Here is a 56,802-nt window from a genome sequence, read left to right as displayed (position 1 = left end):
TGCCCGAGGTCGGTGTCATCAGGCCGCTGGCCAGGTTCAGCAGCGTGGTCTTGCCCGCGCCGTTGGGGCCGACCAGCCCGACGACGTGCCCGGCCGGGATGTCCAGGGTGCAGTCCGCCAGCGCCCAGCGTTTGCCGTACCTCTTGCCCAGGCCCTGGGTTCGCAGGACGGCGGTCACGCTATGTCCTGCTGAGCGGCGGTCCGAAAGGTGGTCATGAACAGCGCCTCGATGCTCTCGTCGTCGAGCCCGGCCAGACGCGCCTTGGCCAGCCAGCGGCGCAGGTCCTGCCGCAGCGGGCCGTGCGCGGCCAGCGAGGCGTCGGTCAGCGTCGCCGTCACGAACGTCCCGACCCCCGGCCGGGCGGCCGCCAAGCCTTCGTGCTCGAGTTCCCGGTAGGCCTTGAGCACGGTGTTGGGGTTGATCGCCAGCCGCGCCACCACGTCCTTGACCGTCGGGAGCTGATCCCCCTCACGCAGCAGCCCCAGCCGCAGCGCATGCCGCACCTGCCGGACCAACTGCAGGTACGGCGAGACACCCGAACCGGCAACCAGATGGAATTCGATCACCATTCCTCCATATATCTAGTTCCCTAGCACAATATGCTACTAGCTCAATGAGATGTCAACGAAGACAGCGGCAGTTGCGCTTGCGTGGAGTAGACCTGATGATCGTTTGCGAACGACTCGGGCGGCCCAGAAAGCTCGACCTAGGTCACAACTTGATATAGGACAATTGACAACTTAAGGTTGTCTTATGGAGCCATCAGAGTTACTCGCGAAAGCACGGGCGCGAGCCGCGAATCCCTCTGATCCGTTGGAAACCCTTGCCGCTGCGAGCCTTCTGAGCCAGGAGCTGAGCCGGGACGCCGATGCTCTGCTCGACCTGGCCGTGCATGACGCGCGGGCGGCGGGGACGTCGTGGACGGCGATCGGGGATCGGCTCGGAGTTTCGAAACAGGCGGCGCGGAAGCGGTTCGCCAAGCCCTTCACGCATCCGTTCGCGGCACGGCGGACGCGGCGGGAGGCGGCGTGCTCGTTCTGCCGGAAACCGCCGGGGCCGCGCCTGCACATGGTGCACGGCGAGGCCGGGCGGATCTGCGCCGACTGTGTGGCGCTGGCCGGGGAGATCGTGGCGGACCTGAAGGCCAAGTCACGCAACGACCAGCGGCACTGATCAGGTGACGGTGAGGCGCCTCTGGTAGCGGGGTTCGCGCCAGAGCTCCTTGCTGAGGACCTCGGCCAGGGTGTTGGCGACGTCGTAGACGTCGACGTAGCGGAGGTAGAGCGGGGCGAAGCCGAAGCGGATCAGGTCGGGTGCGCGGAAGTCGCCGTGCACGCCCATGTCGATCAGGGCGCGCATGACCGGATAGCCGTCCGGGTGGCGGTAGCTCACCTGGCTGCCCCGTTCGACCGGGTCGCGTGGCGTGGCCAGCTCCAGGCCGAGGTGCTCGGTGAGCTCGATGAACAGTTCGGTGAGGGCCACGCTCTTGGCCCGGACAGAACGCATGTCCACCTTCTCCCAGATCTCCAGGGAGGCGTTCAGCGCCGCGTACGAGAGCACCGGCGGGCTGCCGACGGCGAAGCGGCGGACGCCGGGGGCGGGCTCGTAGGCGGGCTCGAAGTCGAACGGGGAGGCGTGGCCGTGCCAGCCGGAGATCACGTTGCGGGCCGCCTTCTGGTGGCGGGGCGCGACGTAGATGTAGGCGGGCGCGCCCGGGCCTCCGTTCAGATACTTGTACGTGCACCCGAGCGCGAAATCGACCCCGGTGATGTCCACGGGCAGCGCCCCGGTGCTGTGGCAGAGATCCCAGATCATGAGCGCCCCGGACGCCTGGACCAGCGCGGTCACCTCGGCCATGTTCCTGACCGCGCCCGTACGGTAGTTCACGTGGGACAACAACACGACGGCCACGTCGGGGCCGAGGGCGTTGGCCAGGTCGGCGTCCGGGCCGATCTCCCGGATCTCGCGGTCGAAGGCCTGGGCGGCGCCCTGCACGACGTACTGATCGGAGGGGAAGTTCTCCACGTCTGAGACGATCACCGGCCGGCCGGGGCGGAGGGCCAGGGCGGCCGCGAGCGCTTTGAAGATCGTCACCGAGGTGGAGTCCCCGGCCAGCACCTCGCCGGGGCCCGCGCCGATGAGCGGGGCGATCCGGTCGCCGGTCGTCTGCGGCAGGTCCCACCAGCCCGCGGTGTTCCAGCTGGCGCCCAGGTCCTGCCCCCATTCGGCGGTGACCGCGTGGGCGACCCGGGCGGCGGTCCGCCGGGGCAGCGCGCCCAGCGAGTTGCCGAGGAGATAGACGATCCCGTCGGGCAGGACGAACTCGTCGCGGAAGTCGCTTATTGGATCAGCGGCGTCGAGCGCGGCACAGCCGGCGCGGGTGATACTCATGTACCCCATCATCCCCGTAAGTTTCCTGACTCGACCAGTGCGACAGGGCAAGGCCATTATGAGAAAAACCTGGAGAGGCCGGATGATCATGCTCGACCGCCCGGCCAAAACGACCACAAAGCGTCACAGATCATGAAACGGTCGAGACCACGCAGAGTGACATCGACCGGAGATCACGCCAGCCGCGTCCGTCTTCTCCAGACTCGGTCGTTCCGACCGTCCCCGACCGTCCCAGCTCCGACCAGGCGAAGATCCGTACGGACACTTACCAGAAGGCCATCTTCCTATAACTTCGTCGCCCGAACAGGGGCGGGGTACGCGCGCGACGAGCGATCATCCAGCGAGCCAAAAGGACACAGTCATGTTGCTGGCATGGCGTATGTGGGGACATATCATTCTTTTCAGCCTTTTCGCGCTCCCCATCGCGCTTCTGACCGCTTATTTGATCGGGAGACAACGCGCTAGTTCGGGCATGGAACACCCCTTCCGGACACCCCTCTGTGATGCCCTTTCCGTTACCGGAACCCTCCCCTGGCTGTGGATGATCCTCACTCCGGGTAGCGCTCAGGAGCCCGCCAGAAGCCTCAGCCTGATCCCGCTGAAGGACCTGACAACCCTTGCCGGCGGCTTTACTGGCACTCTGATCGCCCAGGTAGGAGGCAACCTCCTGGTGTTCGCCGCGCTCGGCGCGCTGCTCCCGATCCGCTCCCCGGGACTGGCCCGGCTGCCCCGGGTGGCGGCCGTCGCGGCGGGGTCGTCTCTCATCGTGGAATCGCTTCAGTATGCTTTAGGCCTCCACCGTGTGTCGTCGATCGACGACGTTCTGCTGAACACCACGGGTGCCGTTCTGGCCGCAATCATGACTAAGCGTTGGTGGGCTCACCCAATACCGGAGGGGACCGTTCCACAATAACGGACTGCATAAATCCCGCAAGATCGTCACATGCGCCCGAACCGCTAAAAATAGGCACGGGACCTACCAACAACTCTGTGCGATCGTGGTCAAGACGGGGCAAGTTCTCTGGAGACGCTAACTCCCCGTTGGTGACAGAGGGTGATCACACGTGACGGAATCCCCGGCGCAGCACGAGCCCCCGATTTATCGGCGTATCGCCGACAGTCTGCGTAGCCAGATCCTGTCCGGCGAACTCCGAGACGGGGATCGGCTTCCGGGAGAGAACGCACTCATGTCGGAGTACGGCATCGCGCGCGCCACCGCACGGCAGGCGCTGGCCGTTTTGATCAATGAGGGCTTGGCAGTGCCGCGCCGAGGTTCGGGGGTCTACGTGAGGCTGTTTCGGCCAATCAGACGACATGGTTCACGACGGCTCTCCCGCGAACAGTGGGGACAGGGCCGGGCGATCTGGGATTCGGACACCCGAGGTCGCGCGTACACGGTGGACGAGGTCCACATCGAGCGGCTGGCCTCGACCGAGGACGTGGGCCGGGTGCTGGACTCCGACGAGGTCTGGGTCCGGCGGCGACGCTATTCGGTGGACGGCCGTCCCGTCCAGCTCGCCGCGTCCCACTTTCCAGCCGACCTCGTCGAGGGCACCGCGATCACTCTCCCGGACACCGGGCCCGGCGGTGTGTACGCCCGCTTAGGCGACCTCGGCTACTCCCCGGTCCACTTCACCGAGGAGGTGCGGGCCCGCATGCCCGCCCCGAACGAATCCGAACTTCTCCGCCTCCCGGCCGGCAACCCCATCCTCATCGTGGCGCGTACGGCATACACCTCCGGCGGCATCCCGGTCGAGCTCAACGAGATGACCATGGACGCCGCAGCGTATGTACTCCAGTACGACTTCGACGCCTAGGTCAAGGAGACAAGTCCGGCGATACGTTGACCTGTCCATCCCGATCATTGATTTCTCTAGAGAAGTCCCGCACCTTGAGGGTGAGACGTCAAGTTCTCGCAGGCCCAGATCGGCATGGGTCGCGGGAGAAACACCCCGGGGCGGCTCGGCGAGGGAAAGGTGGGCGGATGTCCTTTGACCGGCATCTTGCCGAGATTGCCCGCGAATATCCGGAATGGACAATCTGGCGGAGCGACGCGGGGCGGTGGTGGGCCACCCGGCACCACCCGCTCACCTCCGCTCAGCGGGAAGCCGGCTGCGCGATGACCATCGACGCGGACGAGCCGGAGGGGTTACGCGAGCAGCTGCACGAACAGGAGGAACGTGCCAAATCCGCGGACCCTTGACCCAACCCTTGAGCGCGGAAGCCCCCGACCCGATCGGGGGCGGGGGCTTCCGCTTTCAAGGGTTCCCGATACCGTTACCTGAAAAGTGATCAAAATGCGAGCACGGACAGGCAGCCGTAGCCTTACGGCCCGGCGTTCCCCGTTTCCGGGGTTCCCGCTTCAGCACCGACCGCCCACCTTGTGGGTCTTACACCGGCTCCACGGGCGTTTTGCGTCTCCCCGCAACTCTGGGCGACGTTGACCTCATTAAAACATGTGTTCGCCTACGCTCGCTCGCATTCCCTGAGCCCCCGTGGAGGCGCTACCGCTGGTGCCAACCAAAAGGCGCCTCCACGGGCACCAACCAGAACGTTGACGTGCGTCTCCCTCCCACCACGGGGCTAGGCGCGGAACGGCGGCGTCTCGTCGTGGCTCGCCGGGCGCACCCGGACCGGCTCCTGCGGCATGTCGTCGAGCACGCGGGCGGACTGGGCCGGCTCCGGGCGGACCGCCTCGGGGGCCTGCTCCGGCGCGGGTCCCACCGGCCGCACGGGGTTGGTCGAGACCGCGGCCTCCTCCTCCTGCTCGTTGAAGCCCTCGTCGTTGAAGCCCTCGCCCGAGAAGTCCTCCTCGAAGCCCTCCTCCACCGAAGGAGCGGGCGGCAGCACCGAGGCCTCGTCGATCAGCGGGCCCGCGCTGGACTCGCGCTGCAGCAGGTCGCCGAGGACCACGCCGATCTCGTTGAGGCGGCGCACCACCTCGGTGTGGGTGTCGGTGAGGTAGACCACCCGGCGGCCGGTGTGCTCGTCCAGCGTGGTGGCCCGGCGCTGCGCGGAGGTGAGCGTGGCGGTGGACACCGACTGTGCGTCCGACACCAGGCGCTCGGACTCCAGCTTGGCCGCGGTCACCCGGCGGTCGGCCTCGGCGCGGGCGTCCCGCAGGGTCTCCTCGGCCTCGGCGCTGGCGGTGGCCACCTTCTCCTCCGCCTCGGCCCCGGCCTGGGAGAGCAACCGCTCGGCTGAGGCGGTCGCGTCGTGGATGCGGCGCTCGGCCTCCTCCTGGGCGGCGGTCCTGATCGACTCCGCCTGCTCGCGCGCGGCGTTCACCAGCCGCTCGGCCTCGGCGGCGGCCTGGTCCCTGACCTTGGAGGCGTCGTTCTGGGAGGCCTCCTTGTTGGCGGCGGCCTCCTCGTGCGCCAGCTTGAGGATCTGGCTGAGCCGCTCGCCCAGCTCGTCCGGGTTCTGCGGGGACTCCGTCAGCTTGCGCCGCGCGTCGGCCAGCTCCAGCCGGCTCTGCTCGGCCTGGTCGATCGTCCGGGCCAGGCGTTCTTCGAGGTCGCGGATCTGGTTGCGGCTGCGGATCATGTAGTCGTGGACCTGGCGACGGCTGTAGCCACGCATGACGACTTCGAAGGAGTCGTCGCTCATGAGGTCGGGGAAATTATCGGTCTGGTTCGTCATGGAGGGCCCTGGGGAGTCGAAAGGCGGAACGACACGTCAGGACACGACTTTCCTGCTATCCGACCCGCATCGCAACCTGAACGCCCCAGCTGCTTGCGGAAATATCCGACACGGGCCGTGTCGGACGTGTAACGGCGCGTGGAATCATGGACGGCATGCCCTTTATCGCAGCTCTTGACCATGACGACACCCCTTCAATCGATCCAACGGCCTGGCTCGCCCCCGGCGTGGTGGTGGTCGGCCAGGTGCGGATCGGCAGGTCCGCGAATATCTGGTACGGCTCGGTGCTCCGCGGCGACGACGAGCGCATCGAGGTGGGCGCCGAGTGCAACATCCAGGACCTGTGCTGCCTGCACGCCGACCCGGGCGAACCGGCGATCCTGGAGGAGCGGGTGAGCGTGGGCCACAAGGCGACCGTGCACGGCGCGCACGTGGAGTCGGGCGCGCTGATCGGCATCGGCGCGATCGTGCTCGGCGGCGCGCGGGTCGGCGCGGGAACGCTGGTGGCCGCCGGAGCGCTGGTCCCGCCCGGCGCCAAGATCCCCGAGGGTGTGCTGGTGGCGGGCGTGCCCGGCCGGGTGATCCGCGAGCTCACCGAGGCCGACCGGGCGTCCTTCGCCGAAACCCCGTCACGCTACATGGCGAAGGCAGAAAGGCACCGCGCTAGCCGACCCATGCCCCGGTGGTGAAATTTCCGACATTGATGGCCATGACCGGTGCGGCTATGCCGACGTACAGCATGAAGACCCACGGTCGGCGCGCACCGGTCAGCCCGACGGCGATGTACAGCGGCCACCACAGCAGCGAAGCCCTGCCCACCGACATGTAGAACGAGGACATCGCCAGCAGCGCCACCGCCTGCGGGACGAGGTAGGCGGACTCCGCCCATCGCCGCCGCACCAGCTGCCAGACGATCAGCGCCACCAGGACGGCCGCGGCCAGGATCTCCTCCCGGTAGGAGGTCTGCAGCGCGCCCTCTTCCAGCGACCGGTTCCAGGTGTTGAGGAGCGTCTGCCACGGGTGCTCCGCATACCGCCCCCAGTACTCGGCCTCGACGTTCTTCCACTCCATCCAGTCGCCCGTACGCGTCCACTGGAACACCATGTACGCCACCACCGGCAGTCCCGGGACGACCAGCCACGGCAGCGTGCGCCAGCCGCGGGCCCGCAAGCCGTTCTCGGCGGTCAGGAACATCACGGCGAGGCCCAGGGCCAGGAAAAGCCCAGAAATCCGGATAGAGGAGGCCAGGGCCGCGACCACCATCGCCTGCTCCCACTTCCCGCGCCGCGCCAGCAGCCAGGCGGGAATGGCCAGCGCCAGGAAGGGCGCCTCGGAGTAGCCGGCGAGCAGGAACACCGCGAACGGGCTCAGGAAGAACGCGATGACCGTCCAGGTGCCGGTGCCCTCCCGGTAGCTGTCGCTGAGGCGCGACAGCGCCACGGCCACCACCGCGCTGGCCACCAGCGAGACCAGCACGATGGCCAGGCTCCAGTCCTCGATCACCCAGTGCAGGATCCGCAGCACGAAGGGCAGCCCCGGGAAGAACGCGGCCAGCTTGGGCGCGTCGGTCATCCCGGGCGAGCCGTCATAACCCCACTCGGCGATGATGATGAAGTTGTCGGCGTCCCAGGGCGTGAGGCGGTCCAGCATCGGCGCCTCGGTCCGCCCGGGCGCGGCCAGGACCATGTAGATGTACGTCCCGACGTGCCAGAAGAACCACACCAGCAGCGCGGCCCGATCGGAGGCCGAACCCAGCCACCTGGGCAGCGGGCGCGGCGGCGCCGTCTCAGATTCTGATACGGCCATGTCCTGCCGGGTCTCGGTCACGAAGGACATGGAAGTAGATGGCGGCGGACCATGCCAAGAGCGTAACGCCGACGAATCCCAGGTCCCCGGCGTTCCCGCAGGTCAGCGAGGTGAAAGATTCACGCCTTGGGCCAGGGTTCGTCCAGATATTGGAACAGGAAAAGCGGGGCGGAAGTTCTACCATGGCACCGTGGATTACGGGGTGCAGTGGGACGGCTTCGCCGCCATGGAGCGCGATGTGCGTGCCATGGTGGCCGACCCACGATGGCCGCTGACGCCCACCCGGACCCGGGCCGACGCCATCTCCCGCCGAGCCCTCGCGACCCAGGACGGCGTCTGCTGGCTGTTCGGCGCGTACGCCCGGTGGTATCGCCTGGATCCGGACGGCCAGTGGCACCTGTCGGCTCCCCCGGCCAGCCTGCCCGTGCGCGCGTCCACCCGGCCGGTCACCGTGCCCATCCCCTACTGGGTGGTCCCCACCGGTCCTGACTTCTCCGTCGATCGTGGCTCGACGCAGGCCTTCGTAGGGCCCGACGTGCCGAACGAGGTGACCGAGCGCGTCCGGGACCTGATCATTACCCATCGCGGTCTGCGCCGGGAGGAGTTCCCGCTCACCGGCGGCCCGTTCCGGCAGGTGTTCGCCGACGAGGTGGCCAGCACGGTGGCGGCGGTGTGGGGCACGGTCATGTGGTGCGCGTACGCCCCCGCGTTCGACGGCAACGAGGTCATGCTGTCGATGTTCGGGGAGTTCCTGGCGCGCCCGCTGCCCGGGGACGAGTTCGTGCGCTGGCTGCCCCCGGTCGGTCTGGCCGACCTGGTCGAGCTGTACGCCGAGCGCTGCCGGTCCGGGTTCCCCGACGCGGGGTTGCGCCTGGCCGCCCTGATGGCGCGGACGGCCAAGGTGCTGCGCGCCGACGCCCGGTTCCGGCCCCGGGCGAGCGCGCTGATCGCCATGATCGAGCAGGTGCTGAACCAGCCCTGGCTGGACCACACCGCGCTGCAGTCGGGGGCCGTGGCGCACAGCTGGCTGCTGCGCTGCCCGCCCAATCTGGCGCCGGCCGCGCTGTCGGAGGTGTCGCCGGGCGATCATTTCCGGCATGTCTTCTACGACCTGGTGGAGGCGCTGGCGTATACCGCGGATTCGGGGGCCGATCCCCGGGCGGTGGCGGCCAGTTTGCTGGCCGCGGATGTGGCGTCGGTGACTACCGATGCGGTGACATATTTGTATCCATGGATGGATGACGGGATCAGGCAGGCGATGTACGTCACGCTGGCCGAGCCCGGGCATCCGCTGCGGGGGTGCTGGCCGGTCGACGGCCGCCTCCCTGAGGGCCTGACGCCTCCGGACCGGTCCACCGCCGCGGCGTTCCTCGGCGCGGCCTACGCGACCGGTCTGGCCTGGTGTGAGCTGGCCGGAGCGACCCCGCCGCCGACCGGATTCCCGGTCTCCGCCGCGGTCGGCCAGTGCCTCGTCCACAACCGCGACGACTTGCCGCTGGAGCCCACCACCACGCCGCGCAAACGGGTCACTGAGACCACTTCCGACTGGCTCTACTCCACCTAACAGATAGGTCACTCTTACCCCACAAATAGGGATATTTCATCCTTTAGCAATACCATCCCCGTGACCTCGGAGAATTGACCGAATTGTGATCTCAGAATCCGGGAAATGGTCAGTGGAGGGACGCCCGGCGTCAGGAATGGTCCCGATGGGCCATGTCGCACCAAGACACACGGACGTAACCTCGAAGTGGGTGTGGGCTGCGGAAGGAAGGACAGCGCGGTGGGGCACGACGACCTGGACTCTCGGGTCCATGACCGTGTCGCGTTGGACGAGATCGCGCTCTACGCCGAGGTGCTGGCGGCCGTGAACTACACGGATGACCGACTGACCTTGGAGGAGCTCGACAACGCGCTCGGGTTGCGGACTTCAGCGAGCCGCTGAAGTCACTGACGGAACTGATCCCGGACTCCCTAAGGGGTCCGGGATAGTTTTTTGGGCTGTATTCATGGCCGCGCCTCCGGCACGGCGGGCTTGGCCGCCCTCAGCCTGCGTCTTCCCTCGTCACTCCGGCCGCTCCGCGACCTGCGTTCCTCAGTCCAGACACAGGCGCGGCCAAGCCAGGGAACTAGTCCGTGCTTGTATCACACCCGGGAACGTAGGCCGAACATCAGTTCTTGCCAGCGGGCCGCGACGGCGGGGGCGGCGTGTGCGGCGGCCGACTCCAGGGCACCGGCGGCGAGGGTCATTCGGCGCCGCTCATCGTCCACCAAGGACAGCAGGGCGGCCGCGTACGCCTCTGTCTCGCCGGCCCCCTGCTGGACCAGGACGCTGTCCCTGCCGGGGCGTACGAACTCGCTCAGGCCGCGCGGGCCGTCGAATCCGACGACGGGGACGCCGCAGCCGAGCGCCTCGACCACGGTCATGCCGAGCACCTCGTGCCGGGACGGCACCGCCACGATCGACGCCTTGGCGAACTCGCCGGGCAGATCGGGGGTGGTGCCCATGAAGTAGACGTGGTTGTGCAGGCTCAGCTCGGCGACCAGGGCGCGCAGGCGCTTCTCCTCCGAGCCGGCGCCGTAGAGGCGCAGCCGCCAGTCGGGGCGCTTGTCGGCGACCACGGCGAAGGCCCGTACCAGCCGGTCGAAGGCTTTGGGGGCGACCCAGCGCCCGCCCGCGCTGATGATGCGGTTGTCCATCCTGGAACGTGGCCAGGGGCCCGCCGGGAGGGCGTCGGGGATGGCGTGCACGGAGAGCTCGTCGTCGAGCAGGCGGGACCACTCGTCGCGCCCGGTCTCGGTGTTGGTGACCACGGCGTCCAGGCGGGGATAGAACCGGCGGACCGGTCCAGGGACGGCCGGTCTGGTCCATTCGCGGGCGATTCTGATGGTCTCGCGCGGGGCGTACCGGGCGGACTGCACGCTCAGGCCCGGGCGGGCGGTGATCAGGACGTCGGCGCGGACGGCGCGGATGGCCCGCCAGAGGGCCACCTCGGTACGGACCTGGCCGCGTGGCAGCAGGTGCGGGCCGGGGCGGGCGTCGACCAGCCAGCGCAGCCTGATCCGGCCGTCGATCGGGAAGAACGGCGCGTCCCTGGTGCGCTTGACGCTGATGATCTCGACGTCCTGGCGCTCCGCGAGGGCGGCGGCCAGGTTGAGCGTGGCCCGGACGTCACCGCGCATCCCGTAGGCGGAGGGCATCAGGAACGTGATCTTCACGCCGCGCTCATCCCCGGGCCGACTTCGAGGCGCAGCTGGTCGTCGGCGGTGAAACTGGGTTTAATCGGCACGCCGTCGATGCGGGTGGCCGGATAGTGCACCCTGCGGCGTTTGCCCTCCACGTCGTCCAGGCTCGCGCCGAGCGCCAGCGGCTCGTCCACCCCTTCGACCTCCAGCGAGGGCTCCCAGACGCCCTGCGAGTCGGGCGTGGCGGCCAGCACGTCGCACAGCGAGAGCGCGGCATGGAACCGCACGCCCTGAACGGTCGCGGTGGCGATCACCTGAGCGTCGCTGTGGCGCAGCGCCAGCCGGGCGGTGTGATGCTGGTCGTCGTCGATCAGGCCGGTGTACGCGAGCAGCCCGGTCACCTCGAAACGACCTTCCCGGAACCAGACCGCCCGCACATCCGCGACCGGCGCGGCTTCGGCGATCTTGATGGCCAGGAAGCCGTTGCGGGTCCGGTAGGCGCGGTAGGCCATCGTCCGGCGACCCAGCGCGTACGCGTCGAGGCGGTCCAGCGAGAAACCCGGATCCACGCTCTGCATCCGAGTGCGCGGGCCATCCTGCTGCAGGTACGCGTCCCAGCGGCCGGGCAATAACGCGAGCGGACCGAGCGAGACGGCCACACTGGCCTCCCGGGCACGCCGACCCGGCGTGCCGAGCATCACCCGCCGTTCCGCCCCGCTCCCCCGGTGCCGAAGCACGAGCTGGGTTCCCGCCGCCAAGGGTTCTTGGATGGCCATCTTCAGGGAGAGGACGTCCGCCAGGGTTACCTCAGCATCAGTGACGACCACACCCACTTTCAGCCCCCTCCCCGTTGATTGAGCCAACGTTGAGGTTACCGTGATTTTCCCGTTATGTGGAGAAAGCTTTTTGTGGTGCTGTGACATTGGCCGATCCTCCGGATCGGCGGGCTTGGCCGCGACATACGACTAACGATGCGGCGATTACCCTTCGGACTTTACCGACTTGATCAGGAGTTGGGCCACGTCCACGACTTCCAGGCTGCTCTTGGCGGCGCCGGTGTTCTTCTTCTCGTTGATGGCGTCGCCGAGCATGACCAGGCAGAACGGGCAGGCGGTGGAGACGGTGTCCGGGTCGGTGGTGAGGGCCTCGTCCACGCGTTCGGTGTTGATGCGCTTGCCGATGCGCTCTTCCATCCACATGCGGGCGCCGCCCGCGCCGCAGCAGAAGCCGCGGTCCTTGCAGCGGTGCATCTCCTGGGTCTGCACGCCCGGCACCTTGGCCATGATGTCGCGCGGCTGGGCGTAGACCTTGTTGTGGCGGCCCAGGAAGCACGGGTCGTGGTAGGTGATCTTCTCCTCGATCGGCGTGATCGGGGTGAGCCTGCCGGTGTCGACCAGGTGGGCCAGCAGCTGGGTGTGGTGCACGACCTCATAAGTCCCGCCGAGCTGCGGGTACTCGTTGGCCAGGGTGTTGAAGCAGTGCGGGCAGGTGGCCACGATCTTCTTGACCCCGGCCTCGTTCAGCGTCTCGATGTTCTGCTGGGCCAGCATGTTGAACAGGAACTCCATGCCCAGCCGCCGCGCCGGATCACCGGTGCAGGCCTCCATCGGGCCCAGCACCGCGAACTTCACCCCCGCGATGTGCAACAGCTCGGCCACCGCCTTGGTGGTCTTCTTCGCCCGGTCCTCCAGCGCGCCCGCGCAGCCGACCCAGAACAGGTACTCGGCGTCCGCCGGCATCTTCTCCTCGACGATCTCGACCTCGAAGTCGAGCTCGGCCACCCACTCGGCCCGCTTCATCTCCGGCATGCCCCACGGGTTGCCCTTGTTCTCCAGGTTCTTCAGCATCACCCCCGCCTCGGACGGGAACGAGGACTCGATCATGACCTGGTAGCGGCGCATGTCCAGGATGTGGTCGATGTGCTCGATGTCCACCGGGCACTGCTCCACACACGCGCCGCAGTTGGTGCACGACCACAGCACGTCCGGGTGGATCACCCCGTCCACCCCGACCAGCGGCTTGTCCAGCAGAGCCAGCACGTCCTCACCCTGGTGGGAACGCTGCTCCTCGCTCATCAGCAGGTACGGCGCGATCTTGAAGGCGTGATCCCGCTGGTCCAGGATGAGCATCTTCGGCGAGAGCGGCTTGTCGGTGATCCACGCCGGGCACTGAGACTGGCAACGCCCGCACTCGGTGCAGGTGTAGAAGTCCAGAAAGTCCTTCCAGGTGGCATCGGTCAGCGTGCCCCGGCCGAACACGTCGGTCTCCGGGTCGGCCTCCTCGAAGTCCAGCACCTTGCCGCCGCTGCGCATCTCCTGGGCCGGGCCCAGACCGTCGGGGCGACGCGAGAACAGCACGTTCAGCGGCGCGGTGAAGATGTGCAGGTGCTTGGAATGCACCACGATCAGCAGGAACACCAGCATGACGCCGATGTGCAGCAGCAGCGCGATCTCTTCCAGCAGCTGGCTGGACGGCAGGATCTTCGCCACGGCGTGGGTGAAGAAGGCGCCCGACTCGTACGGGAAGTTGCCGGTCTTGACAGCGGCGGCGCGGGCCAGGAACAGCGTCCAGATCACGTTGAAGATCATGAAAAGGATGAGCCAGGCGCCGCCCAGGTGGGAGCCGGAGAACCGGGACTCGCGGCCGAGCTTCGTCGGCGCGTTCCTGACCCGGATGGCCGCGAAGGCGATCAGGCCAACCACGCAGGCCAGCGCGATGAGATCCTGCAGGAAGCCCAGCACCGGCCAGGTCCCGATCAACGGGATGTGGAAGTTGGGGCGACCGGTGATGGCGCCCTGGATGATCGCGCCGTACGCCTCGATATAGACGGTCAGCAGGATGATGAACGCCCACATGACGAAAAAGTGCGCCACGCCCGAAGGCGTCCACTTGAGCAGTTTCTTCTGACCGAATACCTCGACCAGTTGGGCTTTCAGTTCGGCGCCCGCGTTCTTCCTCGCGTACTCGATCCGCTGGGGGGCGGGCTGGCCGACGGTGGCCAGCCGGTAGAGGAACAGCACCCGACGGGCCGCCAGGGCGACCACCGCCACCGTCATGACCAGCCCGATAATCGCTACCAGCAGCATGGCTCCTCCATCTCCGACACGTGACCACCATAGAACAATGCTCTGTAGCGATTGCTCAGGGGTCGACGTAACGCTGGATGATCGGCCCGACCAGGGCGATGAGCTCCTCCGGGTCGGCCGAGGCCATCGGTTCCATCCGGATAATATGGCGGGCCATAACCAGGCCGAACATCTGGGCGAACACGGCCTCCAGCCGCAGCAGGGGGACGCCGAGGGCGGCACCCACCCGGCCCAGCATGGCCTCCACCATGAACTCGCGGACCATCGCGACGGCCTGGTCGTTGGAGACGGCCGACCGGATCAGGGCGAGGACCGGCTCGCGGGCCTTCGGATCGGCGGTGAGGGTGAGGATGAAGCGCACCAGGCGCTCGCCCACCTGCTCGCGGGGTCCGGTGACCAGAACGGGGACGACCACGGCGGGATCGAAGGGGAGCCGCATGGCGGCGACGAAGACGCCCTCTTTGGTGTCGAAGTAGTGGTGCACGAGCGCGGGATCGACGCCGGCCGCGCGGGCGATGCCGCGGATGGTCGCCTTGTCGAAACCCTTCTCGGCGAAGATCGCACGGGCGGCGGTGAGGATCTGGCCGCGCGTGTCGGAAACACCGGGACGACGCCCGGGACGACGCCCGGGGCCGCGTGACTCGCTCATATGCTCTTCGCCTGCTTACGCTCCCGCGGATGTCTGGGCTTGGTGGGCTCGACCATATGCCTTCCGCCGGATCGTTCGCTCACGCGCCCTCCGACAGGCCCACGGCCAGTTGCTTGAGCTCCTGGAGGCCCGCGGGTTCGGTGAGCGCGGGGACTGCCCGGTGGGTGAGAGGTTTCACACCGACCGCCAGGTATACCCGCATTGGGATGATCATCTCGCCGTCCGGGAAGACGCGGAGGATCTCGCCGCGCTCCCGGTCCAGCAGTTCGTCGGCGGCGGCTTCCGGCATCGACGCCACGTACGAGTGCGAACGCAGATCGGTCAGGAAATCCTCCACCCGGATCCGGCGCGTCCAGTACACCCAGGTCTCGGAAACCTGGAGCCCCGCAGCGGCCATCGCGGCCCCGATCGGCGGCATGCTCCAGCCCGGCTGCGCGGGACCGGTATAGCCCGGCAGGTCCGCCAGTCTCACCTGGAAGGCGGCCAGCCAGTCGGCCTTGCGCGCGTCCACCGTGTTCCACCAGCCCGCCACCGCGCCGCCCGGGCGGACCACCCGGATCGCCTCGGCGATCGAGACCGTACGGTCCAGCCAGTGCCAGGACTGGGCGTACGTCACCAGGTCGGCCAGGCCGTCCCGGAGCGGGAGCGCGTTGCCGTCGGCGAGCAGGGCGGCGCCGGCCGTACGGGAGCGGAGGAAGGCGAGCATCCGGGCGGCGCGGTCCACCGCGACGACCCGGACGCCGCGATCCAGCAGCCCACGCGTCGAGATCCCGGTGCCGGCGCCGACGTCGACGGCGAACGCGCCCTCGAACCGGATGCCGGACAGTTCGGTCAGCGCCGCGTAGAGGGCAGGCGGATATTCCGGGCGCGCGGCGTCATACGCCTCCGCCACCCGGTCGACGTCGAAGACCTGGTGGCTCATCTCTCGCCGTGGCTCATCTCTTCGCGGAGGAGGCGGCGAAGTGGAGCCGGGCGAAGGCCAGCGCCTCGGCCAGATCGTCGATCCGCTCGGTCCGGCCGACCGCCTTCCTCGTGTTGATCTCCAGCACGATCAGACCACCATAGCCCGCGTTCGCCAGCCGCTCCAGCATCTGCGCGCACGGCTGGTTCCCCCGGCCAGGCACCAGATGCTCGTCCTTGTTGGTGATCCCGGTCCCGTCGGCCAGGTGCAGGTGGGCGAGGCGATCCCCCAGCTTGGCCGCCATCTCCATGGCGTCGGACCCCGACACCGCCGTGTGCGACAGATCCAGGGTCACCTGCGGAAAGTCGTGATCGACCGGATTCCAGTCCGGCGCGTACGGCACGACCTCGTTGCCCCGGGCCCGAAGCGGGAACATGTTCTCCACCGCGAACACGATGTCGGTCTCCTCCCGCATCCTGGCCAGCCCGACCTCGAAGTCCCGGGCGTAGTCCCGCTGCCAGCGGAACGGCGGATGCACCACCACCGTCTGCGCCCCCAGCCGCTGCGCCGCGTCCCTGGCCCGCTCCAGCTTGGCCCACGGATCGCGCCCCCACACCCGCTGGGTGACCAGCAGGCAGGGCGCGTGCACGGCCAGAATGGGCAGCTCATAATGATCCCGCAGCCGCTCCAGGACTTCGACGTCCTGGCTGACCGGATCCTGCCCCACCATGATCTCAACACCGTCGTAGCCGAGCCGCGCCGCGAGCTCGAACGCGTCCGGCGTTCGTTCGGGGTAGACCGACGCGGTCGACAGCGCGATCTTGGCATTGGGGACGCGTACAACTTCCCGCCGGACACCGTCCGCCTGGGGGTTGGGGACCCGCGCGTCCCCCCGCTGGACACCGTCCGCGGGGTCGTCTCCACCGATGTAGGTCCGCTCGCCGGGGCTCATCCCCGGCTCCCCACCCGGACGCTCGCTCGCTCGCTCGCTCACCATTCCAGACTAAGCGAGCGAACCGCCGTGGCGGGCTAGCCGCCTATCGTGGTGCGATGCCGCGCATTCCGAAGGGCGCCGTACCGAGCCCGAACATCTGGCACAACCCCAAGATCTACGAGCTGGAGAACCGCGCGGTCGACCCCGACGGCGTGATCGACACGGCCATCCGCGCGGTACGCCCCTGGGAGTCTGCCACCGTCCTCGACATCGGCTGCGGCACGGGCTACCACCTGCCCGTGTACGCGTCGTCCGCTGCTCAGGTAATCGGCGTCGAGCCCCACCCCGACCTGGCCGCCCTAGCCTCCCGCCGATGCTCCCAGCTGCGAAACGTGGCCGTCCACGTGGCCACCGCGCAGGCGCTCCCCGTCCCTGACGCGTCCGTGGACGTGGCCGTGGCCCGCTGGGCGTACTTCTTCGGGCCCGGCTGCGAACCGGGTCTGAAAGAGCTTTCCAGGGCCGTACGGCGCGGCGGAGCCGCGTTCATGGTCGACCTGGACGGGTCCCGCGGATCCTTCGGGGCATGGTTTCGAGCGACGGTGCCGACATATTCGGCGCGAACGGTGGAAGATTTCTGGTCCCGGCAGGGCTGGCAACGAGCCGAACTCGACCCCCGCATGGTGTTCACCCGCCGCGCCGACCTCGAAGCGGTCCTCCGAATCGAGTTCACCCCGGGAGTGTCAGCACGCGCCATCAGAGAGATCCCGGGCCTGGAAGTCCCCTACCCAACCATCCTCCGCTGGCGCCTCTTCTGAGCGGGGGGTGGGAATGTCGGTCGCGGCCGGTAGCCTCCGGGCGTGAGTAAAGCTGGGAAGCCTTCGTATCGGTGTGGCGAGTGTGGCTGGGTGGCCGCCAAATGGGTGGGGCGCTGTGGGGAGTGTCAGGCCTGGGGGACGGTTGAGGAGGCGGGGGCCAGGCAGGGCGTCAATGTGGTCAGGGGTGGTGCGGTTTCGGCGCCGGCCGTGCCGATTGGGCAGGTGAAGGCTGAGGTCGCGCATGCGCGGCCGACCGGGGTGGGCGAGCTGGATCGGGTGCTTGGCGGTGGTCTGGTGCCGGGTGCGGTGGTGTTGCTGGCTGGGGAGCCTGGGATCGGCAAGTCAACTCTGCTGCTGGAAGCCGCTGCCAGGACCGCCCAGCACGACACGGTTCTGTATGTGACGGGCGAGGAGTCGGCGTCCCAGGTCCGGATGCGGGCTGACCGGATTGGTGCCGTGGAGGACCAGCTTTATCTGGCCGCCGAGACCGATTTGGGAGCCCTTGTCACTCATGTCGAGAAGGTTCAGCCTCGGTTGCTGATCGTCGACTCCGTGCAGACCATCGGATCCGCCGACGCCACCGGCGTGCCCGGCGGCGTGACGCAGGTCCGCGAAGTGGCCGCCAACCTGACCCGGTTGGCCAAGGAACGCGGCATGTCCACCGTCCTGGTCGGCCACGTGACCAAGGACGGCTCAATCGCCGGCCCCCGCGTCCTGGAGCACCTGGTCGACGTCGTGCTCCACTTCGAAGGCGACCGTAACTCACGCCTCAGAATGGTTCGCGCGATCAAGAACAGGTTCGGCCCGATCGAGGAAGTCGGCTGCTTCGACCTGCACGAACGCGGTATCACCGGTATCACCGACCCCAGCGGCCTGTTCATCTCCCGCCACCCGGAACCGGTCCCCGGCACCTGCGTCACCGTCACCATCGAAGGCACCCGCCCGATCCCCGCCGAACTCCAGGCCCTCGTCGGCCCGACCGAAGCCCCGCAACCCCGCCGGACGTCCTCCGGGCTCGACTCGTACCGAGTGGCCATGGTTTTAGCCGTCATGGAACGCCGCCTGAACGCCAAGATCGGCAAATGCGACGTGTTCACCGCGACCGTCGGCGGCATCAGACTCACCGACCCCGCCGTCGATCTCGCCCTGCTGCTCTCGGTGGTCAGCGCGGCCGGCGACGAACCGCTCCCGCACGGCCTGGTCGCCCTGGGCGAAGTCGGCCTGGCCGGTGAGCTCCGCCCAGTCCGAGACGTCCGCCGCCGCCTCGCCGAAGCCGCCCGCCTCGGCTTCACCCGAGCTCTGGTCCCCACCGGCTCACTCGTGGAAGACACCCTCAAACTCAACCCCGCCCCCAGCCGCGGCGATCTCGTGGCAGTCCGCCCCACCGGAATCCGCACCACGAATTTCTCACCCGGCTTCGACGTCACCGAAGCAGAGAACGTCTGGGACGCCCTGACACACGTCCGTTGACATCCCCTCGGCAACCTCGTCGCGGGTCCACCCGCCGAAATCCGTACCACGAACTTCTCGCCCGGCTTCGCCGTTATCGAAAAGCCGCAGAAGGCTCCGTCCTTCAGCTTGACACCGTTGGCGAAGTAGATCAAAAGCAGTGGCCTCATGTTCACGTCTGTGATCATGAGGCCGCTATTGTCGTTCCTGCTCGCGGATGGAGTCGTGGGTGTCGCTGCGTTCGATTGGTCCAGATCAGATCCCGGCGGGAACCCTGGCGGTAGCTCGGGCAGCTTTCCCGAAAGGCAGCCTGGCGATCCGTATCCGAGATGCGTTGGTGTCCTGTTCGAGGACGGGGACTTCGCTGCGGCGTTTCCGCCCGTGGCCGTCCGGCGCTGTCTCCAGCTCGGCTGGCGCTGGTGTCGATCCTGCAGTTCGGCGAGGGTCTGTTGGACCGGCAGGCGGCTGAGGCCGTGCGAGCGCGGATCGACTGGAAGTACGCGCTCGGGTTAGAGCTGACCGACGTCGGCTTTGACTACTCGGTGCTCAGTGAGTTCCGAGATCGCCTGATCGCGGGATCGCTTGAGCAAAGCCTGCTCGACACGATCCTGGAGCGTGCCGGAACCGCCGGGCTGCTTCGAGCTGGAGGTCGGCAGCGAACTGACTCCACCCATGTGCTCATGGCCATGCGCACGATGAATCGGCTGGAGCAGGTGCATGAAACGGTGCGCGCCGCGCTCAACGCGCTGGCCGCCGCAGCACCGGACTGGCTGCTGGCCCAGGCCGAATCCGGATGGTTCGAGCGGTATGAGGTCCGCGTCGAGGACTATCGACTGCCGAAGAACAAGGCTGAGCGCATCCAGCTCGGCCACGAGATCGGCGCCGATGGGAACGGCGTCCTGCGCGCGGTGTACTCGCCAGCCGCTCCTGGCTTGCTGCGCAACATCCCGGCGGTGCAGACGCTGCGCCATGTATGGATCCAGCAGTACGTCACCATCGACGATCAACTGCGCTGGCGAACGCCTGACGAGCAGCCGCCAGGCATGATCCGCCAGATCTCGCCGTACGACGGCGACGCCCGATCCGGAACCAAGCGCGACTCGCACTGGGACGGCTACAAGGTTCACCTCACCGAGGCTTGCGACACCGACGCCCCGCATTTGATCGCTGTTCCAGGGGGCACGTGGGGTCACCGCTTTGGGAGGCGGACGAACTTGCCCGCTGGGCGTTGAAACCTTTGGCCATCGCAGCCACGTATATCTGCTTGAAGAATCAACCGCATCCCCGTGGTGCCACTACGGGAGTAGGAAAAGGATGGGACTTGCGATGATTTCACGAGCAACGAGACGCAGAACTCGGGGCGCCTTAATCGCCACGGGCACGGCCGCGATACTTTTCGCGGCCGCCGCGCCGGCCATGGCCAGCGAGGGCATGATGTGGAACGGCTTCGGATGGAGCGCGGTGTCCGCCGAATACGCCGTCAGCCGAGCGATCGACGACGTCGAAACCATGGCCGCCGGGGAGCGTCAGTACAACTGTGAACTCATCGACGGGAGCACCATCATTTGGGAACGGTTCAACCAGCAGAACGGTAGCCACTGGTGGGAAGCCAGTGTGGACATGATCTGCCGGTGACTCATGGTGCGGACCCCAGCCTGGAAAGGGCCGGGGCCCGCGTCAACGGCGAGCGCCGCAGGCGGGATACCGTCGCGCGCGGCGCGCTCTTCCTGGCCCGGGGGTCACGGCCGGGTTCGGCATCGGCGTGGTCGCGGCCATCATGGGCGTTGCCGGCGGCGAACTCCTGATCCCCACGATCGTGCTGCTCTACTCCGTGGACATCAAGACCGCAGGCAGCCTGTCCTTGCTGGTCTCGCTGCCCACCATGCTCGTGGCCTTCGCCCGCTACAGCCGCGACGGCAGCTTCTCCGTCTGGGCGCTAACCTCCGCTTCGCCGGCGCCCTGCTGGGGCTACTGCTAGGTGTCATCCCGGTCCTGGTCCTCATCCCCATCCTCGCGGGCGTGTTGGTGGTCTCAGCGGTGAAGCTGGCCAGGCACACGGCCCCCAACACGTGAAAGGTCCCCTGATCACATTGGTGATCACGGGGCCGTTTCTTTCTGATCTACTTCGCCAACGGGGTATCTCAGCTTCAGGCGGGGATGAATGCGGTCCCCGTCAGGGGATGGCGATGGCCCGCTGTAGGTGGGGCATCCAGGAGCACGGAGCGTGACCCCGGGACCGTTCGGGTTGGGCGGCCCTGGTGTTGGATGTGTTGCCTGTTGATCGAGAGCGGGCGCCGCCGTTCCAGGACGTGGCTGGGGACAGCGCAATAGGACGGCGACCTGGCGATACCCATGCGTGCGGGTTCCTGCGGCCGCACAGGAGTTCACCGGCAGGGTCAGCCGTCGTCGTTGAGGTCGTTGACCGGTTCGGAGACGGCCCCTTGGGCGGGTGGGCCACGAGCGGTGGGTGGTCGCCTGTGGTCGTGGTCGGCGTTGAACTCGCGTGGCTCGGATCCGAGCCACGCCTGCCTCGCCCGCCGCATACTCGATCATGATGTCCTCTCGGCGGCGCAGCGGCGCCGTCGTCGTGGGAGACATTTCGCCGATATGCGGTCACGGGGACCGGATGGAGGTCAAGCGCGGTGGTTGTGTGCCTGCACGGTGCCTGTGGTGCCGGTGTTCGGCTCCCGCTGCCCCAAGTCATGCGCTAGTGTGTTCGAGTCGTGACCGTGTGTGTCCGGCGTAGTGGCGGGTTGGGTGTGACGGGGGGAGGCCCGGGGTGAGGCTGCGCTACAACTTCCGGATCTACCCCGACCCCTCCCAGCGTCAGGCGCTGGCACGGTTGTTCGGGTGTGTCCGGGTGGTGTGGAATGACGCGCTGGCGATGCGCAAGGCGGCGCGTAAGGCCGGGCTGCCGTGGATCGGTGGCGGGGACCTGCAGAAGATCTGTATCACCGCGGCGAAGCGGACGCCGGAGCGGGAGTGGCTGGGTGAGGTGTCCCCGGTCCCGCTCCAGCAGGTGCTGCGTGACCTGGATCAGGCGTACCAGAATTTCTTCGACTCGGTGAGCGGGAGGCGTAAGGGTCGGCGGATGGGGTTGCCGGTGTTCAAGTCGCGCCGGGATCGGCGTCAGGCGGCCCGGTTCACCCGTACCGCCTTCCGCCTGCCCGGCGACGGGACGCTGTACCTGGCCAAGATCGGGAAGATCGAGGTGCGCTGGTCGCGGGAGCTGCCGGCGGTCCCGTCGTCGGTCACGGTCGTCCAGGATGCGGCGGGCCGCTGTTTCGCCTCGTTCGTGATCGAGGTCGAGGATGCCGGGCAGGTGCTGCCCGAGGCGGAGGCCGAGATCGGGATCGATCTGGGTTTGACTCATTATGCGGTCTTGTCGGATGGCACGAAGATCGCCAATCCGCGGTGGCTGCGCCGCCGGGCCAAACGGCTGGCCCGGCTGCAGCGGGCGCTGTCGCGCAAGCGGAAGGGATCAAAGAACCGGGAGAAGGCGCGGATCGCGGTGGCCCGCCAGCACGCCAAGGTGAGCGACGCGCGCCGGGATTTCCTGCACCAGACCAGCACATCGATCATCCGTGAAAACCAAACGGTGGCGATCGAGGATCTGGCGGTGCGGGGTCTGGCCCGCGGTCGGCTGGCCAAATCGGTGAACGACGCGTCTTGGGGTGCGTTCCGTGCTCTGCTGGGTGGGAAGGCGGCCCGCTACGGGCGGACGGTCATCGCGGTGGGCCGCTGGTTTCCCTCCTCCCGGTTGTGCCCGTGTTGCGGGTGGCGGAACGGGACGGTGCCGCTGCGGGTGCGGGAGTGGGATTGCCCGTCTTGCGGGGAGCACCACGACCGCGACCTCGTGGCCGCGTTGAACATTCTGGCCGAGGGCATTCGCCTGCGCGCGCAGGCGGAGGCGGCCTCTGCCGGGGGAGGGCAGGATGAGGAAATGGTGGCCGCCGGGCTGGCGGACACTCGAAACGACTGTGGAGGGCGGGTAAGACCAGGCGAGGCAATTCCGACCCTGGCACCGCCCGCAACCTATGACGCTCACGCGGCGTAGCGGAAGCAGTAAGGACTCCACGGCGACGTGGGGAATCTCCGGCGTTCACGCCAGGGAGGAGGTCAAAGAGGCAGAGTACGTCTAGGGCGTCCGACGCACATCCGGTGAGCATGTCGTTACCCAGTTAAACTGGACGGTGCTATGGGTCTGCTGAGCCAAGCAGACTTGTCGCGAGGCGGATAGACCGTCTGGGCGCAGAGACACGACCAGCGGGGGTCACTGACGTGCACAACGACAAAGCCTGGGACGAGCGCCGACGAGCCACACTGGCCTCCCTCGCCCCTGGAACCGCGCTTCGCGACGGGCTCGAACGCATTCTGCGCGGCCACACCGGCGGCCTGATCGTCCTCGGATACGACGACACCGTGGAAGAACTCTGCACCGGCGGTTTCGAACTGGACGTCGAGTTCGCCGCCACCCGGCTCCGTGAACTCGCCAAAATGGACGGCGCGATCGTCCTCAACAGCGGCGACCTGCGCATCGTCCGCGCCGCCGTGCACCTGGTGCCCGACCCGGGCATCCCCACCGACGAATCCGGCACCCGCCACAGAACCGCCCAGCGGGTGGCCCGCCAGACCGAGTTCCCGGTCATCGCGATCAGCAAGTCGATGCGCATCATCGCGCTCTACCTCGACGGCGTCCGCTACGTCCTGGAGGAATCCGCCGCCATCCTGTCCAAGGCCAACCAGGCTCTCGCCACACTAGAACGCTACAAACTCCGCCTCGACGAGGTCTCCGGCACCCTCTCCGCCCTCGAAATCGAGGACCTGGTGACCGTTCGCGACGTCTCCGCCGTGGTGCAACGCCTGGAAATGGTCCGCCGGATCTCCGTCGAGATCGAAGGGTACGTCGTGGAGTTGGGCACCGACGGCCGCCTCATCTCCCTGCAGCTCGACGAGTTGGTCGGCGGCGTGGAAGAGGACCGCGCCCTGACCATCCGGGACTACCTCCCGGCCCCGAGCGCCCGCCGCCCGCGCCGCTTCACCGAGGCCATCCACGACCTCGACAATCTCTCCGCCCTGGACCTCCTCGACCTCACCCGCGTGGCCCAGATCCTCGGCCACACCGGCCCCGACCCCCTCGACACCCCGGTAAGCCCGCGCGGCTTCCGCCTCCTGGCCCGAGTCCCCCGCCTCCCCACCACGATCGTCGACCGCCTAGTCGACCACTTCGGCGGCCTGCAAAAACTCCTCGCCGCCAGCATCGACGACCTCCAGGTCGTCGGCGGCGTAGGCGAAACCCGCGCCAGAAACGTCCGCGAAGGCCTCTCCCGCCTCGCCGAATCCTCAATCCTCGAGCGGTACGTGTAAGCCAATCTCCACATCACTTGAGTTGGAAGACGTTTCTGGAGCTTTTCAGGGTGCCGAAGCGGGCCAAGGCCACGTACTTGCCTTTGCGGGCGGTGGGGGGGTCGGCGGCGCAGTCGTTGCCGGAGAGGTAGCGGGGCCATTGGATGGAGCGGACGAAGGGGACGCCTCGGTGCAGGAGTTGGCGATCGACGCCTTCGCCGGCCACGCAGTCGGCGGTGGACCAGATGCGCTGGCCGCCGGTGGAGATGCGCATTTCGAGGGCGCGGGGGCCCAGGTCGGCGGTGCAGGCGATCTGGCCGATGTTGACGACGGTGAGGAGGAATCCTGGGATCTGGTCGCCTTTGTAGATTTCCTGGCTGGCTCTCAGGCTCACGACCAGGTCGTTAGCGACGCAGGGTTCGCCGTTCTTGCGCGGCGGGGGCGACGGGGACGGCGATCCGTGCGATCCATGGGTGGGGCTGCCGGATGGCTGTGGCGACGCGGCCGGTGGGGAGACTTTGGGCGACGGGAGCGAGACGACCATCGCGTCGGTTCCGCCCGACCCCGCCTTCGGAGTGGTCGTCGGCTTGTCCGAGCCGCTGGCGCAGCCCCAGGCCACGACGGCCACCACCACGAGCATGCCGGTGAGCACCGACACCCGGCGGCGCCAGTAGACGTCACCGCCCTCGACTCCAACATCACCACGGAACGTGTCCGGATCCATACGGACAGTATGGAGAGTCGTGGTCCGCTCTCCGTCACGCCTCGCCGAGGGAGATCGAGATGCGGAGTATGTACGGTGTCACACACCGCTAGAGTCTGACCGTGACTCTTCATGCCCCGATCCTCGACTGGTACGCGGAGCACAACAGAGACCTCCCCTGGCGCCGCCCCGAGGCTACCCCGTGGGGCATCCTGGTCAGCGAAATCATGCTCCAGCAGACCCCGGTCATCCGGGTTCTCCCGATCTGGGAGGAATGGCTCACCCGCTGGCCCACCCCTGACACTCTCGCCAAGGAACCCCCAGGCGAAGCCGTACGCCACTGGGGACGCCTGGGTTACCCCCGCCGGGCCCTGAACCTGCACGCCTGCGCGAAAGCCATCACGGCCGATTTCGACGGCACCGTCCCGGCGACGTACGACGAGTTGCGCACGCTTCCCGGGATCGGGGACTACACGGCCGCTGCCGTGGCCAGTTTCGCGTACGGCGGGCGTCATGCCGTACTCGACACGAACGTGCGCCGAGTCCTGGCGCGGGCGATCCGCGGCGAGGAGTTCCCGCCGACGGCGACCACGGCGCCCGAGCGCAAACTCGCCGAATCCCTCATCCCGCCCGTGGACGCTCCTCGCTGGGCGGTCGCCGTTATGGAGCTCGGCGCCCTGATCTGTACGGCTCGCGCCCCTCGTTGCGCCGACTGCCCCGTTTCCGGCCGCTGCCAGTGGCTGCTCACCGGCAAACCCGCCCACGACGGCCCGCCCCGCCGCGGCCAGACCTACGCGGGAACCGACCGCCAGTGCCGCGGCGCCCTGCTCGCCGTCCTCCGCGACGCTCCCGGCCCGGTGCCCAAGGCCGCTCTCGACGCCGCCTGGTCCAACACCGCGCAACGCGAACGTGCCCTCGACGGCCTGCTGACGGACGGCCTCGCCGAACTTCTCGACAACGATTTCTACGCCTTGCCGACGTAAGGTGTTCGCGCGACGGGTTGTAGTACTACACTGTGTAGAGCGAATTCGGCCAAGTCTCGCCCAAGTGGATCACAAGTCGCCGTTCTTACGGTGAGACCGCTGCCGACGTCACCCTAGCGGCTTACTGGGAAATCAGCTGCGGGGCGGACGCGTAGACCGGTGCACGAGAGCAAGCTCGCCGTACCGGGCCGGATTCCCGGTACGGAGGGACTCGTGTCCCATGCGGTCAGGACAGGTCGTGTGGGCCAATGGGGTCGGAGCTTGGAGGCATCGATGCGGCTGCGCCACGACGACGGGACGCTCGTTCACCTGGCCTACAACGCGGGTGTGCATCCCGCGGAGGACCTGGAGAACTTGATCGCGCACTTGACCAGGTATGCGGTGCCTGTGCGCAAGCGGCTGGGTGTGGACCGGCTCGGCATCGGCCTGTGGCTGGCGCCGCCGGTGGCCGACCACCTGATCGCCGACCGTATCGAGCTGGTACGGCTCCGGCGCTCGCTTGAGGAGCGCGGCCTCGAGGTCGTGAGCCTCAACGGTACCGGTGGGCGTAACCAGGAGGCGCCCGGCCCGGACTGGGCCAAGCCCGAGCGGTACCGGTACACGATGTCGCTCGCGAAGATCCTGGCGTTCCTGCTGCCCGAGGATGTGCGGTTCGGCAGCATCTCCACGATTCCGATCGGGTGGCGCCGGGACTGGCCGGCCGACCTGCACTCGATCGCCTCGCGTCGCCTGGAGCGCCTCTCCCGCGAGCTGCGCGGTCTCTCCAGCGTGACCGGCAAGACCATCCGTGTCGGGTTCGAGCCCTGGCCCGGCTGCGTCCTGGAAACCACAGAGCAGGCCCTGCAGCGTGTCTGCGGCATCGACTCCGAACACCTCGGTGTCTGCCTGGACGCCTGCCACCTCTCCTGCGGCACCGAAGAGACCGCCTCGGCCCTCCGCGGCCTGGCCATGGCCGGCGCCCCCGTCGTCAAACTCGGCCACGTCCACGACCACAGCCAGGAAATCCCCAGCACCCAGCCGGTCCTCCAGGACACCCTCACCGCCCTCCTCTCCGGCGCCGTCAACGGCAGCGCCCACATCGAGGTCGAGGCCCACGACTGGACCACCCCCAAAACCAAGGGCCCCGCCGCCCTGGTAGCCCGCCTGGCCGACGACCTCGACTGGACCCGCCGCAACCTCACCGCCCTAGGCCTCAAACTCGCCGCTTAGCCCCCGCAGGTTGCCGTGGGTGTTTCCACCGTGCCCAGGTTGCGGTGGCTGTTCCCACCCGCCCACCCTTGATTGTTTCCGGGGCTGCCGCCCCGACCCCCGGGGATTACCCGCTCCGGGGGCTTCGCCCCGCCCTTCGGCCAGCACAAACGGTTCAATGCGGAATGGATCAGCATCTGGGGCTTCGCCCCGCCCTTCGGCCAGCGCAAACCCATCCGACACATTCGTGGACCAAGCAGCGTTTTATCTCCAACGTGCGTTGCGCTGGCCGTTGCCGTTCATGTCGTTGAGACACTCGGGTGCCATCGGCGGGAGCTTCCGCGGCAAACAATCGATGACCGTTAGTGCCCGTTGCGGGTAGGTGGCGAAGCCACGGCGCCCCCAGGGCCCGGGCGGAGCCCGGACAAACACAAAAGGGTGGGCGGGTAGGAGATCCACGGCAAACATTCGAGTGCCGTGTTGTCATGGTGGTTCACTGGCGGTAGACGATCTTTTTGGTGGAGTGGCCGGGGTAGATCACGATGAGGTGTTGCTCGGGGGCGAATTCCTCGCCGCGGGCGTAGACGCGGAGGCGGTAGCGGCCGGGGCCGTTTAGGGCGAGGTTGGGGAGGGAAATCCCGGCTCCCTCGTCCATGCCTTCCTCCATGACGGGGATGCCTAGGTGGCCGGTGCGGCTGAGGATGCTTAGTTCGGTTACCTCGTTCCAGCCTTTGAGGTGGAGTGGGGGCGCGGCGGGGAAGGCTTTGGCGGTTAGGCAGATTGGCTCGTTCTCGTTGTAGGTCATCACGGAGGCGGAGCTGCCGGTTACCGCGACGAAGCCGTCGTCGATCGCCGCGGAGAAGGAATCCTCCTCGGAGTCGTCATTGGCGTCGAAGACGGAGTAGCCGCCGCCCTCGAACAGGAAGTAGGCGGCCGTACCCTGGCGTTTGGCGCGGACTTTCGGCCAGGGGTCGGTGCATTTGGCGTTCTCCTCGGCTATCCAGGCGGCGGCCGAGGCTTTTTCCGCAGCCTCCGAATTGAGCAGGTGGGGCTGTTGCTCGCTGATTTTGCCGGGGCAGATGAAGACGAGGTCCGAGGGGTCGGCGCCCCAGGCCGGGCGCGGGCTGCCCGCCTGGGTCAGCAGCGCTTCCTGTTCCTCCCTGGTCGTGGCGTCGCACAGGCGTCTGCCGTACGCGAGGATGCGCTGGTCGGGGACGGTGTCGTCGAACATCGGCGGGACGCCGTCCATGGTGCTGCGGGCGAGGCAGAGGAAGGCTTTGTCCCGGTCCTGGGGGCGGGTGTCGCCGAACTTCTTGTGCAGGACGGTCCAGTCCATGCATTCGTCCTCCCAGCCGGTGTAGGTGAGGCGGGCGGTCTCCTCGGGGTGGACCAGCGTGAGGACCGGGATGAGGACGGCGACGGCGGGCAGGAGGCGCAGGCCGCCGGAACGTTGGCGGGGAGCGGTGGGCGTGGGGTCGGGGTTGTGGAGTTCGTGCGCGGAGCGGGCCATCCACGCCGCGTTCAGGATGGTGAACATCGCCAAGGCGGTGAAGATAGAGAAAGTGGGGATATCCCGGAAACGCTCAAGAGCTAAGGCGACGTATGGCAGGACCAGCGCTGTGATCAGAAAGGTCCAGCCGGTGATGGTGGTGGTCCGGTGCCAGCGGCCGTCCCGGTGCTGGCCGATGAGGATCAGCAGGAGCCAGAACGGGTAGACCAGGTCGAGGATTTCGAACGCGTTGGGGATGTCCGCGCCGAACTCGTCGGCCACCTCCACCGCCATGCCCAGCACGTCGAGCACGGCCAGCGTGAGCGCCAGCCCGCGGAGCACGCCGGTGAGCGCCAGGGCGAAGAGCACCTGCATCGGGCCCCACACCAGCAGGGTGAACGTGTCGGCGAGGCGGTCGGGAAGCAGCAGGTCGGTGAGCGAGCCGAGGACCAGGACGTCGGCGACGGCCAGGTAGAGGAGGCGGCGCAGCCAGCGCACCCGCGGGTCGGCCGGACGGGGGGCGCGTGGCGGCAGGGTGAAGACCTGGCGGAGCGTCCAGACGTTGACGGCGAGCGTCCCGACGAGCAGCGTCACCCCGAGGCCGCGTTCGCCCTGCCAGTATTCGTCGATTTCCCAGCTGAAGTGGAGGGAGACCCCGAATGGCCGGATGGCGTGGATATCGTCGCTCACCACGCCGAGCACCGCCGCTATCGCGGTCGCGACGAGGTAGAGCCCGATGACAATTGACGCCAAACGCTGCCGGAACACTCCGCGGAACCCTCTCTTTGCCCGAAAAGATCATAAGGGTTCTGAATGCCGACAAAATTCTGACATTTGCGCATGTCTTCCGGGGCCGTTCGGCGCGCAACTCCGGAAGGTGTACGGGTTCAGCTGGCCACCAAGTCGAACCGTTCCCAGCGGCCGATGGCGGTGCCGTTGGCGATCAGCGGCTGGGCTCCCGCGGCCTCCGCAGCGGCATACATGTTGTTGGCCCGGGAGTGCAGGGCGATGTTGCCATTGCCGATGTCGATACGCTCGCTCGTGCCGATCGTGGACTTTGTTGGCGATCAGCGGGGTGGTGTTGGTGATGATCAGCCATTGCGACGCGGAGAACGGGAGCCGTCATGGGAAATGTGCTGATGACTGGAGCCACTGGAGGGATTGGGACGGCCCTGGTCAGCGCGCTCATAGCGGCCGGCCATCGAGTGATCGCCGTGGGGCGCGATGTCGGGCGGCTGGACGTGCGCGGGATCGAGGCAGATCTGGCCGAACCCGGGACGCTGGCCGCCGCCGTGGAAGCGTTGGAGGATGCGGGAGAACTGGAGGACGTACAGGCAGTGGTGCATTGCGCGGGAATCTCCCCCGTCAAGGCCGTCGCCGGGGCCAGCCCCGAGACGTGGCGGCGGACGCTGGCGGTGAACGTGACCTCCGCCGCCGAACTGGTACGGCTGACGCTCCCCGCCTTACGGCGGTCCCGGGGACATGTGATCTTCGTTAACGCCTCACCCGGGATGACCGGCGTCCCCCGCTGGTCGGCGTTCGTCGCCAGCAAGGCAGCGCTGCGGGAACTGGCCGATTCCTTGCGTGAGGAGGAGGCCACCCACGGGATACGCGTCACCACGGTCTATCCAGCAGCGACGGCGACCGACCTGCTGGGTGAGGTCAGGAGCGCCTTCGGACGCCCATACGATCCTGAGTTGTGCATCCGGCCGCAGACGCTGGCCGCGATGATCGTCTGGGTGCTGAGCGCACCAGTGGACGCCTACGTCTGCGAGCTGTCTGTACTGCCGTCGCCGCGCTGAGCCTGTTGCCGGCGCATGAGGGAATTCGCCACTCTCCGGACCATCTGACGGAGGCAGCAACGCACCCCGAGACACGAAGAAGGACGCGCCCTCAAGGTGCCCAGTCGCCGATCCCACCCCCGCCAAAAGCGCAGCACCCCCCGCCGTCCGAACGGCGAGGGGTGCTTGAGCGGTTCAATTACTTCTGGATCGTCTCCACTATGGACGCGGCGGAGTCAGGGACCTGAGGGGTCTTGTTCTCGCCGACGAAGGTGAAGATGGCGGCGTCGCCTTCGCCTTCGATGTCGATTTTGACGATCTGGCCAGGGCGGAGTTCGCCGTACAGGATTTTCTCGGAGAGGGAGTCTTCGAGTTCCCGCTGGATGGTCCGGCGAAGCGGGCGGGCGCCGAGGACGGGGTCGTAGCCCCGGTCGGCGAGGAGCTTCTTCGCGGCGGGGGTCAGGTCGAGGCCCATGTCCCGGTCCTTGAGGCGGGCGTCCACCTGGGCCAGCATCAGGTCGACGATCTTGATGATCTCGCCCATGGTGAGCTGGTGGAAGACGACCGTGTCGTCGACGCGGTTGAGGAACTCGGGCCGGAAGTGCTGCTTGAGCTCCTCCTGGACCTTCGACTTCATCCGGTCGTAGTTGCCCTCGACGTCGTTGCTCTTCGCGAACCCGACCCCGATGCCCTTGGAGATGTCCCGGGTGCCGAGGTTGGTGGTCATGATGATGACCGTGTTCTTGAAGTCGACCACCCGGCCCTGGGCGTCGGTCAGGCGACCGTCCTCCAGGATCTGCAGCAGCGAGTTGAAGATGTCGGGGTGGGCCTTCTCGATCTCGTCGAACAGGACCACGGAGAACGGCTTGCGCCGCACCTTCTCGGTGAGCTGGCCACCCTCCTCGTACCCGACGTAACCGGGCGGGGAGCCGAACAGCCGGGAGACGGTGTGCTTCTCCATGAACTCGGACATGTCCAGCATGATCAGCGCGTCCTCGTCCCCGAACAGGAACTCGGCGAGCGCCTTGGAGAGCTCGGTCTTACCGACGCCGGACGGGCCGGCGAAGATGAACGAGCCGCCGGGACGGCGCGGGTCCTTCAGACCGGCGCGGGTGCGGCGGATCGAGCGGGACAGGCCCTTGATGGCGTCGTCCTGGCCGATGATCCGCTTGTGCAGCTCGTCTTCCATCCGGAGCAGTCGCTGGGACTCCTCCTCGGTGAGCTTGAAGACGGGGATGCCGGTGGCGGTCGCGAGCACCTCAGCGATGAGCTCCTCGGTGACCTCGGCCACGACGTCCATGTCGCCGGCCTTCCACTCCTTCTCCCGGCGCTCCCGCTTGATCTGGAGCTGCTTCTCCTGGTCGCGCAGGGCGGCGGCCTTCTCGAAGTCCTGCGCGTCGATCGCGGACTCCTTGTCCCGCCGGACGTTCGCGATCTTCTCGTCGTACTCCCGGAGGTCCGGCGGAGCGGTCATCCGGCGGATGCGCATCCGGGACCCGGCCTCGTCGATGAGGTCGATCGCCTTGTCGGGCAGGAAACGGTCGCTGATGTAGCGGTCGGCCAGCTGGGCGGCCGCCACCAGGGCGCCGTCGGTGATGGAGACGCGGTGGTGCGCCTCATACCGGTCGCGCAGGCCCTTGAGGATCTCGATGGTGTGCGACAGCGACGGCTCGGCCACCTGGATGGGCTGGAAGCGGCGCTCGAGCGCGGCGTCCTTCTCCAGGTGCTTGCGATACTCGTCCAGCGTGGTCGCGCCGATGGTCTGCAGCTCGCCGCGGGCCAGCATCGGCTTGAGGATGCTGGCGGCGTCGATCGCGCCCTCGGCGGCGCCCGCGCCGACGAGCGTGTGCAGCTCGTCGATGAACAGGATGATGTCGCCGCGGGTACGGATCTCCTTGAGCACCTTCTTCAGGCGCTCCTCGAAGTCACCCCGGTAGCGGGAGCCCGCCACCAGCGCGCCCAGGTCGAGCGTGTAGAGCTGCTTGTCCTTGAGCGTCTCCGGCACCTCGCCCTTGACGATCTTCTGGGACAGCCCCTCCACCACGGCGGTCTTGCCGACGCCGGGCTCGCCCACCAGGACGGGGTTGTTCTTGGTGCGGCGGGACAGCACCTGCATGACCCGCTCGATTTCCTTCTCCCGGCCGATCACCGGGTCCAGCTTGCCCTCCCGGGCCGCCTGGGTCAGGTTGCGGCCAAACTGGTCAAGCACCAAGGAGGTGGACGGCGCGGCCTCCTGGGGGCCACCCGCCGCGGCCGGCTCCTTGCCCTGGTAACCGTGCAGCAACTGGATGACCTGCTGCCGCACCCGGTTCAGGTCCGCGCCCAGCTTCACCAGCACCTGGGCCGCCACACCCTCACCCTCGCGGATGAGCCCGAGCAGGATGTGCTCGGTGCCGATGTAGTTGTGGCCCAGCTGCAGGGCTTCACGGAGCGACAGCTCAAGGACCTTCTTGGCCCGTGGGGTGAAGGGAATGTGCCCCGACGGTGCCGACTGGCCCTGGCCGATGATCTCCTCGACCTGCTGACGCACGCCTTCAAGACTGATGCCCAGGCTCTCCAGAGCCTTGGCGGCAACGCCTTCACCTTCATGGATCAAGCCAAGAAGAATGTGCTCAGTACCGATGTAGTTGTGGTTGAGCATCCGGGCCTCTTCTTGGGCCAGGACGACAACCCGACGCGCACGGTCGGTGAACCTTTCGAACATCTCGTCGCTCCTCACAGAGCGGTCAGACGCGCCCGGATGATCCGGCCCCGTCGTTCCGCATGCCAGCTCTGGCCCGGCGACCGCTTCTATACAGGAGACGTTCCCCGGGCGCAGGGCGTTCACCCTCCATCCAACTACCGATCGGGGGCCAGGTGTTCCCGATACGCCGCAAGCGAACGACGTTTATTACCTGATAACGCGATCGTGCGGTCATGCAGGCCGCCAGAGAACCGGCAGCCGGCATAACCGCACGATCAAGAAGTAGCGGCGACTTAGTGCGCCGCGTCGTAGGCCTCGACGATCGAGGCGGCAATCCGGCCGCGCTCGCTCACCGGGTGGTTGTTGGCCTTGGCCCAGGCGCGGATCTCCGCGCTCTTCTCCCGAGTCATGGCCCGCTGGGTCCCACCGCTTCCACGACGACGGCCCCGCGTTGACCCGCTTTCGCCCTTGCGGGCGCTGGAGACGAAAGGCGCCAGGGCTTCCCGAAGCTTCTTGGCGTTGCTGTCGCTCAGGTCAATCTCATAAGGCAGGCCGTCAATCGCGAAGGTGACCGTCTCATTGGCCTCGCCACCATCGAGGTCGTCGATGAGAATCACCTGCGTGTGCTTGGCCATCCGGCAATCCTTTCGGCAGAGCATAGTTTGATTCTGCAGCCAAACATATACCCAGTTACCCCGGATGACAATTCGAGCGGCGGTATTCTCAGGAAGAGGTCTTGTCCGATGGCTCTTCTCCCGGTTCGCGCCTTCCGCGCAGACCGGCGGCGTCCGAACGTACCAACTTAACCACGCCGTAGACGACTGCCGCGCCGACCAACAGCGGCGGTATCAACGCGGAGATTACCTCGGTCATTCCTCATCACTCCCTTGGGTCCGCTGCCGCCGGATTCAACCGGAAGCCCTGTGAAATAGGGGGAACCGACGCCCGATGACCCACCGAGGTGCGCCTGTCCATAGCCTCCACCGCGCGGGAAGTATCCTCTGCGGTGGTCAGAACGCTTACCCGATAGAACAAAATCGTACCCAGGAATGGCAGTGGGGTGACCGCCAGGGCGGTCACCCCACTGATTGGAACGCGGCTTGGCCGCGCCTGTGTCTGGACTGAGGAACGCAGGTCGCGAAGCGGCCGGAGTGACGAGGGAAGACACAGGCTGAAGGCGGCCAAGTCCGCCGATCCGAAGGATCGGCCATAAACACTGCTACAGCTTCACCACGACGGTTCCGGCGACCTTGTCGTGAATCGCCTGCTGGAGCGGCTTGTCCCAGAGCGGCCAGAGGACGTTCACCAGGCTGAAGAGCCCGCCCAGACCGTTGAGGATCCAATTGAAGGCGAGCAGCTGCGGCCCCCATAGTACGCCGATCCGCTTGGCCAGAGTCTCGGTGTCGAGACCCCCGTGAACGCTTCCGCCAAGCTTGACGATGCGGATCTTCATGACCTTCTTGCCGATTGTCTGGCCGTCACGCGAGGTCATGAAGTACTCGTAAGCGGCGTACAGCAGGAAGCTGACGATCGACGAGATCAGCAGGCCGAGGAAGGAAGGAGTGGAGACCGTTGTGCTGGTGCCCAGGAACTCGATCGTCTCGGTCGTGGAGAACGCGCTCTGGATGATCCTGCTGATAATGAGGTAGACGACCACACCGAGGATAAGGCCATCGATCAGGCGTGCCACCAAACGCTGCCACCACTCGGCAAGTGGCGCCGGGACTCCCGGCGGGAGTGGCATGCCCATCGGCGCGTTGTAGGCGCCGGCGGACGGGTATCCACCAGCCGGCGGGTAAGCGCCAGGCTGCTGATAACCAGGCTGCTGCTGCTGATATCCACCAGGCTGTTGCTGATAACCAGGCTGCTGCTGCTGATATCCACCAGGCGGCGGGTACCCGCCTTGGGGTGGGGGGTATCCGCCTTGAGGCGGCGGGTATCCACCCGGAGGGGGAGCCGACCCATAAGGGTTCTGGCCGGGGGGAGGTTCCGGGTTCATTTGGTTACCTCTCGTGACATCTATGGGGGACGGGGTGTTCTAGGTCCCATCGCACGGTAGCAGTAACCCGTTACGGCTTTTGCGGTGTTATTTCGGATGGAACGAAGCGAACACGCTGCGTGCACGAAAGCGGGGCCAATGGTTCGTTCCATCGGCCCCGCTCCGTTGTTTGCGGCGGTTCTATGTCACTATTTGACCTTGACGACCACCGTGTTCGCCGCCTTGTCCAGAAGGGACTGCTGCAACGGCTTATCCCAGAGTGGCCAGAGCAGACCCACGAGCCAGTACAGGTACACGAGCCAGGCGCCAATCACCCGGATTCCCGGAATCCACGTCAACACCAACGGCCCGGCGAGCGCGCCCGCGCGGCGCAAGGCGGCGTCATTGTCGAGACCGCCATCAAGGCCGCGCCCCACGCGCACCACCTTGATTCCCATAACGATCTTACCGAGCGTTTGGCCGCGCTGCTTCAGCATCAGGAATTCGTAGCCGAAGAGCGCGAGTGTCGCGAGGAGCGCGGGCACCAGGTAGACGAGGAACGTCCCTGGCGTGACGGTTTGCGTCTCGATGTCGAAGCGGTCGGTGCTCGCCCAAATGCCTCCGGCGATGATTCCGAGCGCGATGAGCACGACGCCGTACAACGCGACGTCGATGATCCGCGCGACCAGCCGCTGCCACCATTCGGCCAGCGGCGCGGGCGCGCCCGGCGGAATGGGCGCCGGACCGTAGCCGTAACCCTGCGGCTGCCGGTAGCCGCCCGGACCGTAGCCCTGCGGCGGCCCGTAGCCGGGCGGCGGATAAGCCTGCCCGTAACCGGGCGGCGGATAGCCGGGCTGCTGACCGTAGCCAGGCTGCTGGCCGTAACCCGGCTGGGCCTGTACGGGCTGCGTCTGGCCAGGCTGACCGTACGGCTGCGGCCCGCCCTGCTGACCGTAACCCCCGTACTGCTGCTCCTGGCTGTACCCCTGCTGCCCATACCCCTGCCCGTAACCCTGACCGGGCTGGGACTGGCCGTAACCCTGGCCATAGCCGTTCTGCCCGCTCCCGGGCGGCGGCGGTGGCGGTGGCGGTGGCGGTTGCGGTGGAGCCGGCTGCCGCGGATAACCCTGGCCGTAGGCGCCGGTGCCGCCCGCCTGTCCGTACGCCCCTGACGACGGCGGGCCGTACACCGGCCGCGACCCGGTCCCGGCGGGATTGCGGCTCATGATGGTGACGTCGGGATCGAATTCCTGCGCGGGCTGTTCCGCGCCTTGTTCCCCGCGTTCGGGCGGCGCCGACGCGTCGCCGGCCGAATCGTCCTGCGGGTACGGCGGCTGGGTGCTCACCGTGTCACCTCACTTCGCGTTCGGGCATGGCACACGTTAGATATACCCAAGGTAACCAGCGCCGATTCCACCGTCACCATTCCCCCCTGGTCAAAGAACCGGTTAGACCGAAGGCCTGAGGTGCAGAATCATGCGCGTGTTGCCCAGCGTGTTCGGCTTCACATGTTCCAGGTCGAGGAATTCCGCGACACCTTCGTCATAGGAGGCGAGCAGCTCCGCGTACACCTCCGGCGAGACCGGCGTGCCGTTGATCGGCACGAATCCGTGCCGGGCGAAGAAGTCGACTTCGAAGGTGAGGCAGAAGACGCGGTGCACGCCGAGTTCGCGGGCGGTGTCGATGAGCGCGGTGACGATCCGGTGCCCCAGGCCCAGCCGCCGGGAGCCCGGGTCCACGGCCACGGTCCGGATCTCGGCCAGGTCCTCCCAGAGCACGTGCAGGGCGCCGCAGCCGACCACCACCCCGTCCACCTCGGCGACCCAGAACTCCTGCACGTCCTCGTACAGCGTGACGGTGGACTTCTTCAGCAGGCGCCGCTCGATGCCGGAGTGGGAGTCGACGAACTGCCGGATCACCCGCACATCGGCCGTGCGGGCCCGGCGCACCACCACCGATTGCGGGACTGTCTGCTCGACCGACTGCACCACCATGCTGAGAAGCGTAGTAGCCCGGCGCTCATGGCTCGCGAATAACGGCTCTGCCGAAACCACGAAACGTTCACCCAGAGTAGCCGCACGCTCGCGTTATGCGCATATCACGTGTGACCTGGTCGTGATCGTTCAGTTGCGGAATCTAGACGGAATCCTGAGTTTCGGTTGAGGACGAACCGGACGTGCACTAATGTCCACCGGGACCAGGGCCCCGGAGAAGGAGATTGCTTGCGCACTCGAATCCGGCTCACCGTCCTCGGCGCCGCGCTCGCCGTCATCACCGTAGGCGCTCCGCTGGTTTCGGCCACAGCCGATCCGGAGCCCACCCTCAAAGAGCTGACCAAAGAGGTGGAGAACCTCTACATCGAGATCGAGACGCTCACCGAGGAGCACAACGGCGAGAAGGTCCGGCTCAAGGAGGCCGAGCGCGCGGCCCAGCTGGCCAAGACCACGCTGACCAAGAGCGAGGCCGACCTGGAGGAACGCCGCCTGAAGGCCAGCCTGTTCGCCCAGAACTCCTACATGACGGGCGGCGCGGCGACCGGCTTCGGCCTGATGAGCGCCGCCGACCCGGACAGCTACCTGGACATCGCCTCCACCACCTACGCGCTGCAGCTCCAGACCGGCGAGCAGGTGCTCCAGGTCGAGAAGGCGATGGAGACCGCCAAGCGGGCCAGAGCGGGCGCCAAGGCCCGCCAGGACGAGGTGGCGAAGCTGCTCAGGAGCATCGACTCCCGGCAGGACAAGATCCGCAAGCTGATCAAGAAGACCGAGAGCTCGCTCTACCGCCAGGTCGCGGGCAAGGTCAGCCGGGCCACCCGGCTGTCGCTGCCGGTGGTCGGCGACGGCAAGGCCGCCCAGGCGGTGCGGTGGGCGCTCACCCAGCAGCTCAAGCCGTACGTGTGGGGGGCCGAGGGGCCGAACTCCTACGACTGCTCCGGTCTGACGATGGCCGCCTACCAGCAGGTGGGGATCAGCCTGCCGCACTACACCGGCGACCAGTGGACGGCGGGCACCCACGTCAGCCGCGACGACCTGCGCCCAGGGGACCTGGTGTTCTTCTACAGCGACCTGCACCATATGGGCATGTACATCGGCGGCGGCTACATGGTGCACGCGCCGCGGACCGGCGACGTGGTCCGGGTGGCCTCGATCGCCAACCGCCCGTTCGCGGGTGCCGTCCGGGTAGTGGACTGAACGGATAGATCTGATCCCGCCACCGTGGCGGGATCAGATCAACCGGCGGCGAGCCGCCCAGGCGACCGCCTCGATCGCGGTCGCGACTCCAATCCGATCGCAGATACCCCGGAGCCTGCGCCGGACCGTGCGGCCGCTCACATCCAGCCGACGGCCCACCCGGTCCACCGTGACACCTTTCGCCAGCTCGGCGAGAAGCAGCAGTTCGTCATCGGTGAGACCGGCACGCTCCATGTCCAACTCTTTTCGGACAACCTCTTTTCGGACAACCTCGCTCCGGGCAACCACCTCAGAAAACGACATCGTGAGCCCCTCTCCCACGACGAATGATTTTCGCCACCCTTGGGGACGGTAAACGCCGTCGCGAAAGGTCGTCAAGCAGCCGCATTGACTTGGCAATCACTTCGTGAAGAACTCGATCATGGCGGTGGCCCGGAATCGGCGGCCCGGTGGCCCCGCCGATCAGGGACGGCTCTCGCGGGTCGGGCCCACGATCGCGGTGGCCGGACTTACTCGGCCGGAACAAGATTGTCTCCATCGGACGGCACTGCAAAGCGGTTGCAAGTTCGGTGACAGCGCGCGTCAGGGGTCGTGAAAGGGGGTGGGCGTACTCGTGTATCACACCCCGAGAAGGAGACCCCGAAATGAAGCGCATGACCCGAGCGATGGTTGCTCTGGCCGCGGGCACCGCCGCCGCGGTCCTCGCTCTCCCCGCCGCCGCGAACGCCAACCCCGCCAACGAGTGGGGCCCGTACTACTCGCACAACGATCTGGCCCGCGTGAAGGGCACGATCGACATCACCTGGAACCAGCCGCAGACCAACAACCTCGTCCAGGTGACCGGCCAGCTGTGGGACGACGACAGCCGTTACTACAAGCACGGCGGCAAGTGCGCTTACGTGAAGTTCCAGGTCTCCAACCTGTACAGCCACCACTGGTACACGACCAAGAAGTACACCCACTGCGGCTACGGCACGGCCAAGCACTTCGCCTTCGGCAAGAAGGGCGTCAGCAGCCTGCGGTTCAAGGTCTGCCAGATCCACCACAAGACCAAGCACGTCTCGAGCTGCGGCGACTGGAACTACCTCTACACCGCCGAGAACGAGTGATCCATATAGATCGAGAGCCCGCCCCTTCGCGCGAGGGGGCGGGCTTTCACCCTGTGTTGCGGGCGTAGATGAGGCGCAGGCCGATCAGGGTCAGCCAGGGTTCGTGCTCGTCGATGGTCCGCGCCTCGCTGACCACCAGCGGCGCGCCTGGACCGGTCGCGACGACGGTCACGTCCTCCGGGTCGTCGGCCAGCTCGGCGGTCATCCGGTCCACGATGCCGTCCACCAGACCGGCGAAGCCGTAGATGATGCCGGACTGGAGGGCCTCCACGGTGTTCTTGGCGATCACCTGGCGGGGGCGGATCAGCTCGACCTTGTGCAGCTGGGCGCCGGCGGTGGCCAGCGCGTCCACGGAGATCTCCAGGCCGGGGGCGGTCACCGCGCCGATGTACTCGCCTCGGGCAGAGACCGCGTCGAAGGAGGTGGCGGTGCCGAAGTCGACGATGACGCAGGGTCCGCCGTAGAGGGTGGTGGCGGCCAGGGCGTTGACGATTCGGTCGCTGCCGACCTCTTTGGGGTTATCCATCCGGACGGGGACGCCGGTCCTGACGCCCGGCTCGACGACCACGGTGGTGACATCACCGTAATACCGACGCGACATTTCCCGCATCTCGTTCAAAACCGATGGAACGGTCGAACAGATAGCCAAACCAGCAATGTCCGCATTTTTCAGGATTGGGGATTGGGACAGCAGGCCTTGCAGGACGACGGCGATCTCGTCGGCGGTCCTGCGCGGGTCGGTGGCGATGCGCCAGTGCTCAAGGACCTCATCACCCTCGAACAGGCCAAGCACCGTGTGGGTGTTGCTGACGTCGATGGTGAGCAGCATCCCCTGATTATGCACTACGAAGATCCAAAGCAATATCGAGAGCGGGCGCGGAATGTGTGAGCGCGCCCACGGAGAGGTAATCGACTCCGGTCTCGGCGACCGCGCGGGCCACGTCCAGGGTGAGCCCGCCGCTGGACTCCAGCCGGGCCCGCCCGCCGACCAGTTTCACGGCCTCGGCCAGCTGCGGCACGGTGAAGTTGTCGAGCAGGATCTCGTCCGCGCCCTCCGCCAGCACCGGCTCGATCTGGTCGATCCTGTCCACCTCCACCTCGATGGTGATATCCGGGTACGTCGTGCGTACGGCCCGGAAGGCCTCGGCCACGCCTCCGGCGGCGACGACGTGGTTGTCCTTGATCAGGGCGGCGTCGTACAGGCCCATCCGGTGGTTGACGCCGCCGCCGCAGCGCACCGCGTATTTCTCCAGGGCGCGCAGGCCGGGGATGGTCTTGCGGCTGTCCCTGACCCTGGCGCCGGTGCCGTCGATGGCGCGGACCCACAGGCGGGTCTGGGTGGCGATGCCGGACAGGTGGGTGAGGAAATTGAGCGCGGTACGTTCCATGGTGAGCAGGGCTCGGGTCTGGCCGCGCACGGTCAGCAGCACGTCGCCCTTGCGCACCTCGTCGCCGTCCCTGGCCAGGCGCTCCACCTGGAGGCCCGCGCGGGTGAAGACGGTCTCCGCCACCGGCAGCCCGGCGACCACGCCGTCGCGGCGGGCGACGACGTCGGCGACCGACTCCTGATCCGGCGGGATGGTGGCGGCCGAGGTGACGTCCTCGCCGCCGGCCAGGTCCTCGCGGAGCGCGATGGCCACGAGGTTCTCGATGTCGAGCGCGTCGGCGGATTCCATGGCGAGTTCGCCCTTCTCGGTCAGGGTCAGATCGATGTGGCGGAGCCACTGGTCGTCGCGGCGGTCGGGGTGGTCCTCGCGCCAGTGCGAGCCCCGGGTCTCCTCGCGCAGCCCGGCGGCGACGGTCAGCGCGGTGGCGACCGTGTGCAGGTTGGTGGCCTCCCAGGATTCGGTGCAGGGCTCGACCGCGATCGGGGTCCAGCGGGCATCGGCCAGCGCTCGGCCCACCGTGGCCAGGGACTCCCGGCTGCGCAGCACTCCGGCGCCCCGGCTCATGAACGCCTGGATCCGGCCGCGCGCGCGGGGGTCGATCAGGCCGTCGGGGCGGTGGTCGTGGGGGTTTCCGGGGCTGCGCCGTACCGCGATCAGGTCGGAGGCGATGCGTTCGGCGAAGACCAGGCCTTCCAGGAGGGAGTTGGAGGCCAGGCGGTTGGCGCCGTGGACGCCGGTGCAGGCGACCTCGCCGCAGGCGTACAGGCCGGGGACGGTGCTTCTGCCCTTTAAGTCGGTGCGGACGCCGCCGCTGGCGTAGTGCGCGGCGGGGGCGACCGGGATGAGCTCGGTGACGGGGTCGATGCCGTGGTCGCGGCAGACGGCCAGGATGGTGGGGAACCTGACCTGCCATTTCCGCGCGCCGAAGTGGCGGGCGTCCAGGTAGACGTGGTCCGCGCCGGTTTCCGCCATCCGCCGCATGATGGCCTTGGCCACCACGTCGCGCGGGGCCAGGTCGGCGAGCTCGTGCACGCCCGCCATGAAGCGCTCCCCGGCCGCGTCGACCAGCACCGCGCCCTCGCCACGCACGGCCTCGGAGACGAGCGGCTGCTGGCCGGTGGAGCCCTCGCCGAGCCAGAGCACGGTGGGGTGGAACTGCACGAACTCCAGGTCCCTGATCGCCGCGCCGGCCCGCAGCGCGAGGGCCACGCCGTCGCCGGTGGAGACGACCGGGTTGGTGGTGGCGGCGTAGACCTGCCCCATGCCGCCGCTGGCCAGCACCACCGCACCGGCTCTGACCGCGCCGACGCCGTCCCTGGCGCCCTCGCCCATCACGTGCAGGGTGACCCCGCAGGCGTGACCCGCCGCGTCCTTGAGCAGGTCGAGCGCCAGGGCGTGCTCGATGACCTCGATCCTGGGCTCGTGCGCCGCCGCCTCGATCAGGGCGCGCTGCACCTCGGCGCCGGTGGCGTCGCCGCCCGCGTGCACGATCCGGTTCCGGCGGTGGCCGCCCTCCCGGGTGAGCTGGAGTTCCCCGTCGGCGTCCCGGTCGAACCTGGCACCATGCTCCATGAGCCGCTTGAGCGCGTCGGGCCCCTCGGTGACCAGCACCCGGACGGCCTCCTCGTCGCACAGCCCGGCCCCCGCGAGCAGGGTGTCCTTGAGATGTTCCGCCGGGGTGTCCTCGGGATCGAGCACGGCCGCGATGCCGCCTTGCGCCCACTGGGTGGAGCCTGCGGAAAGCACATCCTTGGTGACGACGAGGACGCGGCCCTCGGGCGACAGTTCGGTATATCGCAGGGCGACGGTGAGTCCCGCGATGCCCGACCCGACCACGACCACGTCCGCCGTCACCGTCCAGCCGGGTGAGGGTGCGGTCAGCTTTCTCGGCATGGTGGTCATCGCGAGCCCCTTTCGTCAACATGACGATAACGCCTCGCGGGCCGTGATCGCTTCCCGGGGCACCCACCCCGGCATCAGCCCAGGTCAGCCCAGGGTGAGCACCACGTTGTCGATCAACCGGGTGGTCCCGACCTTGGCGGCCACCGCCAGGATCGCCTCACCCCGGTGATCTTCCGTCACCTCGGTGAACGTGGCCGGATCGACCAGCGCCAGATAATCGAGCAACAACGGCGGATCGAACCGCGCCGCCGTCTCCAGCACCGCCCGCGCCGCGTCCTTGATCCGCTCAGGCTCCCTTTGTACGGCTCCCGCCCGCAAAGCCTTCGACAGATTGAGCGCGGTCACCCGATCCGCCGATGACAGATACCGGTTCCGGCTGGACAGCGCCAGCCCGTCGGCCTCCCGGACGGTCGGCGCGCCCACGATCGCGATCGGCAGATTCAGATCGGCGACCATGCGCCGGACCAGCGCCAGCTGCTGCGCGTCCTTCTGCCCGAACACCGCCACATCGGGCTGCACGAGGTTGAACAGCTTCAGCACCACGGTCAGCACGCCGTCGAAATGGCCGGGCCGAAACGCCCCCTCGACCACCGAGCCCATCGCCCCGGCCGACACCGCGATCTGCCGGTCGGGCAGGTACATGTCCGCCACCGCCGGAGCGAACACCACCCGCACGCCCTCCTCCGCGCAGACCCCCAGGTCCGCCTCGAAGGTCCGCGGATATCGGGAGAAATCCTCATGCGGCCCGAACTGCAGCGGATTCACGAAGATGCTGACCACCACCTGGTCGGCCTGCTCCCGGGCCAGCCGGATGAGCGAGCGGTGGCCCTCGTGCAGCGCCCCCATCGTGGGCACCAGCGCATACCGCCCAAGACCGGCCGCCTCCCTGGCCTTGCCCAGTTCTTCACGGTTTCCGGCGACGATCACGTCCATATGTTGCCTCCCAGAGCGTCCAGCAGCAGCTCGGCGGCCTCGGGCTTGAGCAGCCCGGCGGCGAGCGCCCGGTCCGCGGTAAGCCTGGCGAGCGCGATGTAGGCGTCGGCCGCCTCCGGCGCGGCCAGGATGAGCGCGTCCACATGCTTGCGCACCGTCCCGGCGTCGCCGCGCACGACCGGACCGGTCAGGCCGTTGATGCCGAGCCTGAGCACGTTGTCGAGCGCCGCGCCCAGCAGCGGCCCGAGCATCCGGCCCGGATGTTCCACCCCGATCCCGGCGAGCAGGTCCTGCGACTCGGCGACCAGGGTGACCATGTGGTTGGCCGCCCCGGCGATGGCCGCGTGGTAGAGCGGCCGGTCGGCGTCGGCGATCCAGACCGGCTCGCCGCCCATCTCGATCACCAGCGCCTCGGCCACCGGCCGCAGCGGCACCGGCGCGGTCACGCCGAACGAGCAGCCGGTCAGCCGGTTCAGGTCGTCTCCCCGGCCGGTGAAGGTCATCACCGGGTGCAGCGCCAGCGGCACCGCGCCCGCCTCGACCGCGGGCCCGAGCACGCCGAGACCGAAGGCTCCGCTGGCGTGCGCGAGCAGCTTGCCGCGCAGGTCGACGCCGGTCGACGCCAGCCCCGAGACCAGACCGGGCAGCACATCGTCCGGCACGGTCAGCAGGACCAGCTCGGCCCGCTCGATGACCATCTCCGGCCTGGTCAGCTCCACACCCAACGTCTCACTCGCGCGCCGCTGCGACGCGTCCGAGACCCCGCTGGCGGCCACCACCCGATGGCCCGCCTGCATCAGCGCGGCCCCGAGAACGGAACCCACTCGACCGGCTCCGAGCACCCCCACGGCCAATCGTGCGGGGCGATCGCTTGTGTCCATGCCGTCCTCCCGCTCGCCAGCGTAACGGGGAGGGGTGAATAACCACGGCAACGGGAGCGGGCGTGGGCTCTGGTGTCCCTCCAGACGCCAGAGCCCGCGCGCGGCAGGCCGGTCATCCGCCGATTGCCCGGCCTCATCTTCCAGATCCTTCCGGGTGGGGTGGCCGGACCGCGCCCGCTGGGGGAGCGGGCCGGGCCAGCCGCCGACACCAGGCAACGTTACCGCAAAGAATACACAGATCGTAGTCAGTCAACTACACTGCGTGTCGCGATAAGGTCAACCGTTGTGTGGCTCAGATGGCGAGAGGCGATGCGCCAGGCGCTGTACGGCGCGGACGGTTTCTACCGGCGTGAACGCCCGCACCGCCACTTCCGCACGTCCGTGCACGCCTCCCCCGCCTTCGGCGCGGCCGTGACCCGGCTGCTGGGCGAGGTCGATGAACGCCTCGGCCGGCCGCAGGTGATCGAGTTCGTGGACATGGGCGCGGGTGACGGCCTGCTGGCCTCCCAGGTTCTGGCGGACGCGCCGGCCAACCTGGCGAGCCGCCTGCGGGTGACCGCCGTCGATCTGTCCGCTCGGCCGGAGGGTCTGGATGAGCGGGTTCGGTGGGCGGATGCCGTACCGGACGGGGTGACGGGGTTGATCTTCGCCAACGAATGGCTGGACAACGTGCCGGTGGACGTCGCCGAGTGGACGTCAGAAGGGCCCCGGCTGGTGCTGGTCGATCCCGCGTCGGGGAAAGAGCGGCTGGGCGACCTGGACGCCAAGGATCGGGACTGGCTGGAGCGCTGGTGGCCGGTCGGGGAGCGGGCCGAGATCGGGTGGCCCCGGGACGAGGCGTGGGCCGGGCTGGTCGGCAGGCTGGCCGCGGGGATGGCCGTGGCCGTGGATTATTCGCATGTACGGAGTGATCGCCCGCCGATGGGCACGCTGATCGGATATCGGGACGGATCATGGGTGCGGCCGGTGCCGGACGGGTCGTGCGATCTCACCGCGCATGTGGCGCTGGACGCCTGCGCGGGCACCTTGACGACCCAGCGCGAGGCGCTCCTGCGGCTAGGGGTTCGCGGTGAACGACCACCGCTTGACCAGGCACGACGGGATCCGGCGGGTTACCTGCGAGCGCTTTCCGCCGCGTCCGCGGAGGCGGAGCTGATCGACCGGGAAGGGCTGGGTGCCTTCGGGTGGCTGACCTGTATACGGTAAACAGTGTGGAGATCGAACAGACTGCGCTACCGGGGATCGGACTCAAACACGAGTTCACCACCCACACCGGCCGGAGGATCGGGGTGGTCTCGCACCGTACCGGCCGGCGTGACCTGATCATTTACGACAAGGCCGACCCTGACCGCGCGTGCGAGAACGTGCAACTCAACGACGACGAAGCGGACGCGCTGGTCGAACTGCTCGGCGCGCCTCGGATCGTGCAACGCCTCAACGACCTGCATCGCGAAGTGGAGGGCCTGGTGAGCGTGCAACTCCCGATCGTCTCCGGCTCGCCGTACGACGGGAGGGCGATGGGCGAGGCCGCGATCAGGACCAGGACGGGGGCCTCGGTGGTCGCCGTGGTCCGGGGCGGCCAGGTCAACGCCAGCCCGACACCCGACTTCCGGTTCATCGCCGGGGACGTGGTCGTCGTGGTGGGCGACGAGGAGAACACCGCCGCCGTCGCCAACATCCTCACCGACGGATAGGCCGCCGCGTGCCCGCACTCATCGCATCATCGGATTCTGTCGCAATCCTCTTTCTCGAACTCGGCGGGGTCATCCTCGCTCTCGGCGTGCTCGGCGCGTTCGCGCTGCGCGTCGGTATCTCCCCCATCCCCCTCTACCTGGTCGCCGGTCTGGCCTTCGGGACGGGCGGCATCCTCCCGCTCGCCACGAGCGAGGAATTCATCCACGTCGGCGCCGAGCTCGGCGTCATCCTGCTGCTGCTCACCCTCGGCCTGGAATACAACGCCGACGAGCTCGTGACCAGCCTGAAGAGCAACGCCCGTGGCGGCCTGGTGGACCTGGTGCTGAACGCCGCCCCCGGCGCGATCGCCGCGCTGCTGCTCGGCTGGGGTCCGGTCGGGGCCGTGGCCATGGCCGGGGTGACCTACGCCACCTCCTCCGGCATCACCGCCAAGGTCATTTCTGATCTGGGGTGGATCGGTAACCGGGAGACCCCCGTGGTGCTCTCGCTGCTGGTCTTCGAAGACCTGACGATGGCCATCTACCTGCCGATCCTGACCGCGCTGCTGGCCGGGGTCGGGCTGCTGGCCGGGGCGATCACCGTGGCCATCGCGCTGGGCACGGTCACGGTCGTGCTGGTGATCGCGCTCAGGTTCGGCAATCTCATCGAGAAGTTCGTGTCCAGCCCCAACTCCGAGGTGCTGCTGCTGAAGGTGATCGGCCTGGCGTTGCTGGTGGCCGGGATCGCTCAGGAGCTCCAGGTGTCGGCGGCGGTGGGCGCGTTCCTGGTGGGCATCGCCCTGTCCGGCGAGCTGGCCCACTCGACCCGAACCCTGCTGATGCCGATCAGGGACCTGTTCGCGGCGGTGTTCTTCGTCTTCTTCGGACTGCAGACAGATCCGGCCAAGATCTTGCCGGTGGCCGGTCTGGCCGCGCTGCTGGCCCTGGTCAGCATGATCACCAAACTGCTGACCGGCGCGTACGCCGCGCACCGGGCCGGCATCGGCCGGGCCGGACGGGTCCGCGCCGGAATCGCGCTCATCCCCCGGGGCGAGTTCAACATCGTCATCGCCGGTCTCGCGGTAGGCGCCGGAGTCCACCCCGACCTCGGCCCGCTGGCCGCCGGCTACGTGCTGATCCTGGCCGCCTTCGGCCCGCTGGCGGCGCGAGCGATCCAGCCACTCGTCACCGCCATCGCCAACCGCACCTAACAGTCCCTGTCCTTTCTCGTGACACCGCATTGGTGCGGATCACCGCCGGAGCTGCGAGGTACCTGAGATCGTTATTTCCGGTCAGAATGCCGCAGCAACTCTTGGCGGAGGTGCGGCGAGAACCATCATCTGCGTGAACGGTGCCGGATAACGGCGAGCTACGCGCTCTAAACCGTCACCCGCAACGATTGCAGTCCCCGGATGACATAGCCGGGTTTCCAGGTGGGCTCCTCGACGAGATTCAGTTTCGCGTCGAGGAGCGCCCCGAAGGACTCGATCAGTTCGACCCGGGCCAGCGGGGCGCCGAGGCAGAAGTGGATGCCCGCGCCGAAGGAGATATGCGGGTTGTCCTGGCGGCCGACGTCCAGCCGGTCGGGGTCGGCGAACACCTCGGGGTCGCGGTTGGCGGAACCGAACAGCAGCGCGACCTCGACACCACGCGGGATCTGGACGCCGCCGATCTCGATGTCCTCCAGCACCCAGCGTTCGAACATCTGCAGCGGGGTGTCCCAGCGCATCAGCTCCTCGACGGCGGTCTGGAGCAGTGACCTGTCGGCGCGCAGGCGGTCGAGTTCGGCCGGGTTGCGGAACAGCGACCACCAGCCGTTGCCGGTGACGTTCACGGTGGCCTCGTGACCGGCGTTGAGCAGGAGCACGCAGGTGCCGATCAGCTCGTCCTCGGTGAGCCGGTCGCCCTCGTCGAGGACCTGGGCGAGGGAGGAGATCAGGTCGTCGCCGGGATTGTCGCGCCGGGTGCGGCTGAGGTCGCGCAGGTAGTCGCCGAACTCCTGGGCGGCGCGGACGGCCGTGTGCTGGACGTCCAGGGCAGGGTTGAGCTCGTACATGCCGCAGATGTCCGCCGACCACGGCCGCAGCAGTGGCCGATCCTGATCTGGTATGCCGAGCATCTCGGCGATCACGGTCACCGGAAGCGGTTCGGCCACCTCGCTGATCAGGTCGCCGCCGCCGCGTTCGACCAAACCCTGAGCGAGTTCGGTAGCGATCTTCCTGACGCGCGGGCGCAGGGACTCGACCATCCGAGGAGTGAACGCCTTGGAGACCAGGCGGCGCAGGCGGGTGTGGATCGGGGGTTCGACGTCGAGCATGCCCGCCCGGATCACCCGCCAGAACGGCTCCTGGAACTCCGGCTCTGGCTCCTTGCCAAATGCCTCGTGGGTGGCCATATGGAGATATGAGCGACCTAGGCGACGGTCTCGGAGCAGGGCGTTGACGTCGGCATGCCGGGCGACCAGCCACTGACCGGTGGGCTCGAAGAAACTCACCGGGCTCGTGTCACGAAGCTCGGCGTAGGCGTCGTAGGGATGGGCCACGAAGGCGGGATTCCACGGATCAAACCTCACAAATCACATGGTAGGCGGGCGGTCTTCCCGTGCGATCCGACGCAGGGTGTGGCTTCTGGGGGTGACGGCACACGAGGGACTGGGAGTTCCCGCGCGGTGTGGTTGAAGGGCACACGCCGAGAAAGCCGCGACAAGCGAGACGGGGTTCCCGAGCGGATGTGCGTAATGGCGCGGGAGGCCAGGGCGGAGGGGGTGGTGGCCGGGGTTCCCGAGCGGATGTGCGAAATAGGGGGCGACAATCTCGCGTGGGTGTGGGTTATAGTTCCGCATAGGTCATGAGTGCCAGCGCACAGCCCCGGCTTGCTGGCCGGCAACCCTCGCGTCCGCGGCGGGGTGCCCCGGGTGAGGACCAGGCCTGTCGCGGGGTGCGGCGGGCAAGCGCGTGGCCTCTGGAGGCGTACATGTCCGCTCTGTTGTCCCTTGATGTCCCGGTGCGCGGCGGCGCGCTGGTCCCCTACGCGAACCTCGACTACGCGGCCAGCGCGCCCTGTCTGGAACCCGTCCGGGAGGCGGTCGCCGACGCGCTACCCGCCTACTCCAGCGTGCATCGCGGTGCCGGGTACGCCTCCCAGGTCACCACCGCCCGCTACGAGCAGGCCCGGCACACGATCAAGGCCTTCACCGGCGCCCGCACCGACGACGCGCTCGTGTTCACCCGCAACACCACCGACGCGATGAACCTGCTCGCCCGCAGCCTGCCCGACGGCACCACGGTCGTCGTCTTCGACACCGAACACCACGCCACCCTCCTCCCCTGGCCCTCCCCCGTACGGCTCGCGCCCCCCGCCTTCCCCGGCGAAGCCCTCCGGGCGGCCGACGAGGCACTCGCCACGATCGAGGGACCCGCGCTGCTGGTCGTCACCGCCGCCTCCAACGTCACCGGCGAACTGTGGCCGATCGCCGGTCTCGCCCACATCGCGCACCGGCACGGCGCGCGCATCGCCGTGGACGCGGCCCAGCTGGTCCCGCATCGCCCGCTGAACATCGCCGCACTCGATCTCGACTACGTGGCGTTCTCGGGGCACAAGCTCTACGCGCCCTTCGGGGCCGGGGCGCTCGTCGGGCGGCGGGACTGGCTGGCGCAGGCGGAGCCGTACCTGAAGGGTGGCGGCGCGGTGCGCGCGGTCGGCGAGCAGGCCGAGTGGAGCACCGACCCGGAGGCCCGGCACGAGGCCGGGACGCCCAACGTGCTGGGCGCGATCGCGCTGGCGGCGGCCTGCGATCATCTGGCCGCGAACTGGGCCACGGTGATCAGCGAGGAGGAGCGCCTGCTCGGCCGCCTCCGGGCCGGGATCGCCGCCATCGACGGCATGCACGAGCTGGCGCTGTGGCCGGCCGACCATCCCCGGGTCGGGATCGTGTCCTTCGTCGTCGAGGGCCGGTCGGCCCGGGAGGTGGCCGAGACGTTGTCCGCCGAGCACGGCATCGGCGTGCGGGACGGTAAATTCTGCGCGCACCCGTTCGTCCGGCATCTGCTTGGCGCGGGCGAGGGCGGATGCGACGAGGACGGCGGCGCGGTGCGGGCCTCGATCGGGATCGGCAGCACCGACGAGCACATCGATCGGCTGCTGGCCGCCCTGCGCGCCTGTTCGTGATCGATCGCGCGTGGGAGCATGAAACGGTGAGCGAGCCACAGGAGATCGTCGTCGGGGTCGGCGCGGGGGCCTCGGCCGTGCCGAAGGAGCTCGCCACCGAGGACATGGTGCTCAACATCGGCCCGCAGCACCCGTCCACGCACGGCGTGCTGCGGCTGCGGCTGACCCTGGACGGCGAGCGCATCGCCTCCGCCGAGCCGATCATCGGCTACATGCACCGGGGCGCCGAGAAGCTGTTCGAGGTGCGCGACTACCGGCAGATCATCGTGCTGGCCAACCGGCACGACTGGCTGTCGGCGTTCGCCAACGAGCTCGGCGTCGTGATCGCGGTGGAGCGCATGCTCGGCATGGAGGTCCCGGTCCGCGCGGTCTGGGCGCGCACCCTGCTGGCCGAGCTGAACCGGGTGCTCAACCACCTGATGTTCCTCGGGTCGTACCCGCTCGAACTCGGCGCGATCACCCCGGTCTTCTACGCGTTCCGGGAGCGGGAGACCATCCAGGCCGTGATGGAGGAGATCTCCGGCGGGCGCATGCACTACATGTTCAACCGGGTCGGCGGCCTCAAGGAGGACCTGCCGCTCGGCTGGCTGGAGCGCACCGGCAAAGCCGTCGGCGACGTGCGCCGCCGCCTGCCCGACATCGAGAACCTGATCATGGGCAACGAGATCTTCCTGGCCCGCACCACCGGCGTCGGCGTGCTCGACCGCGAAACCATCCTGCAGTACGGCGTGAGCGGCCCGATCGCCCGCGCCTCCGGCGTGGACCTGGACCTGCGGCGGGACGAACCCTACCTGGCCTACGTGGAACTCCCGGTGAAGGTGGTCACCCGCTCGGCCGGCGACTGCCACGCCCGCTTCGAGGTGCTGCTCGACCAGCTGAAGGTCTCCCTCGACCTGGCCGACGCCTGCCTGGAACGCCTGCGCGAGCTCCCGCAGGGACCGATCAACCAGCGCCTCCCCAAGATCCTCAAAGCGCCGGAAGGCCACACCTACGCGTGGACGGAGAGCCCGCTCGGGCTGAACGGCTACTACCTGGTCTCCCGCGGCGAGAAGACCCCGTGGCGCCTCAAACTCCGCAGCGCCTCCTTCAACAACATCCAGGTCCTCCGCGAGATGCTCCCCGGCCACCTGGTCGCCGACATGGTCGCCATCCTCGGCTCGATGTTCTTCGTCGTGGGCGACATCGACAAGTAAATCGACAAGTAATCGGCTCCGTCAGACCTCGTCCTGGAGGGAGCGGTGGAGGCGGCCCCCGGCGGCGTCCATGTGGCCGCGCATCGCCGCACCGGCCGCCGACGGGGAGCGGGTCTCGACGGCGGCCAGGACGGCGGCGTGCTCGGCGATCGTGGTCTGCGTCTCGCCCGCCTCGTGGATGGCCCGCCGGATCCAGACGCGCAGCAGCGACCGGATGCTGCCGAGGATGTCGCTGAGCACCGAGTTCCCGGCCGCGTTGGCCAGCGCGAGGTGGAAGGCGATGTCCGCCTCGACGAAGGCCGTGGCGTCGGGGGCGGCCCGCATGCCCGCCAGGTGGGTGCGCAGTTCTCCCACATCCTCGGCGCCGGCGCGCTGGGCGGCCAGCTCGGCGATGATCACCTCGATGTGCTTGCGCGCCTCGATGAGGTCCAGGACCTGCGGCTGGCCCAGCATCAGGCCCCACTCGATGGCGCTGGGCAGCAGGCTGGACGTGCCCCGCGTGAGGTAGGTGCCGTCGCCCTGCCTGACCTCGATGATGCCCAGGACGTCCAGCGCCTTCAGCGCCTCCCTGACCGTGGAGCGGCCCACGCCGAGGGATTCCGACAGCTGCCGCTCGGACGGCAGGCGAGTGCCCGGCCTCAGGTGCCCGTTCAGCAGCTGGGACAACAACTGCCTGGCGATGTCGACCACGGCGCTCTCGCGCTGGGGCGCGGCCAGCGTGATGGCGGGCGTTCCCGGCCGGCCCATCCGCTTGCCCTTGTCTTCGGGCTCCACCACCGTCATCCCTTCCTTACTCCGAGCCGGGCTTCCAAGGTCGCGGGCGATGCTTCCAGGCCGAAGGCATGGGCCACGTGCACGAGGGTCCGCGCGTCCCCGACGTTTCCCGGGACCACCGCGTAGGAGATCGTAGCCGCGCCCGATGGCCGCAACTCCCATACGGCCACGCCGGGATACAGCGGCCCGAGCACCTGCGCGGCGCCCGCGCCCAGGCCGTCGCGGGCCACCTGCGCCGAGGTGATGCCGCCCTTGGCGATCACTGCGGTGAGCTGGGGGCGAAGCGCGGACGCGGCGGCGCACAGGGCCGTCATGACCCGCGCGCCGTGCCGTAGCGTGCCGTGCCCGGCCCGCCTGACCCGCTCGCTCGCCACGATAGCCACCCCCCGCTCGGCCAGGTCGCCCCGGGCCAGCCCGGCCACCCGCCGTCCCTCAATCTCAGGCCCGGATGGACCGCCTGACAAGACCGCGTCGGTCGACACGGTCCGCACGGGGGCCGCCAGGACGTCCGCCAGCGCGGCCAGCTGGTCGCCGCTGGCCTCGGTGTGGGATCCGCAGACCACGAGCGTCCCGCCGGGTCGCCGTGGGACGGGCCGTGCCAGCAGGCCGCCGGCGAGCTTCCCGGCACGGATGGCCGCCAGGGGCGCGGCGCAGCGTAGCACGACCGGAACCCCGGCCGAGCGGGCCTCCTCCAGCGCGGCGGAGACGGCCATGAGGTCGGCGTCGGTCTCGGCGTCGGGGACGATCACGCTGCCCGGCGGGGCCTGGCGGAGGGCGGCGGCGAGACCGCCCTGGCGTACCGAATCCAGGGGGATCGAGGCCGCGGCGCGGCCGCCCACCTCGCGCGCCCAGGCGGTCAACGTCGGTGCGGTGAAGCCGAAGACGGGGTCGGCGGCGAACTCGGTCTCGGCGGCGGGGATGCGGCGGCCGTCCACCGTGACGAGGTGGACGCCGCCGAGCGTCACCCGGCCGAGCGCCGGGTAGGCGGGGACGAACAGCAGCACCCCGGCGGCGGCGCCGAGCGCGTCGGACTCGGCGAACACGTGGCCGCGCAGGGTGGAGTCGCCGCGCAGGACGTACTCCGCGTCGCCGAAACGCTCGCGCAGGCCGAGGATCAGGCGCACCGCCTGATCTTCCTCCATCGCGCGGGTATTGGTCAGGACAAAGCAGGATTCGTCCGGGGGAAGTCCGGCGTCGAGGTCGAGCAGCACCGGCACCCCGGCCGCCGCCTGGGTGCCGGTCGGGTCGTCGTCCAGGACGATCACGCGGGTCATCGGATCGGCTCCCGCTCGGTGAGTTCCACCCGTACGCCGTTCGGCTCCGCCAGCAGGAAGCACGCCCGGCGGCCCCGCCCGCCCATGAAGATCGGCGCGCCGCCCTGCCCCGGCAGGGCGGCGAGCGTGGCCGGGATGTCGTCCACGCAGAAGCAGACGTGGTGCAGTCCTTCCCCGCGCTCGGCCAGGAAGCTGGCCACCGGCCCCTCCCGGTACGGCTGCACGAGCTGGAGCATGACGTTGCCGCCGTCGAGATAGACCAGCCGCACCCCGGGATCGTCGGCCAGCTCGTCACCGATCACGGTCAGCCCCAGCCGCTCCACGTAGAACGGCAGGGCCAGGTCGGCATCGCGGACGGCGATCCCGATGTGATCGACATGATCCACCACGTCAGCCAAGTCCGCTGACCTCGCTCAGTCCGGCCCGCAGCGCGGCCTGGTAGATCCACAGGTCGCCGCCGTAGGCGAGGATCCGGAAGCCCTTGGCGATCAGCGTGGCCGCCTCCTGCGGGCTCCCGGCCATGAAACCGGCGGACTTGCCCGCCGCGCTCGCGGCCTTGGCCACCCGCTCCAACGCCGCCAGGTAGTCGGGGTGCTCGAACTGGCCGGGTATCCCCATGCTGTTGGTCAGGTCGAAGTGCCCCACCCACAGCACGTCCACCCCGTCCACGGCGGCGATCTCCTCGACGGACTCCAGGCCCGCGACGGTCTCGATCTGGGCGATCACCATCGTGTCCGCGTTCGCCGCCCGCATGTAGGCCACGTTGTCGGTGGCCGCGTAGTCGTCGTGGGCGACGCCGAACGCCGCGCCCCTGACCCCGTCGGGCGGGTACTTCGCCCAGCGCACCACATCGCGCGCCTGCCCGGCCGAGTCCACCATCGGGATCATGATCCCGCGGGCCCCGGTGTCCAGTGCGCGCGAGATCTGGGTCCGCTCGGCGGTGGGCACCCGGATGTACGGCTCGGCCCCGGTGGGCCGGGTGGTGGCCACGACCCGGCCGAGCGTCTCCCAGCCCCAGCCGGTGTGCTCGGCGTCGAAGATGACGAAACGGGCGCCCGCCCCGGCCGCGAGCCTGCCGATACCGGTGGTCGCGAACTCGAAGACGAACGTGCCGAGGACGAGCTCTCCGCTGCGGAGGGCCTGTTTGATGGTCAACGGGATGCCTTTCTGGAGAGGAAGCGGGGGCTGGAAAGGAAGCGGGGATGGTCGAGGGCGGCCGGGTTGACCGGGTGCGCGGGCGCGCGCCCGGCGGCCACGTCCAGGGCGGCCTGGATCGCGCCGCGGCCGTTGCCCAGCGCGAGCTCGTCGGTCCAGGCGACCGCGTGCGGGGCGAGCAGCACGTTGTCCAGCGCCAGCAGCGGATCCGCCGGGTCGGGCGGCTCAACCTCGAAGACGTCCAGGGCCGCCCCGGCGATCCGCCGCCCGGTGAGCGCCTCGGTGAGGGCGGCCTGGTCCACGATCGGGCCTCTGGCCACGTTGACGAGGAAGGCGCTCGGCTTCATCGCGGCCAGCCGGGAGGCGTTCAGGAGATGGTGGGTCTGGGGGGTGAGGGCGCAGGTGACGACCACGAAGTCGGCCTCGGCCAGCAGCGTGTCCAGCTCGACCAGCGTCACCCCGGCCGCCTCCGCCGCGTCCCGGTCGGCGAAGGGGTCGGCGGCGAGCTGCCGCAGGCCCAGCGGGGCGCACACCCGGGACACCTCGCGGCCGATGTTGCCCCACCCGACGAGACCGAGGACCCGGCCGGTGAGGCCGGTGCCCATGTGGGCCAGCTTGTCCTCCCAGCGTCCGGTCCGGACCAGGGCGTCCTTCTCCCTGATGCGGTGCGCGGCGGCCAGCAGCAGGGCCAGCGCCGACACGGCGACCGGGACGCGCACGCCGTCCGGGGTGATGGTGACCACGACACCGTGCCGGGTGCAGGCCTCGACGTCCACGTTGTCGTAGCCGACGCCGAAGCGGGCCACCAGCGCCAGGCGGTCGGCGCCCTTGAGCGTGTCTGCTGTGACCCTCGGCGTGAGCACGATCAGCGCGTCGTAGCCGCGCACGGCCTCCGCTGGGATGTCGCCGGAAGCGACGTCGATGAAGTCCCAAGCGACGCCGTCGGCCTCGTCGAGCGCGGCCAGGCCGATGTCGCCCCACCCGACCTTCCCGTCCGAATCGAGAAAGTCGCGGGTCAGGCCGATCCTGAAGGGCATCAGTGGTCTCCTCCTGGGGGTGTGACGAGGATCGCGATCGAGGGAGGGCGCAGGCTCACACGGGCGCCGCGCGGGCGCTCCCGCACGATCCACCCGCTGTCCTCCCGCGAGCCGCCGGGCGTGTCCGTCCGGGAGTCCGCCTCAGTGATCGTGGTGAGACCCTGGCCGCGGGCATCCAGGACGATCGGCTCCCCGCCGTCCAGCGCCGCGGCCACGACCAGCAGCCGCCCTCCGCGCCGTACGGCGAGGCCGGTGAGTCCCGCGGGCAGGGCGGGGTCGGCGAGACGGCCACCGGTGAAGGGGCGGAGCGCGGCCAGGACGTGGTGGGCCGGCGAATCCGCCAGGCCGGCCGCGTCCAGGCTGACCGCCGCCGCCCCGGTGAGGGCGCTCAGCGCGCCGACCAGCCAGGCCGCGCGGAAGAGGGCGGAGGGGGACCGGTCGCCGGGGGCGGCGAAGCCGACGGACGGCAGCAGCCCGACCGGCCCGGCGAACACCGGCCGGCCGTGCTCGGCGGCCTGGCGGACGACCAGGGGATGGACCCGCAGCGTCTCCCGGATGCTCGCCTCGTCCGCGTGGTGCGCTTGGGCCGCGATCGGGAAGGCGACCAGGTCGAGGAGGTCGGCCGGGAAGTCCTCGGCCCGGTTCAGCTCGGCGAAGTGGGCCCGGCTGCCGCCGCCGATCCGCACCGGCGTGCCCGCGAAGGCGTGCCGGGCCTCGGCGGCCAGTTCCCTGGGCGTGCCGTGCGCGCGGTCGAACACCAGCAGCGTGCCCCCGCCGAAGGTCGGCCAGGCGTCCCGCAGCGCGGCGAGCTGACCCGGCGCCGAGCACACCGCGCTCAGCGTGAGCGGGAGCTCGGCGGCGACCAGCCGGTCCAGCTCCCGACGCCATCCGGACGTGCCCAGATCCACGGTCCCGTGCAGGAAGGAGGCAACGCCGAGCAGGTCCCATGAGCCTGCGGAGGGGGGAACCGCGTGCGCGGATCCCGGGGACGTGCCCGGTCGATCTACGGAAATCAGGTCGGGGGTCGGGTGCAGGCCGATGGGTGGCAGGATCGCGGTGCGGACGGCGGGACGGGGGCGGGGGCGGGGTCGGGGTTGAGTGAGGCCGAGTGGCT

Annotated in this window: 56 protein-coding genes and 1 riboswitch (1 of these 57 only partly in view); of the genes, 24 read left to right on the top strand and 32 right to left on the bottom strand. The window is 68.6% G+C overall.

The window, feature by feature from the left end:
- Both ABGB08_RS29450 and ABGB08_RS29445 read right to left on the bottom strand, forming a co-directional pair.
- Positions 1–178: the start of an ABC transporter ATP-binding protein gene (locus ABGB08_RS29450; protein ID WP_347596327.1), read on the bottom strand. Its footprint begins 713 nt before the window's first position; 178 of the gene's 891 nt are visible here — the first part of the coding sequence; its start codon is at positions 176–178; its stop codon lies beyond the left edge, outside the window.
- Positions 175–567, bottom strand: a complete 393-nt coding sequence (locus ABGB08_RS29445) for a GntR family transcriptional regulator (protein WP_347596471.1) — start codon at positions 565–567, stop codon at positions 175–177. The genes ABGB08_RS29450 and ABGB08_RS29445 overlap by 4 nt, the downstream gene beginning before the upstream one ends.
- A gap of 247 nt (positions 568–814) precedes the next feature.
- Here ABGB08_RS29445 and ABGB08_RS29440 point away from each other — a divergent pair, with 247 nt between their 5' ends.
- Positions 815–1,174: a ClpX C4-type zinc finger protein gene (locus ABGB08_RS29440; protein ID WP_155354470.1), complete on the top strand. Its 360-nt coding sequence runs from the start codon at positions 815–817 to the stop codon at positions 1,172–1,174.
- Here the strand turns inward: ABGB08_RS29440 and kynU are convergent, their stop codons facing one another.
- Positions 1,175–2,392 (bottom strand): kynureninase, encoded by a 1,218-nt coding sequence (gene kynU / locus ABGB08_RS29435; RefSeq protein WP_347596324.1) that lies wholly within the window; start codon positions 2,390–2,392, stop codon positions 1,175–1,177.
- A 361-nt stretch (positions 2,393–2,753) separates the two neighbouring features.
- Between kynU and ABGB08_RS29430 the strand changes: the two genes are divergently transcribed.
- The 3 genes from ABGB08_RS29430 (at position 2,754) to ABGB08_RS29420 (ending at position 4,595) form a co-directional block, all read left to right on the top strand.
- A complete protein-coding gene (locus tag ABGB08_RS29430) occupies positions 2,754–3,305 on the top strand; it encodes a VanZ family protein (protein ID WP_347596321.1) in 552 nt (183 codons plus the stop codon).
- 151 nt (positions 3,306–3,456) lie between these two features.
- Positions 3,457–4,209, top strand: coding sequence for a GntR family transcriptional regulator (locus ABGB08_RS29425; protein ID WP_155348808.1), 753 nt, complete (start codon positions 3,457–3,459; stop codon positions 4,207–4,209).
- A 167-nt stretch (positions 4,210–4,376) separates the two neighbouring features.
- A complete protein-coding gene (locus tag ABGB08_RS29420; RefSeq protein ID WP_155348809.1) occupies positions 4,377–4,595 on the top strand; it encodes a hypothetical protein in 219 nt (72 codons plus the stop codon).
- A gap of 380 nt (positions 4,596–4,975) precedes the next feature.
- Here the strand turns inward: ABGB08_RS29420 and ABGB08_RS29415 are convergent, their stop codons facing one another.
- Positions 4,976–6,034, bottom strand: coding sequence for a hypothetical protein (locus tag ABGB08_RS29415; RefSeq protein ID WP_347596317.1), 1,059 nt, complete (start codon positions 6,032–6,034; stop codon positions 4,976–4,978).
- Between the two features lie 155 nt (positions 6,035–6,189).
- Between ABGB08_RS29415 and ABGB08_RS29410 the strand changes: the two genes are divergently transcribed.
- On the top strand, positions 6,190–6,723 hold the full coding sequence (locus ABGB08_RS29410) for a gamma carbonic anhydrase family protein (protein ID WP_347596314.1): 534 nt from the start codon (positions 6,190–6,192) through the stop codon (positions 6,721–6,723).
- On the opposite strand, the gene ABGB08_RS29405 is transcribed toward ABGB08_RS29410, so the two are convergent.
- Positions 6,698–7,861, bottom strand: coding sequence for a mannosyltransferase family protein (locus ABGB08_RS29405; protein ID WP_347596311.1), 1,164 nt, complete (start codon positions 7,859–7,861; stop codon positions 6,698–6,700). The genes ABGB08_RS29410 and ABGB08_RS29405 overlap by 26 nt on opposite strands.
- A gap of 169 nt (positions 7,862–8,030) precedes the next feature.
- On the opposite strand from ABGB08_RS29405, the gene ABGB08_RS29400 reads away from it, so the two are divergent.
- Positions 8,031–9,404: a hypothetical protein gene (locus ABGB08_RS29400; RefSeq protein ID WP_347596308.1), complete on the top strand. Its 1,374-nt coding sequence runs from the start codon at positions 8,031–8,033 to the stop codon at positions 9,402–9,404.
- Between the two features lie 219 nt (positions 9,405–9,623).
- Complete coding sequence (locus tag ABGB08_RS29395) at positions 9,624–9,785, top strand: hypothetical protein (RefSeq protein ID WP_170321787.1); 162 nt, start codon at positions 9,624–9,626, stop codon at positions 9,783–9,785.
- Positions 9,786–9,985: 200 nt separating this feature from the next.
- Here ABGB08_RS29395 and ABGB08_RS29390 read toward each other — a convergent pair whose 3' ends face one another.
- The 6 genes from ABGB08_RS29390 to ABGB08_RS29365 all read right to left on the bottom strand — a co-directional run bounded on the left by ABGB08_RS29390 (position 9,986) and on the right by ABGB08_RS29365 (position 16,614).
- Positions 9,986–11,059, bottom strand: coding sequence for a glycosyltransferase (locus ABGB08_RS29390; protein ID WP_347596305.1), 1,074 nt, complete (start codon positions 11,057–11,059; stop codon positions 9,986–9,988).
- Positions 11,056–11,859 carry a hypothetical protein gene (locus ABGB08_RS29385; RefSeq protein ID WP_155354477.1) on the bottom strand — a complete coding sequence of 268 codons (804 nt, stop codon included), beginning with the start codon at positions 11,857–11,859 and terminating at the stop codon, positions 11,056–11,058. Before ABGB08_RS29385 ends, ABGB08_RS29390 begins: the two co-directional genes overlap by 4 nt.
- Before the next feature lie 147 nt (positions 11,860–12,006).
- On the bottom strand, positions 12,007–14,112 hold the full coding sequence (locus ABGB08_RS29380; protein WP_347596302.1) for a (Fe-S)-binding protein: 2,106 nt from the start codon (positions 14,110–14,112) through the stop codon (positions 12,007–12,009).
- Between the two features lie 55 nt (positions 14,113–14,167).
- Complete coding sequence (locus ABGB08_RS29375; RefSeq protein ID WP_347596299.1) at positions 14,168–14,761, bottom strand: TetR family transcriptional regulator; 594 nt, start codon at positions 14,759–14,761, stop codon at positions 14,168–14,170.
- 79 nt (positions 14,762–14,840) lie between these two features.
- The gene (locus tag ABGB08_RS29370; protein WP_347596296.1) at positions 14,841–15,683 is read right to left on the bottom strand and encodes a methyltransferase domain-containing protein; all 843 of its coding nucleotides are present in this window, start codon (positions 15,681–15,683) and stop codon (positions 14,841–14,843) included.
- A gap of 13 nt (positions 15,684–15,696) precedes the next feature.
- A complete protein-coding gene (locus tag ABGB08_RS29365; RefSeq protein WP_155354481.1) occupies positions 15,697–16,614 on the bottom strand; it encodes a sugar phosphate isomerase/epimerase in 918 nt (305 codons plus the stop codon).
- 98 nt (positions 16,615–16,712) lie between these two features.
- On the opposite strand from ABGB08_RS29365, the gene ABGB08_RS29360 reads away from it, so the two are divergent.
- From ABGB08_RS29360 to ABGB08_RS29340, 5 genes are all read left to right on the top strand, one after another.
- On the top strand, positions 16,713–17,411 hold the full coding sequence (locus tag ABGB08_RS29360) for a class I SAM-dependent methyltransferase (protein ID WP_347596292.1): 699 nt from the start codon (positions 16,713–16,715) through the stop codon (positions 17,409–17,411).
- Positions 17,412–17,453: 42 nt separating this feature from the next.
- Positions 17,454–18,881: a DNA repair protein RadA gene (gene radA, locus ABGB08_RS29355; RefSeq protein ID WP_347596289.1), complete on the top strand. Its 1,428-nt coding sequence runs from the start codon at positions 17,454–17,456 to the stop codon at positions 18,879–18,881.
- A 308-nt stretch (positions 18,882–19,189) separates the two neighbouring features.
- The gene (locus ABGB08_RS29350; RefSeq protein ID WP_347596286.1) at positions 19,190–20,092 is read left to right on the top strand and encodes a transposase; all 903 of its coding nucleotides are present in this window, start codon (positions 19,190–19,192) and stop codon (positions 20,090–20,092) included.
- A gap of 82 nt (positions 20,093–20,174) precedes the next feature.
- Entirely contained in the window at positions 20,175–20,495 is a 321-nt protein-coding gene (locus ABGB08_RS29345; RefSeq protein WP_347596283.1) for a hypothetical protein, read from the top strand.
- Between the two features lie 121 nt (positions 20,496–20,616).
- Positions 20,617–20,838 (top strand): hypothetical protein, encoded by a 222-nt coding sequence (locus tag ABGB08_RS29340; protein ID WP_347596468.1) that lies wholly within the window; start codon positions 20,617–20,619, stop codon positions 20,836–20,838.
- 418 nt (positions 20,839–21,256) lie between these two features.
- Here ABGB08_RS29340 and ABGB08_RS29335 read toward each other — a convergent pair whose 3' ends face one another.
- Positions 21,257–21,403 (bottom strand): hypothetical protein, encoded by a 147-nt coding sequence (locus tag ABGB08_RS29335; RefSeq protein WP_347596280.1) that lies wholly within the window; start codon positions 21,401–21,403, stop codon positions 21,257–21,259.
- A gap of 236 nt (positions 21,404–21,639) precedes the next feature.
- Between ABGB08_RS29335 and ABGB08_RS29330 the strand changes: the two genes are divergently transcribed.
- Positions 21,640–22,917, top strand: coding sequence for an RNA-guided endonuclease TnpB family protein (locus ABGB08_RS29330; protein ID WP_347596277.1), 1,278 nt, complete (start codon positions 21,640–21,642; stop codon positions 22,915–22,917).
- Between the two features lie 224 nt (positions 22,918–23,141).
- Positions 23,142–24,227, top strand: a complete 1,086-nt coding sequence (gene disA / locus ABGB08_RS29325) for a DNA integrity scanning diadenylate cyclase DisA (protein WP_347596274.1) — start codon at positions 23,142–23,144, stop codon at positions 24,225–24,227.
- Positions 24,228–24,240: 13 nt separating this feature from the next.
- Here the strand turns inward: disA and ABGB08_RS29320 are convergent, their stop codons facing one another.
- Complete coding sequence (locus ABGB08_RS29320) at positions 24,241–24,930, bottom strand: hypothetical protein (RefSeq protein ID WP_347596271.1); 690 nt, start codon at positions 24,928–24,930, stop codon at positions 24,241–24,243.
- A gap of 95 nt (positions 24,931–25,025) precedes the next feature.
- Here ABGB08_RS29320 and ABGB08_RS29315 point away from each other — a divergent pair, with 95 nt between their 5' ends.
- Positions 25,026–25,892: an A/G-specific adenine glycosylase gene (locus ABGB08_RS29315; RefSeq protein ID WP_347596465.1), complete on the top strand. Its 867-nt coding sequence runs from the start codon at positions 25,026–25,028 to the stop codon at positions 25,890–25,892.
- Positions 25,893–26,165: 273 nt separating this feature from the next.
- Complete coding sequence (locus tag ABGB08_RS29310; RefSeq protein WP_347596268.1) at positions 26,166–27,101, top strand: TIM barrel protein; 936 nt, start codon at positions 26,166–26,168, stop codon at positions 27,099–27,101.
- A 472-nt stretch (positions 27,102–27,573) separates the two neighbouring features.
- Here ABGB08_RS29310 and ABGB08_RS29305 read toward each other — a convergent pair whose 3' ends face one another.
- On the bottom strand, positions 27,574–29,322 hold the full coding sequence (locus ABGB08_RS29305; protein WP_347596265.1) for a hypothetical protein: 1,749 nt from the start codon (positions 29,320–29,322) through the stop codon (positions 27,574–27,576).
- 371 nt (positions 29,323–29,693) lie between these two features.
- Here ABGB08_RS29305 and ABGB08_RS29300 point away from each other — a divergent pair, with 371 nt between their 5' ends.
- Positions 29,694–30,371 carry an SDR family NAD(P)-dependent oxidoreductase gene (locus ABGB08_RS29300; protein WP_347596262.1) on the top strand — a complete coding sequence of 226 codons (678 nt, stop codon included), beginning with the start codon at positions 29,694–29,696 and terminating at the stop codon, positions 30,369–30,371.
- 178 nt (positions 30,372–30,549) lie between these two features.
- On the opposite strand, the gene ABGB08_RS29295 is transcribed toward ABGB08_RS29300, so the two are convergent.
- The 6 genes from ABGB08_RS29295 to ABGB08_RS29270 all read right to left on the bottom strand — a co-directional run bounded on the left by ABGB08_RS29295 (position 30,550) and on the right by ABGB08_RS29270 (position 37,005).
- Complete coding sequence (locus ABGB08_RS29295; RefSeq protein ID WP_155351064.1) at positions 30,550–33,054, bottom strand: ATP-dependent Clp protease ATP-binding subunit; 2,505 nt, start codon at positions 33,052–33,054, stop codon at positions 30,550–30,552.
- A gap of 272 nt (positions 33,055–33,326) precedes the next feature.
- Positions 33,327–33,668 carry an Lsr2 family protein gene (locus ABGB08_RS29290; RefSeq protein WP_155351063.1) on the bottom strand — a complete coding sequence of 114 codons (342 nt, stop codon included), beginning with the start codon at positions 33,666–33,668 and terminating at the stop codon, positions 33,327–33,329.
- 88 nt (positions 33,669–33,756) lie between these two features.
- Entirely contained in the window at positions 33,757–33,906 is a 150-nt protein-coding gene (locus ABGB08_RS29285) for a hypothetical protein (RefSeq protein ID WP_155354490.1), read from the bottom strand.
- A 346-nt stretch (positions 33,907–34,252) separates the two neighbouring features.
- On the bottom strand, positions 34,253–34,783 hold the full coding sequence (locus ABGB08_RS29280; RefSeq protein ID WP_170321996.1) for an RDD family protein: 531 nt from the start codon (positions 34,781–34,783) through the stop codon (positions 34,253–34,255).
- A 437-nt stretch (positions 34,784–35,220) separates the two neighbouring features.
- The gene (locus ABGB08_RS29275) at positions 35,221–36,357 is read right to left on the bottom strand and encodes an RDD family protein (protein WP_347596257.1); all 1,137 of its coding nucleotides are present in this window, start codon (positions 36,355–36,357) and stop codon (positions 35,221–35,223) included.
- Between the two features lie 102 nt (positions 36,358–36,459).
- Positions 36,460–37,005, bottom strand: coding sequence for an amino-acid N-acetyltransferase (locus ABGB08_RS29270; RefSeq protein WP_347596254.1), 546 nt, complete (start codon positions 37,003–37,005; stop codon positions 36,460–36,462).
- Between the two features lie 228 nt (positions 37,006–37,233).
- Between ABGB08_RS29270 and ABGB08_RS29265 the strand changes: the two genes are divergently transcribed.
- Positions 37,234–38,202 (top strand): C40 family peptidase, encoded by a 969-nt coding sequence (locus ABGB08_RS29265; RefSeq protein WP_347596251.1) that lies wholly within the window; start codon positions 37,234–37,236, stop codon positions 38,200–38,202.
- Positions 38,203–38,235: 33 nt separating this feature from the next.
- Here the strand turns inward: ABGB08_RS29265 and ABGB08_RS29260 are convergent, their stop codons facing one another.
- Entirely contained in the window at positions 38,236–38,436 is a 201-nt protein-coding gene (locus tag ABGB08_RS29260; RefSeq protein ID WP_155354495.1) for a LuxR C-terminal-related transcriptional regulator, read from the bottom strand.
- 410 nt (positions 38,437–38,846) lie between these two features.
- Here ABGB08_RS29260 and ABGB08_RS29255 point away from each other — a divergent pair, with 410 nt between their 5' ends.
- A complete protein-coding gene (locus ABGB08_RS29255; protein WP_347596247.1) occupies positions 38,847–39,311 on the top strand; it encodes a hypothetical protein in 465 nt (154 codons plus the stop codon).
- 46 nt (positions 39,312–39,357) lie between these two features.
- Here ABGB08_RS29255 and ABGB08_RS29250 read toward each other — a convergent pair whose 3' ends face one another.
- The 4 genes from ABGB08_RS29250 to ABGB08_RS29235 form a co-directional block, all read right to left on the bottom strand.
- Positions 39,358–40,140 carry a type III pantothenate kinase gene (locus ABGB08_RS29250; RefSeq protein ID WP_155351056.1) on the bottom strand — a complete coding sequence of 261 codons (783 nt, stop codon included), beginning with the start codon at positions 40,138–40,140 and terminating at the stop codon, positions 39,358–39,360.
- Positions 40,141–40,147: 7 nt separating this feature from the next.
- A complete protein-coding gene (locus ABGB08_RS29245) occupies positions 40,148–42,601 on the bottom strand; it encodes an L-aspartate oxidase (RefSeq protein WP_347596243.1) in 2,454 nt (817 codons plus the stop codon).
- 84 nt (positions 42,602–42,685) lie between these two features.
- On the bottom strand, positions 42,686–43,534 hold the full coding sequence (panC, locus tag ABGB08_RS29240) for a pantoate--beta-alanine ligase (RefSeq protein ID WP_347596240.1): 849 nt from the start codon (positions 43,532–43,534) through the stop codon (positions 42,686–42,688).
- Complete coding sequence (locus ABGB08_RS29235) at positions 43,525–44,415, bottom strand: DUF2520 domain-containing protein (RefSeq protein ID WP_347596237.1); 891 nt, start codon at positions 44,413–44,415, stop codon at positions 43,525–43,527. The genes panC and ABGB08_RS29235 overlap by 10 nt, the downstream gene beginning before the upstream one ends.
- Before the next feature lie 309 nt (positions 44,416–44,724).
- Here ABGB08_RS29235 and ABGB08_RS29230 point away from each other — a divergent pair, with 309 nt between their 5' ends.
- Genes ABGB08_RS29230 through ABGB08_RS29220 form a run of 3 tightly spaced genes read left to right on the top strand, consistent with a single transcriptional unit; the run spans position 44,725 to position 47,299 of the window.
- Positions 44,725–45,621, top strand: a complete 897-nt coding sequence (locus tag ABGB08_RS29230; RefSeq protein ID WP_347596234.1) for an SAM-dependent methyltransferase — start codon at positions 44,725–44,727, stop codon at positions 45,619–45,621.
- A 5-nt stretch (positions 45,622–45,626) separates the two neighbouring features.
- Complete coding sequence (locus ABGB08_RS29225) at positions 45,627–46,109, top strand: TrkA C-terminal domain-containing protein (RefSeq protein WP_347596231.1); 483 nt, start codon at positions 45,627–45,629, stop codon at positions 46,107–46,109.
- Between the two features lie 8 nt (positions 46,110–46,117).
- On the top strand, positions 46,118–47,299 hold the full coding sequence (locus ABGB08_RS29220) for a cation:proton antiporter (RefSeq protein ID WP_347596228.1): 1,182 nt from the start codon (positions 46,118–46,120) through the stop codon (positions 47,297–47,299).
- A gap of 167 nt (positions 47,300–47,466) precedes the next feature.
- Here ABGB08_RS29220 and ABGB08_RS29215 read toward each other — a convergent pair whose 3' ends face one another.
- Positions 47,467–48,660 (bottom strand): cytochrome P450, encoded by a 1,194-nt coding sequence (locus tag ABGB08_RS29215; protein ID WP_347596225.1) that lies wholly within the window; start codon positions 48,658–48,660, stop codon positions 47,467–47,469.
- A 271-nt stretch (positions 48,661–48,931) separates the two neighbouring features.
- Positions 48,932–49,047, top strand: a riboswitch (SAM riboswitch).
- A gap of 14 nt (positions 49,048–49,061) precedes the next feature.
- Here ABGB08_RS29215 and ABGB08_RS29210 point away from each other — a divergent pair.
- On the top strand, positions 49,062–50,255 hold the full coding sequence (locus ABGB08_RS29210) for an aminotransferase class V-fold PLP-dependent enzyme (RefSeq protein ID WP_347596222.1): 1,194 nt from the start codon (positions 49,062–49,064) through the stop codon (positions 50,253–50,255).
- Positions 50,256–50,281: 26 nt separating this feature from the next.
- Complete coding sequence (locus ABGB08_RS29205) at positions 50,282–51,448, top strand: NADH-quinone oxidoreductase subunit D (RefSeq protein WP_347596219.1); 1,167 nt, start codon at positions 50,282–50,284, stop codon at positions 51,446–51,448.
- A gap of 21 nt (positions 51,449–51,469) precedes the next feature.
- On the opposite strand, the gene ABGB08_RS29200 is transcribed toward ABGB08_RS29205, so the two are convergent.
- The 6 genes from ABGB08_RS29200 to ABGB08_RS29175 all read right to left on the bottom strand — a co-directional run.
- Complete coding sequence (locus ABGB08_RS29200; protein ID WP_347596216.1) at positions 51,470–52,231, bottom strand: FadR/GntR family transcriptional regulator; 762 nt, start codon at positions 52,229–52,231, stop codon at positions 51,470–51,472.
- On the bottom strand, positions 52,228–53,496 hold the full coding sequence (locus ABGB08_RS29195) for a four-carbon acid sugar kinase family protein (RefSeq protein ID WP_347596213.1): 1,269 nt from the start codon (positions 53,494–53,496) through the stop codon (positions 52,228–52,230). Before ABGB08_RS29195 ends, ABGB08_RS29200 begins: the two co-directional genes overlap by 4 nt.
- The gene (locus ABGB08_RS29190; protein ID WP_347596463.1) at positions 53,493–53,885 is read right to left on the bottom strand and encodes a VOC family protein; all 393 of its coding nucleotides are present in this window, start codon (positions 53,883–53,885) and stop codon (positions 53,493–53,495) included. Before ABGB08_RS29190 ends, ABGB08_RS29195 begins: the two co-directional genes overlap by 4 nt.
- Position 53,886: 1 nt before the next feature.
- Positions 53,887–54,651, bottom strand: a complete 765-nt coding sequence (locus ABGB08_RS29185; protein WP_347596210.1) for an aldolase/citrate lyase family protein — start codon at positions 54,649–54,651, stop codon at positions 53,887–53,889.
- The gene (locus ABGB08_RS29180) at positions 54,648–55,688 is read right to left on the bottom strand and encodes an NAD(P)-dependent oxidoreductase (protein WP_347596207.1); all 1,041 of its coding nucleotides are present in this window, start codon (positions 55,686–55,688) and stop codon (positions 54,648–54,650) included. The genes ABGB08_RS29185 and ABGB08_RS29180 overlap by 4 nt, the downstream gene beginning before the upstream one ends.
- Positions 55,688–56,802 (bottom strand): hypothetical protein (locus ABGB08_RS29175; RefSeq protein ID WP_347596204.1); only part of this gene is annotated, 1,115 nt, incomplete at its 5' end. The genes ABGB08_RS29180 and ABGB08_RS29175, both read right to left, overlap by 1 nt.

Origin of the sequence: Acrocarpospora sp. B8E8 (assembly GCF_039871605.1) — a bacterium.
GTDB lineage: Bacteria > Actinomycetota > Actinomycetes > Streptosporangiales > Streptosporangiaceae > Acrocarpospora > Acrocarpospora macrocephala.
This window is presented reverse-complemented; position numbering and strand designations above follow the sequence as displayed.

Coding starts and splice junctions, on each gene's coding strand:
- ABGB08_RS29285 (WP_155354490.1), bottom strand. CDS start 33,906: ATGACCGAGGTAATCTCCGCGTTGATACCGCCGCTGTTGGTCGGCGCG.
- ABGB08_RS29180 (WP_347596207.1), bottom strand. CDS start 55,688: ATGCCCTTCAGGATCGGCCTGACCCGCGACTTTCTCGATTCGGACGGG.
- ABGB08_RS29300 (WP_347596262.1), top strand. CDS start 29,694: ATGGGAAATGTGCTGATGACTGGAGCCACTGGAGGGATTGGGACGGCC.
- ABGB08_RS29350 (WP_347596286.1), top strand. CDS start 19,190: ATGCGTTGGTGTCCTGTTCGAGGACGGGGACTTCGCTGCGGCGTTTCC.
- ABGB08_RS29195 (WP_347596213.1), bottom strand. CDS start 53,496: ATGACCCGCGTGATCGTCCTGGACGACGACCCGACCGGCACCCAGGCG.
- ABGB08_RS29375 (WP_347596299.1), bottom strand. CDS start 14,761: ATGAGCGAGTCACGCGGCCCCGGGCGTCGTCCCGGGCGTCGTCCCGGT.
- ABGB08_RS29280 (WP_170321996.1), bottom strand. CDS start 34,783: ATGGGCATGCCACTCCCGCCGGGAGTCCCGGCGCCACTTGCCGAGTGG.
- ABGB08_RS29380 (WP_347596302.1), bottom strand. CDS start 14,112: ATGCTGCTGGTAGCGATTATCGGGCTGGTCATGACGGTGGCGGTGGTC.
- ABGB08_RS29200 (WP_347596216.1), bottom strand. CDS start 52,231: ATGACGGTGGTGGAGCCCGAAGACAAGGGCAAGCGGATGGGCCGGCCG.
- ABGB08_RS29345 (WP_347596283.1), top strand. CDS start 20,175: ATGGGACTTGCGATGATTTCACGAGCAACGAGACGCAGAACTCGGGGC.
- ABGB08_RS29415 (WP_347596317.1), bottom strand. CDS start 6,034: ATGACGAACCAGACCGATAATTTCCCCGACCTCATGAGCGACGACTCC.
- ABGB08_RS29430 (WP_347596321.1), top strand. CDS start 2,754: ATGTTGCTGGCATGGCGTATGTGGGGACATATCATTCTTTTCAGCCTT.
- ABGB08_RS29320 (WP_347596271.1), bottom strand. CDS start 24,930: ATGGATCCGGACACGTTCCGTGGTGATGTTGGAGTCGAGGGCGGTGAC.
- ABGB08_RS29420 (WP_155348809.1), top strand. CDS start 4,377: ATGTCCTTTGACCGGCATCTTGCCGAGATTGCCCGCGAATATCCGGAA.
- ABGB08_RS29255 (WP_347596247.1), top strand. CDS start 38,847: ATGAAGCGCATGACCCGAGCGATGGTTGCTCTGGCCGCGGGCACCGCC.
- kynU (WP_347596324.1), bottom strand. CDS start 2,392: ATGAGTATCACCCGCGCCGGCTGTGCCGCGCTCGACGCCGCTGATCCA.
- ABGB08_RS29270 (WP_347596254.1), bottom strand. CDS start 37,005: ATGGTGGTGCAGTCGGTCGAGCAGACAGTCCCGCAATCGGTGGTGGTG.
- ABGB08_RS29290 (WP_155351063.1), bottom strand. CDS start 33,668: ATGGCCAAGCACACGCAGGTGATTCTCATCGACGACCTCGATGGTGGC.
- ABGB08_RS29235 (WP_347596237.1), bottom strand. CDS start 44,415: ATGGACACAAGCGATCGCCCCGCACGATTGGCCGTGGGGGTGCTCGGA.
- ABGB08_RS29230 (WP_347596234.1), top strand. CDS start 44,725: ATGCGCCAGGCGCTGTACGGCGCGGACGGTTTCTACCGGCGTGAACGC.
- ABGB08_RS29310 (WP_347596268.1), top strand. CDS start 26,166: ATGCGGCTGCGCCACGACGACGGGACGCTCGTTCACCTGGCCTACAAC.
- ABGB08_RS29210 (WP_347596222.1), top strand. CDS start 49,062: ATGTCCGCTCTGTTGTCCCTTGATGTCCCGGTGCGCGGCGGCGCGCTG.
- ABGB08_RS29365 (WP_155354481.1), bottom strand. CDS start 16,614: ATGAGCCCCGGCGAGCGGACCTACATCGGTGGAGACGACCCCGCGGAC.
- ABGB08_RS29245 (WP_347596243.1), bottom strand. CDS start 42,601: ATGACCACCATGCCGAGAAAGCTGACCGCACCCTCACCCGGCTGGACG.
- ABGB08_RS29250 (WP_155351056.1), bottom strand. CDS start 40,140: ATGCTGCTCACCATCGACGTCAGCAACACCCACACGGTGCTTGGCCTG.
- ABGB08_RS29410 (WP_347596314.1), top strand. CDS start 6,190: ATGCCCTTTATCGCAGCTCTTGACCATGACGACACCCCTTCAATCGAT.
- ABGB08_RS29360 (WP_347596292.1), top strand. CDS start 16,713: ATGCCGCGCATTCCGAAGGGCGCCGTACCGAGCCCGAACATCTGGCAC.
- ABGB08_RS29370 (WP_347596296.1), bottom strand. CDS start 15,683: ATGAGCCACCAGGTCTTCGACGTCGACCGGGTGGCGGAGGCGTATGAC.
- ABGB08_RS29260 (WP_155354495.1), bottom strand. CDS start 38,436: ATGGAGCGTGCCGGTCTCACCGATGACGAACTGCTGCTTCTCGCCGAG.
- ABGB08_RS29335 (WP_347596280.1), bottom strand. CDS start 21,403: ATGCGGCGGGCGAGGCAGGCGTGGCTCGGATCCGAGCCACGCGAGTTC.
- panC (WP_347596240.1), bottom strand. CDS start 43,534: ATGGACGTGATCGTCGCCGGAAACCGTGAAGAACTGGGCAAGGCCAGG.
- ABGB08_RS29295 (WP_155351064.1), bottom strand. CDS start 33,054: ATGTTCGAAAGGTTCACCGACCGTGCGCGTCGGGTTGTCGTCCTGGCC.